The sequence below is a fragment of the Saccharopolyspora sp. MMCC62 genome, assembly GCF_057736575.1.
The window spans coordinates 344,147-387,671 of record NZ_JBYKCM010000008.1 but is presented as its reverse complement, the minus strand read 5'-3'; the positions used below and the strand labels follow the sequence as shown (position 1 = coordinate 387,671).

Sequence of the window (43,525 nt, the reverse complement as noted above, 5' to 3'; positions counted from 1 at the left end):
GTTCGTCCTGAGCCAGGATCAAACTCTCCAACAATGTCTTAGAGTAAATCCTGCCCCGAAAAAAACGAGGCACCCCAGCAATCCCGAAAGAAAGCCGAGGCATATAATTCATCAAGATGAGTTACCACTCACCATCATCGGCACGCTGTTGAGTTCTCAAAGAACACACCCACACCATCACCCACAACCCTAAATCTCAGGGCCGCGAACTCCGGGGAGTCACTCTTTCGTCTTCCGTTCTTGCGATGCTTCAAACTCTAGCAGGCCCGATTTCCGGCCGTTTCAGGGGGGTCGGTTTAGCGTTTCCGCGGTGACTCGCACCCGCCCAGCCAAGTTTCGGCCTGCTTTTAGAGTTTTCCACTTTCGGTTCCACCCACTCTACCAACACCAGTTGGGAGCTTGGTTCGTGGCCCCGCTGTCGCGCCCGGTCCGTTTGTTTTCGGCCCGTTCCGCGCTGACTTGGAATAAGTTACGCGTTGGCCGACTCAAAGTCAAGTCAGCCCGCAGTAGGACCGGAACGAGGTAAACCCGCAGGTCACCTGCCGTTTCCGGCCCTACGAACAGGCTAGTACAGCACCTTGATCCCCGCAGTGTGACGCTTGCCACGTCGAATGACCGCCCAGCGGCCGTGCAGCAGGTCGTCCTTGGACGGAGACCACGTCTCATCTGCGATTTTGGTGTTGTTGACGTAGGCGCCGCCCTCGTTGACGGTGCGGCGGGCGGCTCCACGGCCCTGGGCGAGACCCGCCTCGACCAGCAGGTCGACGATGGTGGGCTCGTCGGACAGGCGCACTTCGCCGGTGGGGACCTCCGCCATCACGGCGTCCAGGGTGGCCTCGTCGAGCTCGGCGAAGTCCCCGCGACCGAACAGCGCCTGGCTGGCGGCGACCACCTGGCGGGTCTGGTCGGCGCCGTGCACCAGGGTCGTGAGCTCCTCGGCGAGCCTGCGCTGCCCGGCGCGCTGCTGCGGGCGTTCGGCCGTGGTGCGCTCCAGCTCCTCGATCTCCTCGCGGTCGAGGAAGGTGAACAGGCGCAGGTACTTGGCGACGTCCGCGTCCGCGGAGTTCACGAAGTACTGGTACCAGGCGTACGGCGAGGTCAGCTCGGGGTCGAGCCACACGTTGCCGCCGCCGGTGGACTTGCCGAACTTCCGGCCCTCCGCGTCGGTGACCAGCGGCAGGGTGAGCGCGTGGGCGGTGGCGTTCTCTTGGCGGCGCAGCAGGTCCACGCCGGCGACGATGTTGCCCCACTGGTCGGAGCCGCCGAGCTGCAAGCGCGTGCCGTAACGGCGGTAGAGCTGCACGAAGTCGTTGGCCTGCAACAGCATGTAGCTGAACTCGGTGTAGGAGAGGCCGTCGCCCTCCAGGCGGCGCTTCACCGTCTCCCGCGCGAGCATCGTGTTGATCGAGAAGTGCTTGCCGACGTCGCGGAGGAACTCGGTCACGGGCAGCTGCGCGGTCCAGTCGGCGTTGTCGGCGACGAGGGCGCCGGTCGCGGACTCGTCGAAGTCGACGAAGCGGGCGAGCTGGCCGCCGATGCGCCCGGTCCACTCGCGGACGGTGTCGACGTCGTGCAGGTTGCGCTCGCCGACGTCCCGCGGGTCGCCGATCAAGCCGGTCGCGCCGCCGGAGAGCACCACCGGGCGGTGCCCGGCGAGCTGGAAGCGGCGGAGGGTGAGCAGCGGGACGAGGTGGCCCGCGTGCAGGCTCGGCGCGGTCGGGTCGAAGCCGGCGTACAAGGTGAGCGGGCCGGAATCCAGGTCCGAGCGCAGCGCGTCGAGGTCGGTGGATTGCGCGATCAGGCCGCGCCAGGTCAGCTCGTCAAGGATGTGCTCACTCACGCGGACCAGTCTGTCGCATCCGCGCGAGCGGCTTCATCCCTGGTCCCGGATGCGGCGGCGTCCCCCGCGCCGGTAGGGGCTCACCGCCGGGGAGCCGTCGATCCAGGACCGCCACGGCAGGTCGACCGCGGTGGCGACGCCGACGCGCGGTCCGGTGCGCACGTCGTCCTCGTCGACGGCCGGGCCGTCGAGCAGCCGGATCGGCGAGTCCGGGTCGGTGAGGTCGAGGCCGTTGTGCTCGCGGGTGATGCCGAGGACGCCGGCGAGCCGGGCCGGACCGCTGGCCAGCTGGGCGTCCTTGCGCACCGCGGGGCGGCGGCTGCGGGCGAGCTCGGTGCCGTCGAGGACCTCGGCCGCGCGCAGCAGCACCGCGCCGGGCTCACCGTCCTCGGTGCAGACGACGTTGATGCAGAAGTGCATGCCGTAGACGAAGTAGACGTAGAGGTGCCCGGCGGGCCCGAACATCACCGCGTTGCGCTGCGTCTTGCCGCGGTAGCAGTGCGAGGCCGGGTCGTCGCCGCCGCGGTACGCCTCGACTTCGACGAGCCGCACCCGCACGTCGCCCTCCGGGTGGCTGGACCGCAGCTCGCAGCCGAGCAGGCGGCGAGCCACCCGGAGGGGGTCGTGGGCGAGTTCCGCTCGCGTCAGCTGGTGGCTCACGAGCGGAACAGTACCGATCGAACGCGAACGGGCCTCACGCCGCCAGCCAGGCGCGATGGGCCTCGATCGCGGCGAACACGCGGTCCCGCTGCTCGCGCACCCGGTCCGGAGCGGTGCCGCCGTGGGAGTCGCGGGAGGCGATGGAGCCCGGGACGGTCAGCACGTCGCGCACCTGCGGGGTGAGCGCGGGGTGCGCGGCGGTGAGCTCCTCGTCGGTGAGCTCGTCGAGCCCGATGCCGCGGGCCTCGGCGGTGCGCACGCACTCCCCCGACGCCTCGTGCGCGACGCGGAACGGCACGCCCTGGCGGACCAGCCACTCGGCGATGTCGGTGGCGAGGGTGAACCCGGCGGGGGCGAGTTCGGCGAGCCGCTCGGTGTGGAAGGTGAGCGTGCCGAGCATCCCGGCCATCGCGGGCAGCAGCAGGTCGAGCTGTTCGACGGAGTCGAAGACCGGCTCCTTGTCCTCCTGCAGGTCCCGGTTGTAGGCCAGCGGCTGCGCCTTCAGTGTCGCGAGCAGCCCGGTGAGGTTGCCGATGAGCCGCCCGGACTTGCCGCGGGCCAGTTCGGCGACGTCGGGGTTCTTCTTCTGCGGCATGATCGAGCTGCCGGTGGCCCAGGCGTCGTCGAGGGTGACGTAGCCGAACTCGGCGGTGTTCCAGATGATCACCTCTTCGGCGACCCGGGACAGGTTCACCGCGAGCATGGCCAGGCAGAACGCCGATTCGGCCGCGAAGTCGCGGGAGGCGGTGCCGTCGATGGAGTTGTCCACCGCGCCGTCGAAGCCGAGCTCGGCGGCCACGGCCTGCGGGTCCAGCCCCAGCGAGGAACCGGCGAGCGCGCCGGAGCCGTACGGGGAGAAGGCGGTGCGCGCGTCCCAGTCCCGCAGCCTGCTGACGTCGCGCAGCAGCGCCTGGCAGTGCGCGAGCAGGTGGTGGCCGAGCAGCACCGGCTGCGCGTGCTGCAGGTGGGTGCGGCCGGGCAGCACCGCGTCCGGGTGCGCCGCGGCCTGCCCGGCGAGCGCGTCGACGACGTCGAGCACACCTGCGGTGACGCGGCGGGTGGCGTCCCGCAGCCACATCCGGAACAGGGTGGCGACCTGGTCGTTGCGGGAGCGGCCGGCGCGCAGCTTGCCGCCGAGGTCGGCGCCGACGCGTTCGAGCAGCCCGCGTTCGAGGGCGGTGTGCACGTCCTCGTCGTCGATCACGGGCTGGAACGCGCCGGATTCGACGTCGGCGGCGAGCACGTCGAGGCCCTGGTGCATCCGCTCGAGCTCGTCGGCGGTGAGCAGCCCGGCCGCGTGCAGCACGCGGGCGTGCGCGCGGGAACCGGCGATGTCGTAGGGGGCCAGCCGCCAGTCGAAGTGGGTGGAGAGGCTCAGCGCGGCCATCGCTTCGGCGGGGCCGGAGGCGAAGCGGCCGCCCCACAGCTTGGTGGGCTCGCTGCCTTGCTGGGTCACGGTGGGTCCTTATCGGGATTCGTTCGGATGGTGCGGGTTCGGTCGGTCATCGTCCTCGCCGCCGGTGAGGTGCGCGTCGCCCGGTTCCCCGTCCTCGGGCCGGGCCGCCCGCTCGCCGGAGGCCATGTTGGTGAACCGTTCGGCGAGGTCGAGGCCGGTGAGCGGTTCGCGGGCGACGACCATGACGGTGTCGTCGCCCGCGATGGAACCGACGGCTTCGAGCAGGGCGGCGCGGTCGATGGCGCTGGCCAGGAACTGGGCGGCGCCGGGCGGGGTGCGCAGCACGGTGAGGTTGCCGGAGCCGTCGGCGGAGACGAGCAGTTCCGCCAGCAGCCGGCTCAGGCGCGTGGTGCCGCCCTGCACGCCGCGGACGGGGCTGCCGTCCTCGGGGATGACGTAGACGGCGGCTCCCCCGTCGGGTCCGCGCAGCTTCACCGCGCCCAGTTCGTCGAGGTCGCGGGACAGCGTGGCCTGGGTGACGTCGATGCCGTCCCCGGCGAGCAGCCGCGCGAGCTCGGTCTGGCTGCGGATGCCCATCGCCGAGACGAGCTCGACGATGCGGGCCTGCCGGGCCGCCCGGGTGCTCATGACCGCTGCACCAGCCAGGCGAGCAGGGCCTTCTGCGCGTGCAGCCGGTTCTCCGCCTCGTCGAACACGGCGCTGGCCGGTCCGTCGAGCACGTCGTCGGTGACCTCCCAGCCGCGGTGCGCGGGCAGGCAGTGCAGCACGGTGGTCTCGACGCCGGTGGCGGCGAGCAGCTCGGCGTTGATCTGGAACGGGCGGAACGGGCTGACCCGGTCCTTGCCGTCGTTCTCCTGGCCCATCGAGGTCCAGGAGTCGGTGACGAGCACGTCGGCGCCGTCGACGGCGGCGCGCGGGTCGGTCTCGACGCGCACGGAGCCGCCGGTCTCGGCGGCGCGCTCGTTCGCCGCGTCCAGCACCCACTGCGCGGGGGCGAAGCCGGCGGGAGCGCCGATGCGGACGTGCATGCCCGCGGTGACGCCGCCGACCAGCAGCGAGTGCGCCATGTTGTTGGCGCCGTCGCCGAGGTAGGTGAGGGTGCGGCCGGGCAGCTCGCCGTGGCGTTCCCGCACGGTCTGCAGGTCGGCGAGGACCTGGCAGGGGTGGAACTCGTCGGTGAGCGCGTTGATCACGGGCACGCTCGCCGCGGCCGCCATCGCTTCGATGCGCGGCTGGGCGAAGGTGCGCCAGACGACGGCGTCGACGTAGCGGGACAGCACTCGCGAGGTGTCCTCGATGGTCTCCTCGCGGCCGAGCTGCATCATGCGGCCGTCCACGACGAGCGGCTGGCCGCCGAGCTGGTGGATGCCGACCTCGAAGGACATCCGGGTGCGGGTCGAGTTCTTCTCGAAGATGACCGCGATGGAGCGGCCTTCGAGGGACCGGTCCCCGTTGCGGTCGGCCTTGAACCGAGCGGCGAGGTCGAGGATGTCGGTCTGCTCCTGCGGGCTCAGGTCGTCGTCGCGCAGGAAGTGCCGGAGCGTCACGGGATCACCTCCGTGGCTGTCGTGGTGGGATTCGGGTGTTCGGGCAGGTCAGCCGAGCAGGCCGGGCAGGTCGGCGACGAGCCGCCGGGCCTGGTCGGCGTCGAGCACCAGTGCGGGGCTCAACCGCAGCACGTCGGGCTGCACGGCGTTGATCAGGTAGCCGGCGTCCTGGGCCGCGGCGGCGGTGGCCGCGGCGACGGGCTCGGTGAGCCGGATGCCGAGCAGCAGGCCGAGGCCGCGGACCCCGGCGATCTTCGGGTGGCCGAGCTCGCGGACGCCGTCGGCGATCAGTTCGCCGATGGCCTTGACGTGGTCGAGCAGGCCGTCGGCGGCGATGGTGTCGAGGACGGCGAGCGCGGCGGCGCAGGCGACGGGGTTGCCGCCGAAGGTGGTGCCGTGCTGGCCGGGTTGCAGCAGTTCACCGGCGTCGCCGACGCCGATGCAGGCGCCGAGGGACAGTCCCCCGCCGAGCCCCTTGGCGAGGGTGATCACGTCGGGTTCGATGCCGTCGCGCTGGAACGCGAACCAGTGCCCGGTGCGGCCGATGCCGGTCTGCACCTCGTCGACGACGAGCAGCGCGCCGTGCTTCGCGGTGATCTCGCGGGCGGCCCGCAGGTAGCCCTCGGGCGGGACGACGACGCCGTTCTCGCCCTGCACGGGTTCGACGACGAACGCGGCGGTGGTGTCGTCGACGGCGGCTTCGAGCGCGGCGACGTCGCCGAAGGGCACGTATTCGACGCCGGGCGGCAGCGGGGCGAACGGTTCCCGCTTGGCGGGCTGGCCGGTGAGGGCGAGCGCGCCCATGGTGCGGCCGTGGAACCCGCCCTCGGTGGAGACGATCTTGAGCCGCCCGGTGCGCCGGGCGATCTTGAACGCGGCTTCGTTGGCCTCGCCGCCGGAGTTGCAGAACAGCACCCGGCCGCGCCCGGCGAACCCGGCGAGCTCCAGCAGCCGTTCGGCGAGTTCCAGGCCGGGTTCGTGGGCGTAGAAGTTGGAGATGTGCCCGAGGGTGCCGATCTGGCGGGTGACGGCGTCGACGACGTTCGGGTGGGCGTGGCCGAGCGCGTTCACGGCGATGCCGCCGACGAAGTCGAGGTAGGTGTTGCCGTCGGCGTCGGTGACCTCGCAGCCGGAGCCGCTGGTGAGGGTGAGCTTCGGGGTGCCGTAGTTGCCCATCATGGACGCCTGCCAGCGCTGGGTCCCGGTGGTGTTGGTGGTCATGCGGGTTCGCCTTCCTGTCCGGGCAGCACCATCGTTCCGACGCCTGCGCTGGTGAACACTTCGAGCAGCACCGAGTGCGCGAGCCTGCCGTCGATGACGTGGGCGCGCGGCACGCCGCCGCGCACCGCGCGCAGGCAGGCCTCCATCTTCGGCACCATCCCGGCGGCGAGGCCGGGCAGCAGCGCTTCGAGCTCGTCGGCGTCGAGGCGGGCGACGAGCGAGGAGCGGTCCGGCCAGTCGGTGTAGAGGCCTTCGACGTCGGTGAGCACCACGAGCTTCTCGGCGCCGAGGGCGACGGCGAGCGCTCCGGCGGCGGTGTCGGCGTTGACGTTGTGCACCACGCCGTCCACGTCGGGGGCCACCGTGGACACCACGGGGATGCGCCCGGCGCTGATCAGGTCGAGCACCGCGTCCGGGTTGACGGCGACGACGTCGCCGACGAGGCCGACGTCGACGGGTTCGCCGTCCACGGTGGCGGTGCGGCGGGCGGCGGTGAACAGCTGCGCGTCCTCGCCGGACATGCCGACGGCGTGCGGCCCGTGCTGGTTGATGAGGCCGACGAGTTCGCGGCCGACCTGCCCGACGAGCACCATCCGCACCACGTCGAGGGTTTCGGGGGTGGTGACGCGCAGCCCGCCGCGGAATTCGCCCGCCATGCCGAGCCGGTCGAGCATGGTGGTGATCTGCGGTCCGCCGCCGTGCACCACGACGGGGTGCAGCCCGGCGAGGCGCAGGAACACCATGTCCTGCGCGAACGCGGCCTTGAGCTCGTCGTCGATCATGGCGTTGCCGCCGTACTTGACGACGACGGTGGCGCCGTGGAAGCGCTCCAGCCAGGGCAGTGCTTCGACGAGCACGCTGGCCTTCTCGGCGGCGGTGGCGAGCCGGTCGGCCGGGGTCTGGTCGGCGCTCATGAGGAGTACGCGCTGTTCTCTTCGACGTAGCCGTGGGACAGGTCGGTGGACAGGATGGTGGCGGCGTGGTCGCCGAGGTGCAGGTCGACGACGATCTCGATGTCGCGGCCGGTGAGGTCGGCTTCGCCGCGGTCCCGGTTGGGCAGTCCGCCCGCGAACAGCGAGACGCCGTTCGTGATGATCTCGACGCGGCTGACGTCGATCTCGGCCTCGGCCCGGCCGAGCGCCATCGCGATCCGGCCCCAGTTCGGGTCGGAGCCGAACAGCGCGGTCTTGACCAGGTTGTCCTCGGCGATGATCCGTCCGATGTGGACGGCGTCGTCCTCGGTGCGGGCGCCGCGCACGGTGATGTCCACGGCCTTGGTGGCGCCTTCGGCGTCGCCCTGCAGCTGGCGGACGAGGTCGGTGCTGAGGGCGGTGAGGACCTCGGTGAGCTCCGCGGCGCTCGGTTCGACGCCGGAGGCGCCGGAGGCCAGCACCAGCACGGTGTCGTTGGTGGAGGTGCCGCCGTCCACGTCGAGCCGGTCGAAGGTGGTGCGGGTGGCGGCGCGCAGCGCGGCGTCCAGCACGTCCGGTTCGACGACGGCGTCGGTGGTGAGCACGCTGAGCATGGTGGCCATGTTGGGCGCGAGCATCCCGGCGCCCTTGGCGAACCCGCCGGCGCTGAACCCGTTGCCCGCGGCGGTGGCCTGCTTGGCCTTGCTGTCGGTGGTGAGCACGGCGGTGGCGGCGGCGGTGCCCGCGTCCGCGGTGCCGTCGAGCGCCGCGGCGGCACCGTCCACTCCGGACACCACGGCGGGCATCGGGAGCCGTTCGCCGATCAGCCCGGTGGAGCAGACGGCCACGTCGATGGCGCCGACGCCGAGGACCTCGGCGACCTTCTCGGCGGTGGCGTGGGTGTCCTGGAAGCCTTCGGGACCGGTGCAGGCGTTGGCGCCGCCGGAGTTGAGCACGACGGCGTGCAGGCTGCGTTCCTGCAGCACCTGCTGGGACCACAGCACCGGCGCGGCCTTGACCTTGTTGGTGGTGAAGACCCCGGCGGCGGTGTGCCGCGGGCCGTCGTTGACGACGAGGGCCAGGTCGAGCGCGCCGGTGGGCTTGATCCCGGCGGCCACACCGGCCGCCCGGAATCCGGCGGGGGCGGTGACGCTCATGCGTTCTCCTCCGTGCTGGTGGTGCTGCCGGGTGCGGTGGGGTGCGGGCTGCCGGTCACGGGGCGATCCCGGCAAGCGGCAGGCCGGTGGTCTCGGGCAGTCCCTTGGCGAGGTTCATGCACTGCACGGCGCCACCGGCGGTGCCCTTGGTGAGGTTGTCCTCGGCACCGATGACGACGAGCCGCCGCGCGTCGGCGTCCACCGCGACCTGCAGGTGCACCGTGTTGGCGCCGAGCGTCGCGGAGGTCTGCGGCCAGGCCCCTTCGGGCAGCACCTGCACGAACGGCTCGTCGCCGTAGGCGTCCAGGTAGACCTTGCGGGCGGCGGCGGTGTCGAGGTCGCCGCGCAGCGGGGCGCTGCAGGTGGCGAGGATGCCGCGCGGCATCGGCGCGAGCACGGGGGTGAAGGACACGGCGACGGGTTCGCCCGCGACGGCGCTGAGGTTCTGCACCATCTCCGGGGTGTGCCGGTGCGCGCCCGCGACGCCGTAGGCGCTGGCGGAGCCCATCACCTCGGCGGAGAGCAGGTGCGGTTTGAGCGCGCGGCCCGCACCGGAGGTGCCGGTGACGGCGACGACCTGCGCTTGGGGCTCGACCAGCCCGGCCGCGAAGGCGGGCGCCAGCGCGAGCGAGGCGACCGTGGGGAAGCAGCCCGCGACGGCGATCCGGTTCGCGGTGCGCAGTTCCTCCCGCTTGCCGGGGAGCTCCGGGACGCCGTAGGGCCAGGTGCCGGGGTGGTCGCCGCCGTACCAGCGGGTCCACGCCTCCGGGTCGCCGAGCCGGTGGTCGGCACCGCAGTCGATGACGAGGGTGTCGGCGCCGAGTTCGGCGGCGATCGCCGCGGAGTGCCCGTGCGGCAGCGCGAGGAACACGACGTCGTGGCCGGAGAGTTCGGCGACGGTGGTCTCGGTGAGCTCGCGGTCGGCGAGCGGCAGCAGGTTCGGGTGGTGCGCGCCGAGCTTGGTGCCCGCGTTGCCCCCGGCGGTCAACGTTCCGATCTCGACTTCGGGGTGCGCCAGCAGCAGGCGGAGGAGTTCCCCGCCCGCGTAGCCGCTCGCACCCGCCACTGCCACCCGAATCGCCATGCGGATGATTATGCATTGCCATGCAACATCAATCAAGAATGGGGGTGGTCACGTGCGCGGTGGCCGACGCGACACCGGCTTCACGCGCGAGGCGGGCTTCCCTGCCGGGCCGGGGTCACGACTGGACGGGGCTCGCGATCGGGCCGGGTTTCCGAGCGGGCCGGACTCACGCGCGGACCGGATCCCCGAGCAGGACGGACTCACGAACGAGCCGGGTTCCCGGCCGGGGTACTGCACTCCCGGCGGGCACTTCAGAGCCAGACGAGCCGTGCGTCCCCGACGATCTCGAACATCGCGCGGACCCGCTCGGCGGAATCGGCGTCCCCCTTCAGGCCTCCCGGCCCCACGAACACCGCCCCCGGCGGCACCTGGTCCGACGGGCACTCGCCGCTGATGTCCAGGCCCCACGCGCAGACGTCCGCCTCGACGACCTCGCCGTCCTCGCTGGTCAGCTCGTAGACCGCGAACGGGCGCGGGCGGGCGCCCTCGCGGAGGGCGCGGAGGAGTTCGGCTTCGGGGTCGTCGTGCATGGCGGAGTCCTTTCGTAGATCAACCGTCGATGGCGAAACGCTACTGAGCAACTTGCTCGTAAACGATCGCTGAATCCGGTGAACGTGCTTTCCGGGCGAGCAGGCAGGGGGAATCATGATCCGCATGGCACCGGACCCGAAGATGCTCAAGATCCAGCTCGGCATCGAACTGCGCCGCCTGCGCGAAGAAGCCGAGTGCACGGCCGCGGCGGCGGCAGCCGTGGTCGGCGGCACCGCACCGAAGATCAGCAAGATCGAGAGCGGCAAGCAGGGCATCACCACGGCCGAGGTCGAGAAGCTGTCCGCGCTCTACGACGCGCCCGCCAAGCGGCGGAAGTACCTGATCGGCCTCGCAAGCCAACTCCCCCGGCGCAGCCCGCGCCGCACCACCTACCGGGACGCGGTCCCCGACTGGTTCCAGCGATTCCACGCGTTGGAGTACGCGGCTACGGACATGCGGATCTACGAGGTGGAAAGCGTGACCGGGCTGCTACAGACGCACGACTACGCCCGCTCGATGATCCACGCCTGGGAACCTGCCGCAGACCCGAGGATGATCGAACGCCAGGTGCAGACCCGGCTCGATCGCCAATCGGTCCTCACCCGTCGGCACAAACCGCTGAACTTGCAGGTCGTCCTCAGTGAAACCGCGCTTCGCCGCGTTCAAGGCAGCGGGACGATCATGCGTGCCCAGCTGGAGCACCTGGTCGAAACGGCATCCAAGCCGAACGTGGACGTCAGGGTGCTCCCGTTCAGCGTGCCGAACCGGATCTCGGTGGCGTCATCCGCAACTCTGCTTCACCTTGCTGAGCAACAGCTCTCGGCCGTCTACCTCGAAGACGTGCTGGGAGCCACCTACCTTCACGAGCCGACGGAGTTCACGCGCTACAGCATCGTCTTCGAACGGCTGCGGGCGGCTGCGCTGCCGGAGCAGGAGTCGCAAGATTTCATCGCTAAGGTGGCCGCCACGCACGACTAGGCGATCATCGAAAGGGCGATCATGCACCCCGACTTCTCGACAGCAATCTGGCGCACATCGAGCCGCAGCAGCTCCAGCGGTGGCCAGTGCGTCGAGATCGCGTTCGTGCCCGCCACCGCCGACTGGCGAAAGGCCAGTCGCAGCCAGGGAAACGGCGGCGCCTGCGTCGAGATCGCCGTGCAGCCGTCCGTCGTCGGCATCCGGGACTCCAAGGACGCGGCGGGGCCGGTGCTCGCGGTGAGCCGGGACGCGTTCGGCGCCTTCCTGCGCGCGATCGGTTCCGGGCGGATGTGACCCGGCGCGGAGATCGCCCGGAATCCGGCATCCCCACCACCTCGCGCTGTTAGTGTCCTGCCCCGCGAGGAGGGGTGCATGGGCTACGAGGTCGTCACGAAGGCGCTGGAGGACGCGGCGAAAGCCGCCCGGTCCGCCGCCGAACAGGCCAGGTCGGTGCGGCTGGAACCGGCCACCGACAAGATCGCCGAAGCGATGCCGGGCTCGGCATCGGCGCCCGCCGCCGACCGCACCGGCCGCAGCTGGCGCGGCACCGTCGACGGGTGGGACCGGGACACCGAGCACTACGCGGACTCGCTGTCCGGCAGCGCCCGCGACTACGACGGCCGCGAAGGCACCGCCGCGGACGGGCTGAACGCCACCCAGCGCGGTGGTGCGTGATGGTGCGCCTCGGTGACCTGCGGCGGTGGAACGCGGACCTGCTCGACGACGCGATCGACGAGCTCAAGGACCGGCAGGACCGGCTCGTGCAGCTCGACGACGAGCTCGCCGGGTCCGGGCGCCCCCGCGAATGGCAGGGCAAGGCCGCGGACGCCGCCACCGCCGAGCACGCGAAGCTCGGCGAACGGCTCCGCGAACTCGTCCTGGAGATCTCCACCGTCCGCACCACCGCCATCGCCACCGCGGAAGAGATCCGGGCGGTCGGGAACGAGCTGGCCGAAGCCGAAGCGCTCGCGCACGCCCACCACTTCGCGATCACCGACGACGGCCGGGTCGAGGACCTCGGCACCCCGCCGGGCATCCGCCCCGACGAGGCCGCCGACGTCGACGCCGACCGGCACGACCGGATCCGGCCCGACCTCGTCCACCGGGTGGAACGGCTCCTCGCGCGCGCCGACGACGCGGACCGCGAACTCGCGAAGGTCCTCGGCGACGCCGACCGGGACCTGATGGACACCCGCGGCGCGAAGACTCTCGCCGACGCGGCCGCCCTCGGCGACGCCCGCGGCCTCGGCGAGACCGTCGAACCGCCGCCGCCCGGCGACCCGGCGCAGAACGCCGAATGGTGGAAATCCCTGCCCGCCGAAACGAAATCCGCGCTCGCCGCCGCTCCCCCGGCCTGGCTCGGCGGCATGGACGGCATCCCCGCCACCGTCCGCCACACCGCCAACGTCAACAAGATCGACGACGAGCGGGCGGTGCTCAACGCCGAGGCGAACCGCCTCCGCGAGCAGATCAGGCAGCTGCCCAAGGGCCCGGGCTCCAGGAACCTCGACGGCAAGTACCAGCGCCCCCTCGACCAGATCGAAGCCAAGCTGAAGTCCTTGGACGAGGTCGAGAAGGTCGTGGCGAAACCCAACCGCCAACTGCTCGTCCTCGACACCTCAGGCGAACGGACGAAGGCGGCCGTCGGCGTCGGCAACATCGATACGGCTGAACACGTCACGGTCTTCACACCCGGCATGAACAGCACGGTCGAAGGCGGAAGTCTCGGCGATTACGACCGGAGCATGGACCACTTGCAGCAGGATGCACTGCAGCAATCATACGATTATGGCGACGGCGGGGACGTTGCTGCCGTGACGTGGTTGGGCTACGAAGCCCCGCAGGGATCGGAAATCTTCGATCCTGACCGCTCGGTCGCCGGGTCTGCGACAGCCCAGCGCGGGGCTGCTGATCTCGCCGACTTCTACCGGGGGATCAACGAATCACGTGCTGATGATCCGCACTTGGTGGCGATGGGCCACTCGTACGGGTCCACGACGACCGGATATGCGCTCCAGGAGGAAGGCCTCGGTGTCGATGCGGCCGTAACAATGGGATCGCCCGGCTTGGGCACCGACACCCGCAGTGACCTGCACGTGCCGGGCGGTTGGATGTACAACCTCGAATCCAAGTGGGACGGCGTCGCCGACCTCGGCGCGTTCGGTGGTGATCCTTCCAAGAACTGGGAGGTGGACCAGCTCTCGACGAGTGAGGCCGTCGCCCCTGACGGCCGACATTTGAAGGAGTCGAGCTGGCACGGCACAGGTGGCCCGACCGGCTACCTCACCCCCGGCACCACGAGCCAGTACAACGCCAGCTCCATCGCTGCAGGCGTGCATGGTCTGGCGATACCTGAATCGCGGTCCTGAACCATTACGTCGGAGCATTAGGGCTGATCATGAAACGAATCGCGGTCATCGCGGCGCTACTCCTGAGCGTCACGAGTTGTGGCAACGAACTGGTTTCCGAGTGGGGAGGCAGCATGGACGATCAAGAGGCCGAGCTGATGCAGCGCCCGAGCATCGAAGAGGTCCACCAGCGGTACTCGGAGCTGGACGCCAAGCTCAAGCAAGAACTCAGCGATGCCTTCCCCTGGATACAGTGGGAGAGGGTCCGGGATCTCAACCGTGCGAGCTGCGCGGAATTCGACGCTTACAAGGACGATGCCGAAGGCTGGACGCTGGGAATCTGGGGAACACAAGGCAACATCCCCGACGCCGACTGGCCCCGCGCCGAGCAGATCTTCGCGAAGGTCACCGGCGACTACGGCTTCACCCCACCCCGAGTCCTCGCCGACCGCCCCGCACAGCACGACGTGACCACCTCCGACCGGTACGGCGCCACCTACAAGTTCGGGAGCGGAAAGCGCACCTCGTTCTCCGGCAGCACCGGCTGCCACCTCCCCCAAGCCGCCAAGGACAAGCTCCAGAACCCCAGCTGACTCCAGGTGAATGGCCCACCCGCCCAACCACACTGGGTGAAGGGGCCATTCACCTGGGGTGGAAACGCAGGCGGGGGCCGCCGCTTGGTGCGCGGCGGCCCCCGCCCTCCAGAAAGTGATCTTCGTGGCGCGTCAGCGCAGCGGGTTGAACGGGCGCAGCGATCCGTCGTGGAAACCCGGCATCGACAACCTGTCCACGGACGAGGCCATCGCTCCCGACGGCCAACACCTCAAGGAATCGACCGGGCACAACACCGGCGGCCCGAGCGGCTACCTCACGCACGGAAACACCAGCCAGTACAACGCCAGCGTCGTCGCGGCCGGAATTCCGGACCGCGCCGTGGACAGCTCGGGATGACCGACCGGGAACGGGGACGGACCATGAAACGCTTCGCAGTCTTGGCGGCGCTCGCCCTGAGCCTCAGCGGGTGTGCCTTGGGCGAACCGGGGCCGGAGCTTGGCGCAAGCATGGAAGACCAACGTGCCGAACTCATGACCAGACCCAGCATGGAAGAGGCCAGTACACGCTACCTGGAGATGCAAAGCCGCATTCGCGACGAACTCGGCACGGCATTCCCCTGGATCAGGTGGGAGCAAAGCCGCGAACTCCACCACGCCGGATGCTCCGACTTCGACGACTTCACCTACACCGCCGAAAGCCAAACCCTCGGCGTCTGGTCAGCCGAAGGCAACATCCCCGACCCCGAATGGCCCCGCGCCGAACAGATCGTCGCCCGCATCACCGCCGAATACGGCTTCACACCACCCGAAACCGTCGTCAGCCGCCCCTCCGACCACCAGATCGTCGGCAGCGACACCTACGGCGCCGGCTACCGCTTCGGCACCGCCAAACGCACCGTCCTCTCCGGCAGCACCGGCTGCCACCTCCCCCAAGCCGAGAAGGACAAGATCCAGAACCCCAGCTGACTCCAGGTGAATGGCCCACCCGCCCAACCACACTGGGCAAATGGGCCACTCACCTGCGATGACGAACCCGCGCAAAGCTCCCGCAGCCGCACGGTGAATGGCCCACCAGCCCAACCACACTGGGCGAATGGGCCATTCACCTGGGGTGGAAACGCGGGCAGGGGCCGCCGCTTCGTGAGCGGCGACCCCTGCTCTCCAGGAAATGGTCTTCGTGGCGCGTCAGCGCAGCGGGTTGAACGGCCGCAACTGGTCGGGCTGCTTGCCGGTGACGATCTGCTCGGACAGCAGCCGTCCGGTCAGCGGACCGAGGGTGAGGCCCCACATGCCGTGCCCGCCCGCGACGAACACGTCGGGCATCGCGGTCGCGCCGATCAGCGGCAGCCCGTCGGGGGTGACGGGACGCCCACCGACCCAGTCGTCCTTGCGATCCGCCCAGGACACGCCGCGCAGCAGCGGCTTCGCCGAGCGCTCGATGGCGGCGATGCGCTCCGGGTAGAGCTTCGCGTCCGGCGAGCGGAACTCCATGGTCCCGGCGACCCGCAGCCCGCCCTGGTACGGCGTGCAGGCCACCCGCACGGCGGGCAGGTAGATCGGGCCGGGCACCGGTTCCTCGGTGGGCACGGTGAACGAGTAGCCGCGTCCGGCGCGCACCGCGGTCCGCACGCCCAGCGGCTTCGCCAGCGAGCTCAGCCAGGCACCGGTCGCGAGCACCACCGAGTCGGCGGTGATCGCGTCGTCGGCGGAGCGCAGCACCACACCGTCCCGTTCGCGCCGCACGTCCTGCACGGCGAACCCGGTGCGGATCGTGCCGCCGCGCTGCTCCACCGAGCGGGCGAGGGAGCGCACGAACTCGCCGGGGTCCACGTAGCGCTGGCCCTCGATGCGCAGCACCGCCTCGATGTGCGAGGACAGCTGCGGCACCCGCGCTTCGGTGACCGAGGACTCCACGACCCGCACGTCCTGCCCTGACTCGCGGATCAGGTCGAACTCGCGGCGCAGGTCGGCGACCTGCTCGGCCTTCTCGAACCCGGCGGTGATCGGCGCGGACCGGGTCGGGGCCTCCACCCCACCGGCGGTGAGCGCGTCGAACGCGTCCAGGCACTCGTTGTTCATCGGCACGAACGGCTGCATCGATCGCCGCCACGAGCGCATGTTGCAGTGCGCGGCGAACCGCGCCAGGAACGCCCACAGGCCCGGGTCGACCTTCGCGGGCACGTACAGCGGGGCGTTGCGGTCCAGCAGCGACCGCAGCCCGTAGCGCAGCACGCTCGGCTCCGGCAGCGGGATGGAGAACGCCGGAGCCAGGTAGCCCGCGTTGCCCCAGGACGAACCGGCGGCCACGCCGTCCCGGTCCACGACCGTGACCTGCACGCCGTGCTCCTGCAAGAACCACGCCGTCGACAACCCGACGGCACCGGCACCCGCGACCACCACGTGCCGCGGCGTCTGGTCGTTGCCAGCCATGTTCGCCCTCCTCGACTCGGCTGCATCCGAGTGTGCGGGGCCACGACGCCGGTCCGGTTGTCCGATCCGCACAACCTGGGCGGCCGCGTTTGGTGATCCGGAACTATTCGACGAGCAGGGCGACGATCAGCGCGATGCGCTGGTCCGGGTCGGCCACGTCGATCTGCGCCACCTCGGTCATCTTCCGCATCCGGTACCGCACCGTGTTCGCGTGCACGCCGAGCCGTCGCGCCGCCGCACCCGGATCTCCCTGGCAGCGCAGCCATTCCCGCAGCGTCGCCGCGTAGCGGGTGCCGTGCTCGGCGTCGTGGCGGTGCAGCTGCCGCACCGGCCCGCGCGCAGGCGCCCGGCCGCCGGCGGCCGCGTTGCGGAGCCTGCGCAGCAGGATCTCGTGCCAGGCGTCGTCGTAGCCGACGACCTCGCGGGACCCGACGACGGCGAGGCTCTCGTCCGCTTCCCGCCTGCTCAACGGCAGCTCCAGGGAGTCGGCGACGCCACCGATCCCGGCGTGCAGCCGCACCTCCGCGGGCATCTCCCGCAGCAGCCGGCGGAACCACCGCTCCCCCGGCTCCGACTCGGGCAGCACCGTGTAGACGGTGTTCGCGAACAGCGCGCTGCGGCCCGGCCGCGCCCAGCCGAACCCGGACGTGGCGCGCTCGAACGCGATGAGCACCGCCGCGTCCTGCGCGTCCTCGGCCTGCACCGCCACCACCCGGAAACCGGTGCCGCGCAACCCGAGCCTGCTCAGCACCGCCGTCGCGTCCGCCTGACCCTCCAGCAGGCCGATCACCAGGTCCGATTCGACCTGCCGCTCCAGGTCGGCGCTGGCGCGCGCCCGCAGCAGGTGCAGCGAGGCGGTGCGGGCACCTTCGCGCAGCGCCGCGGCCCGCTCCGCGCTCAGCGGCTCCGGCACTTCCACCCAGATCGACCCGAGCAGCTCGCGTCCCGCGCGCACCGCCACCAGGGCGCGGCCGTGGAACTCGGGCATCGGCTCGGCGAAGAACGGCTCGTCCGACGAGGCCAGGTGCGCGTACACGCCGCGCGCGGCCAGCTCGGCGCGGATCTCCGCGGGAACCCGCCTGCCCAGGATCGTCGCCAGCCGCGCCCGGTCCGCCGCCTCCTGCCTGCTCGAATACGCCAGCACCCCGGAATGCCGGTCCTCGATGGTCACCGGGCCGCCCACCGAGGCCGCCAGGGCGTCGGCCAGCGCGAACAGGTCGGTCGGTCCGCGGCCCGCCTCCGTTTCGCGGCCCTCCAGCACCAGGCCGTAGACGACGGCCGCCAGCTGCCCCCACAGCACGTCCCCGTCGACGAGCACCACCGCGACCGCCCGCTCGCGGGCCAGCGCCAGGTCCGGGCCGTCGGCCTCGCGCAGCAGCACCACCGCTGCCTGCGTGGTGCGCAGCAGCTCGCCGACCGCCTCGGGTTCGACGCCCACCGCGAGCAGCACTTCGTCGGTGCCCGCGGAATCGTGCAGCGCCACCCCGCGCAGCTCCACGTCCCGCCCGCGCGGCGCGCACGCCAGCCGCGCCCCGTAGCCGCCGAGCACGTTGATCAACCGGTCCAGCTTCACCATCAGAGCAATCCCAGCACGGCCGACAACTCCGGCAGCACCACGTGCGCCTCGCCCAGCGCCTCCCGCGGATGCGTGGTGGTCACGGCCGCGACCAAGGCGCCCGCGGCGACCCCGGCCGCGATCCCGGGCGGCGAATCCTCCACCACCACGCAGTCCGCCGGCTCCACCACCAGTTCCCGGGCCGCCGCCAGGTAGCCCTCCGGATCCGGTTTGCCCTGCGAGACGTCCTCCGCGCAGAGCAGCGTGCACGGCAGCGGCAGCCCCGCCGCCCGCAGCCTGCTCATCATCAGCTCGCGGCCACCGGAGGTCACCGCCGCCCACCGCCGCGGATCGAGCTGCCCCAGCACGTTCGCCGCACCCGGCACCGCAACCACCGCGTCCGCGGCGGCCAGTTCCAGCCGCGCCACCTCCGCCAGCACCTCGGCCCGCACCGCTTCCGGGAAGAATTCGGCGGCCACGTCCACGTCGCGCTTCCCGTGGCACACCGCCAGCACCGGGTCCCGCGGCACGCCGAACGCGGCCGCCACCCGCGACCACACGTGTTCGACGACCGCCGTCGAGTCGATCAGCGTGCCGTCGATGTCGAACAGCACCGCACTCCGCTCCGGACGCATCCGCATGCCCGCAGGTTCTCACGATCCGGTGCGGACGACGCGATCCGCCGAAACCGGCGAAACGGACTCCCGGTCGGCGTTAGGGTGGGAGTCGATCTCCTCGGAGGCGCATCGCGACCGAACCGCGCCGAACCACCGACCCGCGACGCCCCGTCGAGGACCGCCCGACATCCGCGTCGCCGAGGAGAACAGCACATGGCCGCCGAGCAGTTCGCGAACGCCGCCGTCGTGATCACCGGAATCCAGGCCGCGGGCAAGTCCACCGTGGCGCAGCTGCTCGCCGAACGACTGCCGAACTCGGTGCACCTGCGCGGCGACCTGTTCCGCCGAATGATCATCAACGGGCGGGCGGACATGACGCCCGAAGCGACCGGCGAAGCGCACCGGCAACTGCGGCTGCGCCACCGGCTCACCGCCCAGTCCTGCGACCAGTACACGGCAGCCGGATTCACCGCCATCACCCAGGACGTGGTGCTCGGCGAACACCTCACCGAACTCGCGGACACCATCCGCACCCGCCCGCTGTACCTGGTGGTGCTCGCACCGACACCGGAGGAGATCGGGCTGCGCGAAGCGGCGCGCGGGAAGACCGCCTACGACGAGTGGTCCGTCCGAGCGCTCGACGCGGTGCTGCGCGACGAGACGCCCCGGCTCGGCCTGTGGCTCGACACCTCCGAGCAGACCCCGGCGGAGACCGTCGACGACATCCTCCGCCGCGCCCCCGCCGAAGCCGCCGTGTAGCGCTACCCGGTCGGCGCAGCGGAAACCACCACCCGCACCGCCACCACCTCGCTACGATCCGTAGCACGTGATCAACCGGCGGAGGGGCGCATGGCGGGCGGAGACGGGGGATTCGCCGGGGCGGCGGAAGGACTGCACCAGGTCCGATCGCAGACCCAATGGATCAACCAGCAGGTGGGAGCGGGGAAGCTCGCGCTCGACCCGGAGGTGGCGGAACGGGCGGCGAAGCGGGTTGAGGAGGAGATTCGCGAGCTCACGAAGCTGACCAGGGACTTGGACACGCTGGCTCGCCTGACCGGGCTCGGCGATTATCCCGATGGCCAGCAGCTCACCCAGCGGTTCGTGGACAAAGCGAACCATCCACAGGCAGGTGCGGTAGCACTGATGAAAGAGCTTCGGGTGCTCCTCGAGGAACAAGCGGAAGCTTTCCGCGCAGCAGCCAAGGACTACCGTGCCACGGAAGATCAGATCGCTGAAGACATGCAGAGAGGTATCCAGTGACCCGACGTTCCCGCCGGTTCATCACCACCGCCGCTTGCGCCGGGCTGCTGAGCCTGTCCGGCTGCGCACTCGGCGGCACCGCACCGGGCGGACAGGAATCGCCCTCCCCGCAACCGAAACCGGCCGGACTCCGGGACTTCGACACCTGCACCTTCTTCACGCCCGACGAACTCACCGCGGCAGGCGCGAACGGCCCGTCCGAACGCATCGAGGACCTCACCTTCGAGACGGGCTGCTCCTTCGAAGGTGAAACGATGCTGCTGACCCTGTACAAGAACCAGGACGAAACCGTCGCCAGCTACGAGACCGGCGGACACTGGGACAGCTACCAGAAGTTCGACATCAACGGACGGGCCGCGGCCACCGGCGTCTCCGCCGGGTCCACTGGGCAGGGCATCTGCAACACCCTCGTCGATGCAGGTGGCGGGGTCGTCATCCTCTCCGTCACTGGATTCCTGAAGGACGACGTCCCCGACCCGTGCGGCGAGGGCAAGGAGCTCGCCCGTCAGGTCGAACCCCGCCTCCCCCGCTGATCCCTCGAAGTGAATGGCCCACTCGCCCGACCAGATTGGGCGAGTGGGCCATTCACCTGCGGTGAACTAGCGGGTCCGGCTGCTCAGGACCGTCGTCGCGGCGATCTTCCAGGAGAAGCCGAAGTGGTAGGTGGCTGAAGTCCTTGGCAAAGACCGGCTGCCACGGAGGATCAGATCGCTGAAGACATGCAGAGAGGAATCCAGTGACCCGACGTTCCCGCCGGTTGCTCGCCACCGTTGTTTGCGCCGGACTGCTCGGACTGTCCGGCTGCGCGTTGGGGGGCACGGCCCCGGGGTCGGAGCAGAACTCCCCCGAGCCGCAGCCCAAGGCATCCGGGCTCAAAGACCTGGATCCGTGCGCGTTCTTCACACCGGACGACTTGGCCGCTGCGGGGGTTGGCGGTGCGCCTGAACGGGTCGAAGACGTCTCCTTCGAACCGGGCTGCTCGTTCGAGGGCGAGAACGCCATGCTGACCTTGTACAAGAACCAGGACGAGACGATCGACAGCTACGAGACCCACGGGAACTGGGACAGCTACCAGAAGTTCGACATCAACGGCAGGGCCGCCGCCACCGGTATCAGCGCAGGCGCCACGAACCGCGGGATCTGCAACATCCTCGTCGACGCGGGCGGCGGAGTCGCGATCGTCACCGTGAACGAGATCTTCCCCGGTGGTATCCCCGACCCCTGCGGCGAAGCCGAGAAGATCGCCCGCCAGGTCGAACCCCGCCTCCCCCGCTGACCACCGGAACCCCGGACCACCCAGGTGAATGGCCCACCCGCCCAACGAGAACGGGCGGATGGGCCATTCGCCTGAAGCGGGTCAGCGAGTCCGGCTGCTCAGGACCGTCGTCGCGGCGATCTTCCAGGAGGCGCCGTCCTGCACCAGGGTGTAGCGGGTGCGCTCCTCGACGGTGCGACCGTCGTCGAACCGGTAGGTGATGGTGGCCTGCGCCGTGTTCGCGCCTTCGGTGGTCACCCCGGAGGCCTGCACGCTGGTGATCGGCTCCCAGAACTCGCGGAACGCGTCGTAGCCGCCCGCGTGGTTGGTCTGGTAGTCGGGGGTGAGCTGCTGCCAGGCCGCGTCGAGGTTCCCGGGCATCGCCGCGTAGTACTCGGAGACGACCTGGTCGGGGGTCTCCGGCTGCTGCGGTGGCTCCGGCGGCGCGGGCTGTTCGGCGGAGGTCTGCTCGTCGGCGGTGCTCGACGGCGCCGGTTCCGGTTCCTGCGTCGGCGAGGGCTCGGGGCGCGGCTGCACCTCTTCGGAGGTGGAGGGCGGCGCCGCGGTGCGATCGCCGCTGAGGTTCCCGGTCAGCAGCGCGGCCGCCACGCCGGCGCCGACGACGAGCAGCGCGCCCACCAGGATCAGCCCGTAGCGCCCGCGGTTCCGGGGCTCCTGTGCCGGTTCCGCGACGGGAGCCGGGGCGGGTGCGGGCTGCTCTTCGCGCAGCGGGCGGGTCGGGGCGGGGATCGGGACCGCGGTGAACTCGGCGGGGAGCTCTTCACCGGCGGCGACCGCGGCGAGCGCGCGCTGGGCCTGCTGCATGGTGGGGCGCTGCGCCGGCTCGGCGGCCAGCATCCGCAGCAGCACCGGACCCAGTTCGCCCGCGTTCTGCGGCGGGTCGAACTCGCCGGAGGCGACCCGGTGCAGCAGCACGATCGAGTTGTCGCCGAGGCCGAACGGTGGCCGGCCTTCCAGCGCCGCGTACAGCGTGGAACCCAGCGAGTAGACGTCGGTGTGGAAGTCGGCCTTGCCGCCCTGCGCCACTTCCGGCGCCAGGTAGGCGGGGGTGCCCGCCAGCACGCCGGTGGTGCTCGCGTCGCCCAGCGCGCGGGAGATGCCGAAGTCGGTGATCTTGGTGATCTCGTCGGCGACGAGGATGTTGCCCGGCTTCACGTCCCGGTGCACGATCTTCGCGTCGTGCGCGGCGACCAGCGCGGCGGCCACGTCGGACCCGAGCTGCGCGACCTCCAGGACGGGCAGCGTGCCGCGTTCCGCGAGCACCGCTTCGAGGCTCCGCGAATCCAGGTATTCCATGATGAGGCACGGTCGCCCGTCCTCTTCCACCACGTCGTAGACCGCGATCGCGTGCCGGTGCATCAGCCGCGCGGTGATCCGGCCTTCGCGGATCGCGCGGCGCTTCGCGGTCTGCACGTCCTGGTCGTTCGACGATTGGCGCAGGTGGAGTTCCTTGACCGCGACCATGCGGTTGAGGCGCTCGTCGGAGGCCTTCCACACCACGCCCATCGCGCCACTGCCCAGCCTCGACTCCACCCGGTACCGCCCGGCGACCAGTCGATCCTGAGCGCTCATGACACGACTCCTCCACCCCTCGCAACGATCACTGCCACGATCGACTCTGCCAGGTCCGAAAACGTTCGCGAGCACAGGGGTGGACAAGCGGAATCCGCCGGAAGCGTTACTCCGCACGCCCCGGAACGGGCGTGCTTTCAGCGGAATCGGACGCGCGGAAGAAGCTCGTCCCGCAGCGGTCCGGAGACGGAAAAGGGCGCCCCTCCCGGCTGGAAGGGGCGCCCTCGTCGCGTTGCTCTCGGGTCAGGCGCGCAGCGCCGCTCCGAAGCGGGATTCGGCGGCCTGCAGCGCCGCGTCGCGGGCCTCGGTGGCCTCCTCCTGCTTGAGCGTGCGGTCCGCCGCGCGGAACCGCAGCGCCAGCGCGAGGGACTTCTTGCCCTCGGCCAGCTGCTCACCGGAGTACACGTCGAACAGCCGCACGTCCTCCAGCAGCTCACCACCGCCGGAGCGCACCACCTCGACGAGTTCCGCCGCGGGCACCGCCCGGTCCACGACCAGCGCCACGTCCAGCAGCACCGGCGGGTAGGCCGAGATCGACGGCGCCGGACGCGAATCCGGCAGCGGCAGCGCGTCCAGGTCGATCTCCATCGCGCAGGCCCGCTTCGGCAGGCCGAGCGCCTCGACGACCTTCGGGTGCAGTTCGCCCGCGTGACCCACCACGGTGTCGCCGACCTTGAGCTCGGCGCAGCGGCCCGGGTGCCACGGTGCGAGGTCGCCCGCGGTCACCGTCAGCTCCACCCCGGCGGCCCGCGCCACCGTGCGCGCGGCCTCCACGGCGTCGGCCCAGTTCGCCTCGCGACCCGGGCCCCACCAGCCCTGGCGCTCCCGCTTGCCGGCGAGCACGACGGCGGCGTGCACCGGCTGCGCGGGCAGCGCGGCGTTCAGCGCGGCGACCTGCTCGTCCGCCGGGCGCTGGTCCACTCCGACCTCCGGCGGCGCCGGGGCCTGCTCGGCGGGCAGCACGACCTGTCCGACGTGGAACAGCGCCAGGTCGCGGCGACCGCGGGACACGTTGCGCTGCAACGAATCCAGCAGTCCCGGCAGCAGCGTCGTGGCCAGTTCGGAGCGGTCGGACTCCAGCGCGTTCAGCAGCGACAGGGTGCGGCGGCGCGGGTCGTCCTCGGCGATGCCGAGCTTGCCGAGCTCTTCGTCGCTGGTGAACGGGAACGGCAGCACCTCGACGTTGCCGTCCGCGGCCAGCGCCCGGGACACCGCGCGGCGGCGGCGCTGCTCGGGCGTGAGCCCCCGCCCGGGAGGCGCGGCGGGCAGCAGCGACGGGATCGTGTGGTAGCCCTCCAGCCGCAGCACCTCCTCCACCAGGTCGGCGGGCTGCTTCAGGTCCGGGCGCCACGTCGGCGGGTGCGCGGTGACCAGGCCGACGCCCTCGTCGGAGGTACCGACCTCGATGCGGCAGCCGATCTGCGACAACCGGTGCGCGGTGATGCCGCGCGCGTAGAGCACGCCCGCGATCTTGTCCGGCAGCGCCAGCGGCATCGTCACCGCGGGCGGCGCCAGCGGCGTCCCCACGTCGGTGCGGCCCTGCGCGATGCGGCCCTCGCCGTAGCGCACCAGCAGCTGCGCGGCGAGCTCGGCGGCCACCGGGGCGACCGCCGGGTCGACGGTGCGCTCGAAGCGCTTGCCCGCCTCGCTGGGCAGCTTGTGCCTGCGGATGCTGCGGGCGATGCTCGCCGGGTCCCAGTTCGCCGCTTCCAGCAGCACGTCGTGGGTCTCCGGGCCGATCTCGGTGCTGGCCCCGCCCATCACGCCGGCGAGGCTCACCGGGCCGGTCTCGTCGCAGATCACGATGTCGTCCGGGTCCAGCTCGCGCCGCACGTCGTCGAGCGTGGTCAGCTCCTCGCCCTCGGCGGCGCGGCGGACCACCACGTCACCGGTGAGCTTCGAGGCGTCCCACGCGTGCAGCGGCTGGCCCAGCTCCAGCATCACGTAGTTCGTGACGTCCACCGACAGCGAGATCGAGCGGATGCCCGCCAGCGCCAGCCTGCGCCGCATCCACCACGGTGTCGGCGCCGTCGGGTCCACGCCGGTCACCCGGCGGAACACGAACCGGGAGCACGCCTGCTCGTCCTCGACGCGCACCGCGCGGGATTCCCGCTCGTCCTCCGGCACCGGCATCGCGGCCGGGTCGCCGAACGGGACCTCCAGCGCGTTGGACAGCTCGCGGGCCAGGCCGCGCACCGAGAAGCAGTAGCCGCGGTCCGGCGTGATCGACAGCTCGATCACCGCGTCGTCCAGGCCCACCAGCTCGGTCGCGTCCGCTCCCGGGTCGGCGACGCCCGCGGGCAGCACCAGGATGCCGTCGTGGTCCTCGCCGATGCCCAGCTCCTTGGCCGAGCAGATCATGCCGTCGCTGACGCGCCCGTAGGTCTTGCGGGACGCGATCTCGAACCCGCCGGGCAGCACCGTGCCGGGCATGGCGACGACCACGAGGTTGCCCTCGGTGAAGTTCGTCGCGCCGCACACGATGCCCTGGGTGCGCCGCTCGCCGTCCTCGTCGTCACCGACCTCCACCCGGCAGAACCGGATGGGCTTCTTGAAGCCGGTCAGCTCCTCGATCTCGGCCACGCGGCCGACCACCAACGGGCCGCTCACCTGCGACAGGTGGGCGACCTCCTCGACCTCCAGCCCGATCCGGACGAAGGCCTCCGCCAGCGTGTCGGCGGTGGTGTCCGCGGGCAGCTCGAGGTGCTCGGCCAGCCAGGAAACCGGAATCCGCACTTGCTCAGGTCCTTCTCTCTCGCAGCGGGACGATGCTCAGGAGTCGATGCCGAACGGTTCGGTGAACCGCACATCGCCCTCGATCATGTCGCGCATGTCGGGAATGCCGTTGCGGAACTGCAGGGTGCGGTCCAGGCCCATGCCGAACGCGAACCCGGTGTGCTTGGTCGGGTCGATGCCGCAGGCGCGCAGCACGTTCGGGTCGACCATGCCGCAGCCGCCCCACTCGACCCAGCCCGCGCCGCCCTTCTTCTGCGGGAACCACACGTCCAGTTCCGCGGAGGGCTCGGTGAACGGGAAGAAGCTCGGGCGCAGCCGCGTCACCGACTCCGGGCCGAACATGGCGCGGGCGAACGCGTCCAGCGTGCCCTTCAGGTGCGCCATCGTCAGGCCCTCGTCCACCGCCAGGCCTTCGACCTGGTGGAACACCGGGGTGTGGGTGGCGTCGAGCTCGTCGGTGCGGAACGTGCGGCCCGGGCACACCAGGTACACCGGCAGCTCGCGGCTCAGCATCGACCGGACCTGCACCGGCGAGGTGTGCGTGCGCAGCACCAGCCCCGAGTCCTCCGGGCCCACGTGGAACGTGTCCTGCATGGTGCGCGCCGGGTGGTCCTTGCCGAAGTTCAACGCGTCGAAGTTGAACCACTCGGCTTCCAGCTCGGGACCGTCGGCGACCTCCCAGCCCATCGCGACGAACACGTCGGCGACGTGCTCGATGAGCTGGGTGATGGGGTGCCGGGCGCCCGCGGGGACCCGGCCCGAGGGCAGGGTGACGTCCACGGATTCCTCGCGCAGCACCTTCTCGTCGCGCTCGGCCTGCAGCACGGCGCGGCGCTCGTCGAACGCACCCTGAATCGCCTGCCGGGCCTCGTTGACGCGCTTGCCCGCCTCGGACCGGGCCTTCGGCGGCAGTGCGCCGATCTCCCGGCGGGCCGTCAGCAGCGGCGAGCGCTCCCCCAGGTGCGCGGGCTTCGCTGCGGCCAGCTCGTCGAGGTCCGCGGCCTCCTCGAACCCCTTGCGGGCTTCGACGACGGCGCGGTCGAGCGTCTCCGGCGCGAGCGCGGCGACCTCTTTGGGGTCGTACGAGTCGTTGGCTCCAGACATCGTTACTGCATGACTCCCGTCATTCGTCAGGCGACACTCGTCAAGCGGGACAAGCACGGCGTGACCCGCCCGGCACGACCCTTTTCGCCCGGCCGCCCCGCCGGGCTCCCGATGGGCCTGCACCTGCTGGGTGACCTGCGGATGCGTGCCGCAGCAACCCGAGTCTAAGCGACCCGGTCGAGCGGTTTTCGCGCAGCCGCGTTCCTGGGCGTGTTCACCCGGGCGGGGCGCTGCCGACGGCTATCCGCGGTGCCGCTGGGCCCGCGCGGAGGCGTACAGGCAGACCGCGGCGGCGGTGGCCAGGTTCAGGCTCTCCGCGCCGCCGTAGATCGGCACCCGCAGCGTCGCGTCCAGCTCGGCGAGGACCTCCGGCGGCAGGCCGTGGGCCTCGCTGCCGAACACCCACGCGGTCGGCACGGCCAGCTCCCCGGCGGCGGCGGCCGAATCCAGGTCGCCCTCCGCGTACCCGTCGGCGCCGACCAGTCGCAGACCGGCCGCGCGGCAGGCCGCGAGCACCGCGGAGGCGTCCCGGTCCCGCGCCACCGGCAGGTGGAACACGCTGCCCGTGGACGCGCGCACCGCCTTGCCGTTGTACGGGTCCACGGCATCGCCCGCGAACAGCACGGACCCGGCGCCCGCGGCGTCGGCGACGCGCACCACGGTCCCGGCGTTGCCCGGGTCGGAGACGCCCAGCAGCACCGCCACCAGCGGCGGCCGTTCGGCCAGCGCTTCGGCGGGCGTGGTGGTGGGCAGCGCGCACAGCGCCACCAGCCCCTGCGGGGTGACGGTCTCCGACAGCGAGGCCGCGGCCCGGTCGGTCACCACGTGCAGCGGGACGTCGACCTCGGGCAGCTTCGCCGCCTGCTCTTCGGTGGCGAACAGCGCGCGCACCTCGGCCCGGCCCGCGGCGTGCGCGGCGAGCGCCTCACCGACCGCCTGCGCGCCCTCCGCGAGGAAGGCGCCCGCGCGGTCCCGGCCGGCGCGGCGGGTGAGCTTGCGCGCGACAACGACCCGGGACGATCGCTCCGTCAGCGGAGGTGTCCCGGGCCGTTGCTGCTCGTGCGTGCCCTCGGTGATCAGGCCGCACCTTCCGGCAGGTGCTTCTTGGCGACGTCCACCAGCGCGGTGAAGGCCTGCGGGTCGCGCACCGCGAGGTCCGCCAGGATCTTCCGGTCCACCTCGACCTCGGCGGCCTTCAGGCCCTGCACGAAGCGGTTGTAGGAGAGGCCGTTCTGCCGGGTCGCCGCGTTGATGCGGGTGATCCACAGCTTGCGGAACTCACCCTTGCGGGCGCGCCGGTCGCGGTAGGCGTAGACGTTCGAGTGGAGCGTCTGCTCCTTGGCCTTGCGGTACAGCCGGGAGCGCTGGCCGCGGTAACCGCTGGCCTGCTCGAGAATGCTGCGGCGCTTCTTCTGGGCGTTCACTGCCCGCTTGACGCGTGCCACGGGTCCGTCCTGTCGATCTCATCAGGGGCGGCGGACCGCCCTGGGGGGGCTGGAGCGCTGGAGAGCCTTCGCCGCGGTGCGGCGCGGGGCTCAGCGGCCCAGGAGCTTGTTGATGCGCTTGACGTCGTTCTTGGCGACGGCTTCGGTGCCCTCCAGGCGGCGGGTCACCCGGCTGGACTTCTTCTCCAGGATGTGGCGACGGCCCGCCTGCTCGCGACGCAGCTTGCCACTGCCGGTGACCCGGAAGCGCTTCGCGGTCCCGCTGTGGGTCTTGTTCTTCGGCATCTCTCAATCCTTCTCATACGGGGTCCGCCGCAGAGCGGGGCTCCACGGCGGACCTGATCGGCCCTTGCACCCGACCGGCGCCGGCAACCGACCAGGCATCGGCGGGGCCCCGGCTCGATCGGCCGGGGCGGCACCCGATGCGTCCGGTGGCCTTACGCGGTCGCCTTCGGCTTGGTCTTGTTCGTCTTGTGCGGCGCCAGGACCATGATCATGTTCCGGCCGTCCTGCTTCGGGTTGGCCTCGATGAACCCCAGTTCGGCGACGTCGTCGGCCAGCCGCTGCAACAGACGAAAGCCCAGCTCGGGACGCGACTGCTCACGACCGCGGAACATGATCGTCACCTTGACCTTGTGACCCTGGCCGAGGAAGCGGGTGACGTGACCCTTCTTCGTCTCGTAGTCGTGCGGGTCGATCTTCGGCCGGAGCTTCTGCTCCTTGATGACGGTCTGCTGCTGGTTGCGGCGCGATTCGCGAGCCTTCTGCGCACTCTCGTACTTGAACTTGCCGTAGTCCATGAGCTTGCAGACCGGCGGGCGCGCCTGCGGGGCGACCTCGACAAGGTCCAGATCCGCTTCCTGCGCCAGGCGGAGCGCGTCCTCGATGCGGACGATGCCGACCTGTTCGCCGTTCGGTCCGACCAAGCGGACTTCGGGCACGCGGATGCGGTCGTTGATGCGCGTCTCCGTGCTGATGGGGCCTCCTCGGTTCGATGCTTCGGTCTTGCTGCAGCCTCGGCGCGTGAAGCTCGCCCCTGGACGTGCAGTAGTCCCGCGGAATTCCGGAATGCCCGGAACCGCGAGACCCTACTCCTACCGATCGAACCGGTACCGCAATACCGCTCGCACCACCGGCGCGACGCCGGTGGGACCGGGACCCGGCGGCCTGAGAGTCGGCTGCACGGGTGGGAGCGGGGCTCCACTTTGCCGCCCCCGACTGCGCGGGGGCTGGTCGCTCATGTCAGGGTACCAGTCGTGAACGACGCGCAGCCGACCCCGCCCCCCGAAAGCACTCCGGAGCAGGGCTCGGGATCGAGCTCGCCCGCCGAGGCGGACTTCGGCACCAACGTCCGCGAGCTCGTGGATGTTCCCAGCGTCGAGGTGATCAGCCGCGCCGCGGTGATGCTGATGTCCTCCGCCGCCGAGAAGCTCGGCCTGGGCGACGAGGACCCGGACACCGCGCCGAGCCGCGACCTGGACGAGGCGCGGCGGCTGATCACCGCGCTGGCCGGCCTGGTCACCGCCTCGGTCGAGTACCTGGGGCTGCACGCCGCGCCGATCCGGGACGGGCTGCAGAGCCTGCAGCGCGCGTTCCGCGAGGCCAGCGCCGTGCCCGACGCGCCCGGTCAGGGCCCCGGCGAGAAGTACACCGGCCCGGTGCGCTGATCGCGGTCAGTCTCCCCCGTAGTACGGGTGGGTGAGCCGGTCCCGGTCCTCGACCAGGCCGCGCACCTGCTCCTTGGTGTGCCCGGTGACGGCGTCCCGGACGGCGTCACCGACGGCTTCCCGCACGGAGTAGCGGACCGAGGTCTCGTCGTCGGCGTCGTGGTCCAGCCACAGCGAGACGAACACCATCGTCTCCTGGTCGGGTTCGAGCAGCCCTTCGGCCACCGAGTCCAGCACGCCCTGCGCGGTGCCGACCTGACAGGCGCCGACGATCAGCGCCGCGGTCCGGCCGGAGGCGGCCACCTCGTGGCCCACCAGCAGGGTCGGCGGCTGCACCGCCGTGCAGGTGTCCGGGGTCTCGCCGACCGACACCAGGATCGGCGCGAGCCGCTCGGTGGGCACCGTGAGCGTGGTGAGCAGCCCGGCGGCGGTGGTGCCGCCGCGGCGCGCCAGCACCACGATCACCCGGCATCCGTTGGGTTTCCGTCCGCCCCAGCCCTGCGCGAGCCGGCCGTCCAGGTCTCCGAACGTGGTCATGCACGCCCTCCTCGACCAACCGCGCCGGCCAGGGCCGGACGGACCGGGTGACTGATCGACACCCTCCGAGCACCGCACCCGGTTGTCAAGGCCGGGTGCGGTGAGCGGTCGACCGGCCGCGACCGGCTTCCGGGAACCGGTCGCGGCCTTCAGCCCGGCTGCTCCCCGGAACGGAGCAACCGCCCGGTCAGTCCCCGAGCACGGCGAGCGCGTCGATCTCGACGAGCAGCCCCGGCGGCAGGCCGACGTAGACGGTGGTGCGGGCCGGGTAGGGCTCGCCGACGACGCGGGCGTAGGTCTCGTTCATCTCGGCGAACTGGGAGACGTCGGTGAGGTAGACGCGCAGCATGATCACGTCGTCGAGCCCGGCGCCCGCGGCCTCCAGCACGGCGATGACGTTGCGCAGCGCGCGCTCGGTCTGCTCCGGCACGCCACCGGCGACGAGCTCCCCGGTGGCCGGGTCGACCGGGGTCTGCCCGGAGACCTGCACGACGTTGCCCTTGCGCACGCCCGGCGACAGCGGGATGTGCGGCGGCGGGGTGGGTGCGGCGTCGCTGGTGATGATCTGCCTGGGCATGGTGCCTCCTGCGCTCGGGCGGTCACGTGGGCGGCGCGGGATTCGTCTGGACCACCGCGCCTCCGGTGGGCTTATCATCTCCCGATCACTTCGCGCTCGTCGCACTGGAGGCGTCTTGTCCCCGACCGTTCCCGGCATCGACGACCAGGCCGTGTCCGCGCTGCGGCGCGACGTCCTCGACTGGCGGTACAAGGGCTTGCCGAGCGGCGCGTCCGGCCGCACCGCGGAGGAGTTCCTGGCGACTCGGCCGACGTTGTCCGGGGCCGGGTTCACCGGCCCGGTGCTGGTGCTGGACGAGCAGGCGCTGGAGCACAACCTGTCGACGATGGCGCGGTGGTGCGAGCGGCACGGGGTGCTGCTCGCCCCGCACGGGAAGACGACGATGGCGCCGCGGTTGTTCCAGCGCCAGCTGGAGCACGGCGCCTGGGGCATCACCGCGGCGAACGTGGCGCAGCTGCGGGTGTACCGGGCGTTCGGGGTGCGGCGGGTGCTGCTGGCGAACCAGCTGCTGGACCCGGACGGCCTGCGCCGGCTGAGCGGTGAGCTGGACCGGGATCCGGAGTTCGAGTTCAGCTGCTGGGCCGATTCGGTGGCCGGGGTGGAGCTGATGGCCGCGTCCTGGACCGGTGCGCGGCCGCTGGACGTGCTGGTGGAGCTCGGCTGGACGGGCGCCCGGACCGGGGTGCGGTCGGTCCAGCAGGGCGTCGAGGTGGCGCGGGCGGTGGCGGCGAGCCCGCGGCTGCGGCTGGCCGGCGTGGCCGGGTACGAGGGCGCCGCCGCACACGGCACCGCGGACGATGCGCTGTCCACGGTGGACGAATACCTGACCCGGTTGCGGGAGCTCGTCGGCGAGGTCGAGCGCGCGGGCCTGTTCGAGACCGAGGAGATCATCGTCTCCGGCGGCGGCAGCGCCTACTTCGACCAGGTCGCCGAATCCCTCGCCGCGCCGTGGCCCACCCGCGCCCGGGTGCTGCCGGTGCTGCGCAGCGGCGCCTACGTGACGCACGACGACGGGCTGTACCGCCGCAACTCCCCCTTCGGCCGCCCGCACCGGCTCGCCGGGGACGAGTCGCCGTTCCGGCCCGCGATGCGGGTCTGGGCGCAGATCACCTCCCGGCCCGAGCCCGGGCTGGCGCTGGCCACGGTGGGCCGGCGGGACGTGTCGTTCGACCAAGACCTGCCGGAACCGCAGCTGGTGCGCGGCGCGGACGGCGTCGTCCGCGAGCTGGACGGGTGCGCGGTCACCTCGCTCGCCGACCAGCACGCGTTCCTCCGCGTCCCCGAGGACGGGCCGCGGATCGGCGACTGGGTCGGTTTCGGGTTGTCGCACCCGTGCACGGTCTTCGACAAGTGGCGGTTGATCCCGGTCGTCGACGGGGACACCGTGATCGACCTGGTGCACACCTTCTTCTGAGCCTGCGGAGGTCGGGATGGACGGGGTCTTCCACGGCGCGACGGTCGTCGACGGCAGCGGCGAACCCCGCTACCGCGCGGACGTGGCGGTGGCGGGCGAGCGGATCACCAGGATCGGCGAGCCCGGCACGCTCGGCGGGCGGGAGGTCGTCGACGCGGACGGGCTGGTGCTCGCGCCGGGCTTCATCGACATGCACTCGCACTCGGACCTGCAGGTCCTCGCCGAACCGGACCACCTGGCGAAGGTCTCGCAAGGGGTCACGCTGGAGGTGCTCGGCCAGGACGGGCTGTCCTACGCGCCCGTCGACGACGCGACGCTGGCCGCGGTGCGCGCCCAGATCGCGGGGTGGAACGACGATCCGCCCGGGTTCGACTGGAACTGGCGCAGCGTCGCCGAGTACCTGGCCCGGCTGGACGCCGGGATCGCCGTCAACGCCGCCTACCTGGTGCCGCACGGGACGCTGCGGATGCTGTGCGTCGGCCACGACGACCGGCCCGCCACCGAGGACGAGCTGGACCGGATGCGCCGGGTGCTGGCGGAGTCGCTGCGCGACGGCGCGGTCGGGATGTCCTCCGGGCTGACCTACACGCCGGGGATGTACGCCTCGGAGGCCGAGCTCACCGAGCTGTGCCGGGTGGTGGCCGCGCACGGCGGGTTCCACAGCCCGCACCACCGCAGCTACGGGGCGGGCGCGCTCACCGCCTACGCCGAGATGATCGAGGTGAGCCGGGAGTCCGGCTGCCCGTTGCACCTGGCGCACGCGACGATGAACTTCGAGGTCAACCGCGGCCGGGCCGGGGACCTGCTGGAGCTGGTGGATTCGGCGCTGCACGCGGGCGCGGACATCACGCTGGACAGCTACCCGTACCTGCCGGGCGCGACCTCGCTGCACGCGCTGCTGCCGAGCTGGGCCGCGGAAGGCGGGGTGGAGGCCACGCTGGAGCGGCTGCGCGACCCCGAGCTGCGGGTGCGGATCCGGCACGACATGGAGGTCAGCGGCTCCGACGGCTGCCACGGGGTGCCGATCGACTGGTCCGCCATCGAGATCAACGGGGTGCGCGACGCCGAGCGCAACGGGCACCTGGTGGGGCTGAGCATCGCCGAATCGGCGCGGCGGACCGGGACACCGGCCGCCGAGGTGTTCTTCGAGGTGCTGCTCTCGGAGCGGCTCGGCACCTCCTGCCTGATGCACGTCGGTCACGAGGAGAACGTGCGCGCGATCATGCGCCACCCCGCGCACACCGGCGGCAGCGACGGGCTGCTCGTGGGCGACCGCCCGCACCCGCGCGCGTGGGGGACGTTCCCGCGCTACCTGGGCCACTACGTGCGGGAGCTGGGCGTGCTGGGCCTGGAGGAGTGCGTCCGGCACCTCACCTCGCGGCCCGCCGACCGGCTCCGGCTGCCGGACCGCGGCCGCATCCGGGAAGGCGCGATCGCCGACCTGGTGCTGTTCGACCCGGACACCATCGCCGACACCGCCACCTTCGACCGGCCGCGCAGCACCGCGACGGGCGTGCACCGGGTGCTGGTCAACGGGGTGCCGGTCCTCGACTCCGGGGGGCGCACCGGCGCGCTGCCCGGCCGTGCGGTGCGCCGCACACCTTGACACCACAAGGGAGTCCACTGTGGATGGTTTAGTGCACTGGTTGCAGCACGACACCGCGGGTCTGCTCACGTTGTGCGCGGCGGGGATCGCCGCTCTGCTGCTGATGATCATCCGGTTCCGGGTGGAACCGTTCATCGCCCTGATCATCACCGGGCTGCTGCTGGCGCTGGTCGCCGGAGTGCCCGTCACCGACCTCGTCGGCTCGGCGCAGAAGAGCAGCGAATCCCTGCTGGAGAGCGGTTTCGGCAGCATCCTCGGGCACATCACCGCCATCGTCGGGCTCGGCGCGGTGCTCGGCGCCGTGCTGGAGGCCTCCGGTGGCGCGCAGCTGCTCACCCGCAGGCTGCTGGCCGCGTTCGGGGAGAACCGGGCGCCGCTGGCGATGGGGTTGTCCGGGCTGCTGTTCGGCATCCCGGTGTTCTTCGACATCGGCATCTTCGTGCTCGCACCGCTGGTCTACAGCGCCGCGCGCCAAGGCGGGCGATCCATCCTGCTGTACTGCCTGCCGCTGGTCGCGGGCCTGTCCATGACGCACGCGTTCCTGCCGCCGCACCCCGGGCCGGTGGTCGCCGCCGGGCTGCTCGGCGTCGACCTCGGCTGGGTCATCCTGATGGGGCTGGCCTGCGGGATCCCGGCGTTCGTCGTAGCCGGTGTGCTGTTCCCCGCCTGGATCGGCAAGCGCCTGCACGTGGACGTGCCGGACACCGCGCCGCCCGCGGAACTCGCCTCCGCGCCCGAGGACGAGCCGAAGCTCGGGGTGGTCGCGCTCGTCATCGGACTGCCGATGCTGCTGATCCTCGGCGGGACGTTCGCCAGCATCACGCTGCCGCCCGGGACGGTGCTGGACGTGCTGACGTTCCTCGGGAACCCGGTGGTGGCGCTGACCATCGCGGTGCTGGTCGCGTTCCGGCTGCTGGGCACCAAGCGCGGGCTGACCGGGCCGGACCTGGCGACGCTGACCGCGACCGCGCTGCGGCCGCTCGGCATGATCCTGCTCGTCGTCGGCGCCGGCGGGTTCTTCGGCAAGGTGCTCTCCGAGACCGGGGTAGGCGAGGCGCTCGCCGGCACCCTGGAGGCGTCCGGGCTGCCGCTGATCGCCTCCGCGTACGTGATCAGCTCCGGGCTGCGGATCGCGCAGGGCTCGGCGACCGTGGCGATCGTGACCACCGGCGGGATCGTGGCGCCGCTGGTGGCCGGGATCGGGTACTCCCAGCCGGAACTGGCGCTGATCGCGGTGGCCATCGCCGCCGGGTCGATCATCGCCTCGCACGTCAACGACGCCGGGTTCTGGATCATCTCCCGCTACTTCGGGATCTCGACGAAGGACACGCTCAAGACCTGGACGGTGCTGGAGACGATCCTGTCCGTCACCGGGTTCGCGATGGCCGTGCTGCTGAGCCTGGTCGTGTAGCCGGTGTCGATCGGTGGCGGCCTGGGTAGTCCAGGGCCGCCACCTCGATGCTTCCCGCCGGGTAGCAGCAGACCTTGCGGGTGCGTACCCCCCGGCGGATAGCTTCGGCCGCAAGCGACACGACGGGAAAGGGACCATGACCGACAAGACCATGCGCACCATCGGCCAGGACCGGTTCGGCGGACCGGAGGTGCTGCACGAGACCACCGCGCCCCGCCCCGCGCCGCTGCCCACCGAGGTGCTGGTGCGCGTCGTGTCCGCCGGGGTCAACCCGGTGGACTGGAAGACCCGCGAAGGCGGCGGGATGGCCGGGGTGCTCGGCGAACCGCCGTTCGTGCTCGGCTGGGACGTCTCCGGCGTCGTCGAGGAGATCGGCTTCGGCGTGCACACCCTGGAGGTCGGCGACGAGGTCTACGGCATGCCATGGTTCCCGCGCCAGGCCGGGGCCTACGCCGAGTACGTGACCGCGCCCGCGCGGCAGTTCACCCGCAAGCCGGTGAGCCTGGACCACGACCACTCGGCCGGGGTGCCGCTGGCCGCGCTCACCGCCTGGCAGAGCCTCGTCGACCTGGCCGGGATCACCCGCGGGCAGCGGGTGCTGGTGCACGCCGCGTCCGGCGGCGTCGGGCACTTCGCGGTGCAGTTCGCCAAGCACGCGGGCGCGCACGTGATCGGCACGGCGAGCGCCGCCAAGCAGGACTGGGTGCGGGAGCTCGGCGCCGACGAGGTGATCGACTACCGGAACTCGCGGTTCGAGGCGGAGACCGGGGAGATCGACGTGGTGCTCGATCTCGTCGGCGACGGGATCGACCGGACCAGCACCCGCTCGCTGGACGTGCTCAAGCCGGGCGGCCTGCTGATCGCGGTGCCGTCCGGGGTGGCGCCCGAGCTGCTCGACCTCGCCCGGGAGCGCGGGGTGCGCGCCACCGGCTACCTGGTGGAACCGGACGGGCCCGCATTGAGCACCATCGCCGGGCTCATCGACGACGGCTCGGTGCGCACCCGGATCGACGAGGTGCTGCCGCTGGCCGAGGCCGCCGAGGCGCACCGCCGCGGCGAGCAGGGGCACGTGCACGGCAAGCAGGTGCTGCGCGTCGAATCCTGATCTGCCGCCCGTTCCGCTATTGCGAGGCACATGGGTGGCGGAACCTCAGCGTTCTCCTCGCTGCGGGATCGTTTTCACCGGTGGCTCCGCCACAGGAGAAAACGCCGTCCTCGCGAGGAGAACGCTGAGAACCCGCGGGTGGTCCCGTTGCTTTGGTGGTCGCTGCTCAGCGGCTTCGCCGCTGACAGGAAGCAGACGAGACCTGACGGGCGGGTTCCTAACGAGGAGAAAGCGGCGGGAGCCGCGGTGCGCGAGTGGCCGTGCACCGCGGCACGGATGGGGCGCTGCGGGCGATTGGGCCATTGTGGTCTAGTCCATTGTCGCCGTATGGGGTGAGATGGGCGCCGATGCACCCGATCGAGGAGAGCACCGTGTCCGGACCCGACCAGTCGCCGAACGCCCAGCCCGCGAACGACCCGCGCTCGAACTCCCGGCTTTCGAACGGCCTGCGCCGCCGCGGCTTCCTGGGCCTGCTCGCCGGGGCGAGCGCGCTGCCGCTGCTGCCCGCCGCCGCCTCCGCCGGTGCCCGCGCGACGTCCGGACCGGCCGCCACCACCGCCTACGTCGGCAGCATGAGTTCGACCGGCGGCCGCGGCTTCGAGGTCGCCGCCTTCGACGCCGTCACCGGGAAGCTCACCGCCACCGCCGCGGTCGAGGGCGTGCCGGACGCGTCGTTCTTCGCCACGTCCGCCGACGGCCGCGTCCTCTACACCACCAACGAGCTCGAACAGGGCTCGGTCACCGCGCTCGACATCACCGACCCGGTCGCGCCCGCCGTGCTCGGCAGCACCCCCACCGGCGGCGCCGGGCCGACGCACCTCGCCGTGCACCCCGCCGGGCACCTGATCGCCGCGAACTACACCGACGGCACCGTCTCGGTGCACCCCCTGGACGCGGACGGGCGGATCGGCGCGGCCACCGACTTGGTGCACCACGACGCCGCCGAACCGCACGCCCACCAAGTGCTCGTCGCCCCGGACGGCGAACTGGTGGTCGCGGTGGACCTCGGCGCCGACGCGGTGTTCGTGTACGCCCTCGACGGCGGGAAGCTCGCGCAGCGGCAGCGGCTCGACCTGCCCGCCGGGACCGGGCCGCGGCACCTCGCCTGGCACCCGGACGGCGACCGCGCCTACCTGCTCGCCGAACTCGCCTCGACGATCACCGTGCTGGACTGGGACGGCGCCGCCTTCACCGCCGGGCAGGTCGTCGGCACCCGCGACGACGGCGCGTCCGGCGAGAACTTCCCCGCCGAGATCGCGGTGACCGGCGACGGCGCGCACGTGTACGCCTCCAACCGGGGCGACGACTCGATCGCCGTGTTCGCGGTGCGCGCGGACGGGCTGGAGCGCCTCGGCAGCACCCCCACCGGCGGGCAGTGGCCGCGGCACTTCGCGTTCGCCCCCGACGGTGCGGCGCTGCACGTGGTGAACCAGAACTCCGGCACCATCACCCGGCTGGCCCGCGACCCCGGGACCGGCCTGCTCGCCGCCGCCGAGGAGTCCGGCGCCTTCGGCTCGGCGGTGGTGCTCGCGTTCGCCCCCTGACCGGTCGGCGGACGCCGGATCGGGCCAGGGGTACGGCCGAACGAGCGAAGCCGCGCGGGCTGGATGGCGAGAACCCGCATCCGCGCGGCGCACGCCTCCCCCCGGACAGGTGAGATCGCTACTCTGAGTGGCTCGCTTCGGCGGCATCGAGGGGGTTCGCGATGAGCGAGAACAGCACCATCCCGGTCAAGGAGTTGCGCTCGGTCATCGGGTCACGGTGGCGGCGCTCCCGCCTGCTCACCGCGGTCGGCGACCAGCCGATCTTCCACCTGGTCCGGCCGGCCCGGCCGGACGACCTGACCACCCAGCTCGACGGTCACCTCGGCAGCGGGGTGCCGCACGTGCTGATCAGCGCCGGTCAGCCCCCGCCGGACGACGAGCTGGACCGCTCGGTGCTGCTGCGGAACGAACTGCTCGACAAGGTCGTGCTCGAACTGGGGCGGCACGACTCGCGGCGCTGGCAGGGGCGGCTCCGGTTCCGCCGCTACGCGCTGGCCAGCTACCTGCTGCAGCACAACGAGGAACCACCCGAACCCGACGAGGTGCCGAACCGGCAGGTCCACGACCTGCTCAGCGCCTACGTGCAGGAGCGCGTGTTCCGGCGGAAGAACCGGGCGGCCGACGGGGAGAACGGTGCGAGCGCACGGCTCGACGCCACCGTGAACCGGCTGGAACCGCTCGGGCTGCCGTGGTACCTGACGTTGCCCGCGGTGCTGCTGTCCTGGGTGGTGCCGCCCGCCATCCGGCGCGGGGTGGTCCTGCGGCAGCCCCGGCGGTGGTTCATGCGCCAGCGCTACCTGTCGCCACGCGAGTCGGCGGACTTCGCGAGCTTCGCCCAACGGCTGCTGAGCAACCCGTCGGTGCACGAGAACGCCCAGCAGGTGCGCAAGTTCCTGGTGCACGCCCTGCTCGAAGACCTCGCCGACGCCTACGCGCGCCGGGCGTGGCGGTGGCGCTGGGTGCGGCGCGACAACTACCCGGTGCTGCTCCTGCAGGGCGTCGCGCCGGGCACCACCGGGGAACTGCTGATCAGCCTGATCAACGACGTGCGCAACGAGACCGGCGCGCGCGACCCGCTGCTGGTGGTGGCCAGCGGCCCGCGGGAGCTGCCGCGCGGCTCGGCTCCGACCGAGCCGATGACGGTGCAGGGCTGGCAGAAGCAGTTGCTGGATGCCAGGAGGAGACGGTCCTCCACCGCCTGGTACCTGCCGATCCCGGTGGACGACCCGCCCACCGATGTGGAGCCGCGGCCCGCGTTCCCGCGCGCCCAGTTCCCGGTCCGCACCACCCGTTCGCGGATGCTGCGGGTGGTACCGGTGGCGATCGCGGTCCTCGTGGTGCTCGGGGCCGGCTTCGCGTACCTGCACGAGTGGAACGGGCACTGCCAAGAGCCCGCACCGTGGCGGCACCCGAACCTGATCACCGTCGAGGACGGTGGGCCCTGCGTCGGGTTCAGCGCGGACCACCGCTTCGCCGACGACATCGAGGACGTCGACGACGAGTCCGAGGAAGCAGACGACCGGGGCGGCGCGCGCAAGGAAGCGGACGAGCGCAAGAAGGTGAAGGAAGCACTGGCCGCCGCCGAGGCCGACATCGCGAGCACCAACGATCGGTTCGACCGGGATTCGCCCGACGCCACGATTCCCACCGTGTACTACCTCGGTGCGCTGAGCTACGACAGCCACGACCGACCCGCGCTGCAAGGCATCGTCGAAGAGCTCAAAGGCGTCAAGAAGGCGCAGGACATCCTCAACGACGGGAAACTCCCGGTGAAAGTGATCGTCGCCAATGGCGGGAAGAGCATGCGGGAGGGGGAACAGGTGGCGCGGCACATCGCGGCGCACGCCCGCGCCGCGGAGTCCAGCAGGTCACCGGTGCTCGGCGTGATCGGCATGGGCGGCAGCCGGGACAGCACCAAGGCCACGATCCGGGTGCTGACGCAGGCGAACCTGCCGATGATCGGGACCACCAACTCCCTGGACGACCTCCCCGCGCACAGCCCCCTGTTCTTCCAGGTGTCGCCGTTGAACCGCTGGGAGGCGGAGGTCGTGGCGCGCTATCTCGAATCGGGCATCGATCGGCCCGTCGACCACGTGACGATCTTTGCTGACAGCGGCGATCCCTACAGCGCGAACCTGGCGCAGGACCTCGACGAGCGGCTCACGACGCCGCACGAAGTGGCGTGGGGGCCGTCCTCGTTCCGGTACGCGCCGTGCGGGCCGCGCAACGCGATCTTCTTCGCCGGACGAGCTGGAGCCCTGCCCGAGCTGCTGGGTGCGATCAACGACAAGTGCGATGCACCACCTCGGTTGATCGCGGGTGACGACACATCGAAGTTCAGCATCGACGAAGTCCTCTTGGGCAGGTACGACAATCGGATCGACTACGTCTCCTTCACCGGACCCGAGGTCGGCTCCGGGCGTGCGGTACTCGCCTTCGACGCGCTCAATCTGATCAAGACCGCGATCGGTGGCACCCGCGCCGGAGCGACGGAAGGCGCCGAGCCGCCGTTCAGCGGTGGACGCGTCTGGGCGGGACTGCGCATGATCGAACCACCGCTGCAGGGGAAGAGCGGGACCATCGGGTTCGCCTCTGGCGAGCAGTCGCCCACCGACAAGGCCGTCTGGATTCTCAGCCTCGGCGAAGAGGACCGGGAGCGGCCGAAGCCCGAGTACCTGTGCGGGAGGCACCCGGAGAACATCCCATCACACGGCGGCTGCCGGGACTTCGTCGAGAACCGGTGATGCGGCCGCCCGGACTCCCCGGGCGGCCGCGCCGCGCTCACCCCTCCGCGAGGATCGGGGCCAGGAAGCGGCCCGTGTAGCTCTCCTCGACTTCGGCGACCTGCTCCGGAGTGCCCTGGGCGACGAGGGTGCCGCCGCCGGAGCCGCCCTCGGGACCGAGGTCGAGCAGCCAGTCGGACGCCTTGATGACGTCCAGGTTGTGCTCGATGACGATCACCGTGTTGCCCTTGTCGACCAGACCGTTGACCACGCCGAGCAGCTTGCGGATGTCCTCGAAGTGCAGGCCCGTCGTCGGCTCGTCGAGGATGTAGACGGTCTGGCCGGTGGAGCGCTTCTGCAGCTCGCTGGCCAGCTTCACCCGCTGCGCCTCGCCGCCGGACAGGGTCGGCGCGGGCTGGCCGAGCCGCACGTAGCCGAGGCCGACGTCCACCAGGGTGCTCAGGTAGCGGTGGATCGACTTGATCGGCTCGAAGAACTCGGCGGCCTGCTCGATCGGCAGGTCCAGCACCTCGGCGATCGACTTGCCCTTGTAGTGCACTTCCAGCGTCTCGCGGTTGTAGCGGGCGCCCTTGCACACCTCGCACGGCACGTACACGTCCGGCAGGAAGTTCATCTCGATCTTCAGCGTGCCGTCGCCCGCGCACGCCTCGCAGCGCCCGCCCTTGACGTTGAACGAGAACCGGCCGGGCTGGTAGCCGCGCACCTTCGCTTCGGTGGTCTCGGCGAACAGCTTGCGGATGCGGTCGAACACGCCGGTGTAGGTGGCCGGGTTGGACCGCGGGGTGCGGCCGATCGCGGACTGGTCGACCTGCACCAGCTTGTCCACCAGGTCCACGCCCTTGATCCGGGTGTGTCTGCCCGGCACCTGCCGCGCGCCGTTGAGCTTGTTCGCCAGCACCGAGGCGAGGATGTCGTTGACCAGCGTGGACTTGCCGGAACCGGACACGCCGGTGACCGACACCAGGCAGCCCAGCGGGAACGACACGTCGATCTTGTGGAGGTTGTGCTCGCGCGCGCCCACCACGGTCAGCTGCCGCTTCGGGTCCCGCTTGCGCCGGGCCGGCGGCATCGGGATGGACTTGCGCCGGGCCAGGTAGTCGCCGGTCAGCGAGGACTCGTTGTCCAGCAGCTCCTTGTACGGGCCGCTGTGCACGACCTTCCCGCCGTGCTCGCCCGCGCCCGGGCCGATGTCCACCACCCAGTCGGCGCTGCGCACGGTGTCCTCGTCGTGCTCGACGACGATGAGCGTGTTGCCCAGGTCCCGCAGCCTGCTCAGCGTCTCCAGCAGCCGGTGGTTGTCCCGCTGGTGCAGGCCGATCGACGGCTCGTCCAGCACGTACAGCACGCCGACCAGGCCGGAGCCGATCTGGGTGGCCAGCCGGATGCGCTGCGCCTCGCCGCCGGAGAGGGTGCCCGCGGCGCGGGACAGCGACAGGTAGTCGAGGCCCACGTCGAGCAGGAACCCGAGCCGGGCCTGCACCTCCTTGAGCACCCGGCCCGCGATCATCTCCTCGCGGTGGCCCAGCACCAGCGAGTTCAAGAACGACGCGCACTCGCGCACGCTCAGCGCGCTGACCTCGGCGATGGACAGCTCGCCGTGCTCCGCGTTCTCCATGGTGACCGCGAGGATCTCCGGCTTGAGCCGGGTCCCGTCGCACGCGGGGCACGGCACGTCCCGCATGTAGCCCTCGTACTTCTCGCGGGCGTAGTCCGATTCGGTCTGCTCCAGGCGCCGCTCCAGGAACGGGATGACGCCCTCGTAGGAGGCGTAGTAGGAGCGCTGCCGCCCGTAGCGGTTCTTGTAGCGCACGTGCACCTGGTCGTCGGTGCCGTGCAGCACCGCCTTCTTCACCTTGGTGGGCAGCCGGCTCCACGGGGTGTCCATCCGGAACCCGACCGATTCGGACAGCGAGGTGAGCAGCCGGGTGAAGTACTCCGCGGTGTGCCCGCCCGCCCACGGCGCGATGGCGCCCTCGCCGAGGGACAGCTCCTCGTCGGGCACCACGAGCTCCGGGTCGACCTCCTTGCGGATGCCGAGCCCGGCGCACTCGGTGCAGGCGCCGTACGGGGAGTTGAACGAGAACGACCGCGGCTCCAGCTCGTCCACGCCCAGCGGGTGGCCGTTCGGGCAGGCCAGGTTCTCGGAGAACTTCCGCTCCCGCTCCGGGGAGCCCTCGTCGACGTCGACGAACTCCAGCAGCACCAGGCCGTCGGCGAGCCGCAGCGCGGTCTCCACCGAGTCGGTGAGCCGCTGCTTCGCGTTCGCCTTGACGGTGAGCCGGTCCACCACGACGGCGATGTCGTGCTTCTCCTGCTTCTTCAGCTTCGGCGGCGATTCCAGCTGGTGGACCTCGCCGTCCACCCGGGCGCGGGCGTAGCCCTGCGACTGGAGCTGCTCGAACAGGTCGACGTACTCGCCCTTGCGGCCGCGGATGATCGGCGCCAGCACCTGGAACTTGGTGCGCTCCGGCATCGCCAGCACCTGGTCGACGATCTGCTGCGGCGTCTGCTTGCTGATCGGTTCGCCGCAGGTCGGGCAGTGCGGCTTGCCGGCGCGGGCGTAGAGCAGCCGCAGGTAGTCGTAGACCTCGGTGATGGTGCCCACCGTGGACCGCGGGTTGCGGCTGGTCGCCTTCTGGTCGATGGACACCGCCGGGGACAGGCCTTCGATGAAGTC

The 43,525-nt window shown here is 71.5% G+C and carries 41 protein-coding genes (1 of these 41 only partly in view); 18 read left to right on the top strand and 23 right to left on the bottom strand.

The features are described 5' to 3' along the window. Positions 1-565: 565 nt before the first annotated feature. From tyrS to AC29IT_RS20635, 10 genes are all read right to left on the bottom strand, one after another. Positions 566-1,840: a tyrosine--tRNA ligase gene (tyrS, locus tag AC29IT_RS20680; RefSeq protein ID WP_488219837.1), complete on the bottom strand. Its 1,275-nt coding sequence runs from the start codon at positions 1,838-1,840 to the stop codon at positions 566-568. A 33-nt stretch (positions 1,841-1,873) separates the two neighbouring features. Then, positions 1,874-2,500, bottom strand: coding sequence for a DNA-3-methyladenine glycosylase (locus tag AC29IT_RS20675; protein ID WP_488219836.1), 627 nt, complete (start codon positions 2,498-2,500; stop codon positions 1,874-1,876). 34 nt (positions 2,501-2,534) lie between these two features. Then, positions 2,535-3,956 (bottom strand): argininosuccinate lyase, encoded by a 1,422-nt coding sequence (gene argH / locus AC29IT_RS20670; RefSeq protein WP_488219835.1) that lies wholly within the window; start codon positions 3,954-3,956, stop codon positions 2,535-2,537. Between the two features lie 9 nt (positions 3,957-3,965). Next, positions 3,966-4,544, bottom strand: a complete 579-nt coding sequence (locus AC29IT_RS20665; RefSeq protein WP_358439830.1) for an arginine repressor — start codon at positions 4,542-4,544, stop codon at positions 3,966-3,968. Then, entirely contained in the window at positions 4,541-5,464 is a 924-nt protein-coding gene (argF, locus tag AC29IT_RS20660; protein ID WP_488219834.1) for an ornithine carbamoyltransferase, read from the bottom strand. The genes AC29IT_RS20665 and argF overlap by 4 nt, the downstream gene beginning before the upstream one ends. 48 nt (positions 5,465-5,512) lie before the next feature. Continuing rightward, the gene (locus tag AC29IT_RS20655) at positions 5,513-6,685 is read right to left on the bottom strand and encodes an acetylornithine transaminase (protein ID WP_488219833.1); all 1,173 of its coding nucleotides are present in this window, start codon (positions 6,683-6,685) and stop codon (positions 5,513-5,515) included. After that, the gene (gene argB, locus AC29IT_RS20650) at positions 6,682-7,599 is read right to left on the bottom strand and encodes an acetylglutamate kinase (protein WP_488219832.1); all 918 of its coding nucleotides are present in this window, start codon (positions 7,597-7,599) and stop codon (positions 6,682-6,684) included. Before argB ends, AC29IT_RS20655 begins: the two co-directional genes overlap by 4 nt. Beyond that, positions 7,596-8,753, bottom strand: a complete 1,158-nt coding sequence (gene argJ, locus AC29IT_RS20645; RefSeq protein ID WP_488219831.1) for a bifunctional glutamate N-acetyltransferase/amino-acid acetyltransferase ArgJ — start codon at positions 8,751-8,753, stop codon at positions 7,596-7,598. Before argJ ends, argB begins: the two co-directional genes overlap by 4 nt. A 55-nt stretch (positions 8,754-8,808) precedes the next feature. Then, a complete protein-coding gene (argC, locus tag AC29IT_RS20640; RefSeq protein ID WP_488219830.1) occupies positions 8,809-9,837 on the bottom strand; it encodes an N-acetyl-gamma-glutamyl-phosphate reductase in 1,029 nt (342 codons plus the stop codon). 251 nt (positions 9,838-10,088) lie between these two features. Continuing rightward, on the bottom strand, positions 10,089-10,367 hold the full coding sequence (locus AC29IT_RS20635; RefSeq protein ID WP_488219829.1) for a hypothetical protein: 279 nt from the start codon (positions 10,365-10,367) through the stop codon (positions 10,089-10,091). 115 nt (positions 10,368-10,482) lie between these two features. On the opposite strand from AC29IT_RS20635, the gene AC29IT_RS20630 reads away from it, so the two are divergent. The 7 genes from AC29IT_RS20630 (at position 10,483) to AC29IT_RS20600 (ending at position 15,214) form a co-directional block, all read left to right on the top strand. After that, on the top strand, positions 10,483-11,346 hold the full coding sequence (locus AC29IT_RS20630; RefSeq protein ID WP_488219828.1) for a DUF5753 domain-containing protein: 864 nt from the start codon (positions 10,483-10,485) through the stop codon (positions 11,344-11,346). A gap of 21 nt (positions 11,347-11,367) precedes the next feature. Continuing rightward, positions 11,368-11,640 carry a DUF397 domain-containing protein gene (locus tag AC29IT_RS20625; protein WP_488219827.1) on the top strand — a complete coding sequence of 91 codons (273 nt, stop codon included), beginning with the start codon at positions 11,368-11,370 and terminating at the stop codon, positions 11,638-11,640. 78 nt (positions 11,641-11,718) lie between these two features. Continuing rightward, on the top strand, positions 11,719-12,021 hold the full coding sequence (locus tag AC29IT_RS20620) for a hypothetical protein (RefSeq protein WP_488219826.1): 303 nt from the start codon (positions 11,719-11,721) through the stop codon (positions 12,019-12,021). Between the two features lie 86 nt (positions 12,022-12,107). Next, complete coding sequence (locus AC29IT_RS20615; RefSeq protein ID WP_488219825.1) at positions 12,108-13,715, top strand: alpha/beta hydrolase; 1,608 nt, start codon at positions 12,108-12,110, stop codon at positions 13,713-13,715. Positions 13,716-13,828: 113 nt separating this feature from the next. After that, the gene (locus AC29IT_RS20610) at positions 13,829-14,287 is read left to right on the top strand and encodes an LppA family lipoprotein (RefSeq protein WP_488219824.1); all 459 of its coding nucleotides are present in this window, start codon (positions 13,829-13,831) and stop codon (positions 14,285-14,287) included. A 58-nt stretch (positions 14,288-14,345) separates the two neighbouring features. Beyond that, complete coding sequence (locus AC29IT_RS20605) at positions 14,346-14,645, top strand: hypothetical protein (protein ID WP_488219823.1); 300 nt, start codon at positions 14,346-14,348, stop codon at positions 14,643-14,645. Then, complete coding sequence (locus AC29IT_RS20600) at positions 14,642-15,214, top strand: LppA family lipoprotein (RefSeq protein ID WP_488219822.1); 573 nt, start codon at positions 14,642-14,644, stop codon at positions 15,212-15,214. Before AC29IT_RS20605 ends, AC29IT_RS20600 begins: the two co-directional genes overlap by 4 nt. 219 nt (positions 15,215-15,433) lie before the next feature. Here AC29IT_RS20600 and AC29IT_RS20595 read toward each other — a convergent pair whose 3' ends face one another. From AC29IT_RS20595 to AC29IT_RS20585, 3 genes are all read right to left on the bottom strand, one after another. Continuing rightward, positions 15,434-16,678: an NAD(P)/FAD-dependent oxidoreductase gene (locus tag AC29IT_RS20595; RefSeq protein ID WP_358439792.1), complete on the bottom strand. Its 1,245-nt coding sequence runs from the start codon at positions 16,676-16,678 to the stop codon at positions 15,434-15,436. Positions 16,679-16,781: 103 nt separating this feature from the next. After that, positions 16,782-18,254 carry a PucR family transcriptional regulator gene (locus AC29IT_RS20590; protein WP_488219821.1) on the bottom strand — a complete coding sequence of 491 codons (1,473 nt, stop codon included), beginning with the start codon at positions 18,252-18,254 and terminating at the stop codon, positions 16,782-16,784. Continuing rightward, complete coding sequence (locus AC29IT_RS20585; protein WP_488219820.1) at positions 18,254-18,874, bottom strand: HAD-IA family hydrolase; 621 nt, start codon at positions 18,872-18,874, stop codon at positions 18,254-18,256. The genes AC29IT_RS20590 and AC29IT_RS20585 overlap by 1 nt, the downstream gene beginning before the upstream one ends. Before the next feature lie 189 nt (positions 18,875-19,063). Between AC29IT_RS20585 and AC29IT_RS20580 the strand changes: the two genes are divergently transcribed. The 4 genes from AC29IT_RS20580 (at position 19,064) to AC29IT_RS20565 (ending at position 21,386) form a co-directional block, all read left to right on the top strand. Next, entirely contained in the window at positions 19,064-19,609 is a 546-nt protein-coding gene (locus tag AC29IT_RS20580; RefSeq protein ID WP_488219819.1) for an AAA family ATPase, read from the top strand. A 90-nt stretch (positions 19,610-19,699) separates the two neighbouring features. After that, positions 19,700-20,110: a hypothetical protein gene (locus AC29IT_RS20575; protein ID WP_488219818.1), complete on the top strand. Its 411-nt coding sequence runs from the start codon at positions 19,700-19,702 to the stop codon at positions 20,108-20,110. Next, entirely contained in the window at positions 20,107-20,643 is a 537-nt protein-coding gene (locus tag AC29IT_RS20570; protein WP_488219817.1) for a DUF3558 family protein, read from the top strand. Before AC29IT_RS20575 ends, AC29IT_RS20570 begins: the two co-directional genes overlap by 4 nt. 203 nt (positions 20,644-20,846) lie before the next feature. After that, positions 20,847-21,386 (top strand): DUF3558 domain-containing protein, encoded by a 540-nt coding sequence (locus AC29IT_RS20565; RefSeq protein ID WP_488219816.1) that lies wholly within the window; start codon positions 20,847-20,849, stop codon positions 21,384-21,386. 81 nt (positions 21,387-21,467) lie between these two features. Here the strand turns inward: AC29IT_RS20565 and AC29IT_RS20560 are convergent, their stop codons facing one another. The 7 genes from AC29IT_RS20560 to infC form a co-directional block, all read right to left on the bottom strand. Next, a complete protein-coding gene (locus AC29IT_RS20560) occupies positions 21,468-22,958 on the bottom strand; it encodes a protein kinase domain-containing protein (RefSeq protein ID WP_488219815.1) in 1,491 nt (496 codons plus the stop codon). 243 nt (positions 22,959-23,201) lie between these two features. Next, positions 23,202-25,694 (bottom strand): phenylalanine--tRNA ligase subunit beta, encoded by a 2,493-nt coding sequence (gene pheT / locus AC29IT_RS20555; RefSeq protein WP_488219814.1) that lies wholly within the window; start codon positions 25,692-25,694, stop codon positions 23,202-23,204. A 36-nt stretch (positions 25,695-25,730) separates the two neighbouring features. Further along, on the bottom strand, positions 25,731-26,798 hold the full coding sequence (gene pheS, locus AC29IT_RS20550) for a phenylalanine--tRNA ligase subunit alpha (protein WP_488219813.1): 1,068 nt from the start codon (positions 26,796-26,798) through the stop codon (positions 25,731-25,733). A 240-nt stretch (positions 26,799-27,038) separates the two neighbouring features. Continuing rightward, positions 27,039-27,875 (bottom strand): TrmH family RNA methyltransferase, encoded by an 837-nt coding sequence (locus AC29IT_RS20545; RefSeq protein WP_358439851.1) that lies wholly within the window; start codon positions 27,873-27,875, stop codon positions 27,039-27,041. Then, on the bottom strand, positions 27,875-28,243 hold the full coding sequence (gene rplT, locus AC29IT_RS20540) for a 50S ribosomal protein L20 (RefSeq protein ID WP_358439764.1): 369 nt from the start codon (positions 28,241-28,243) through the stop codon (positions 27,875-27,877). Before rplT ends, AC29IT_RS20545 begins: the two co-directional genes overlap by 1 nt. A gap of 90 nt (positions 28,244-28,333) precedes the next feature. Further along, positions 28,334-28,528 carry a 50S ribosomal protein L35 gene (gene rpmI, locus AC29IT_RS20535; protein ID WP_224960145.1) on the bottom strand — a complete coding sequence of 65 codons (195 nt, stop codon included), beginning with the start codon at positions 28,526-28,528 and terminating at the stop codon, positions 28,334-28,336. A 152-nt stretch (positions 28,529-28,680) separates the two neighbouring features. Then, positions 28,681-29,220 (bottom strand): translation initiation factor IF-3, encoded by a 540-nt coding sequence (gene infC, locus AC29IT_RS20530; protein ID WP_184485502.1) that lies wholly within the window; start codon positions 29,218-29,220, stop codon positions 28,681-28,683. 279 nt (positions 29,221-29,499) lie between these two features. On the opposite strand from infC, the gene AC29IT_RS20525 reads away from it, so the two are divergent. Beyond that, complete coding sequence (locus AC29IT_RS20525) at positions 29,500-29,910, top strand: DUF1844 domain-containing protein (RefSeq protein ID WP_488219812.1); 411 nt, start codon at positions 29,500-29,502, stop codon at positions 29,908-29,910. A gap of 6 nt (positions 29,911-29,916) precedes the next feature. Here AC29IT_RS20525 and AC29IT_RS20520 read toward each other — a convergent pair whose 3' ends face one another. Next, on the bottom strand, positions 29,917-30,447 hold the full coding sequence (locus AC29IT_RS20520; protein WP_358439761.1) for a formaldehyde-activating enzyme: 531 nt from the start codon (positions 30,445-30,447) through the stop codon (positions 29,917-29,919). Between the two features lie 187 nt (positions 30,448-30,634). Continuing rightward, a complete protein-coding gene (locus AC29IT_RS20515; RefSeq protein ID WP_358439758.1) occupies positions 30,635-31,024 on the bottom strand; it encodes a RidA family protein in 390 nt (129 codons plus the stop codon). 115 nt (positions 31,025-31,139) lie between these two features. Here AC29IT_RS20515 and AC29IT_RS20510 point away from each other — a divergent pair, with 115 nt between their 5' ends. The 6 genes from AC29IT_RS20510 to AC29IT_RS20485 all read left to right on the top strand — a co-directional run bounded on the left by AC29IT_RS20510 (position 31,140) and on the right by AC29IT_RS20485 (position 40,848). Continuing rightward, complete coding sequence (locus AC29IT_RS20510; RefSeq protein WP_488219811.1) at positions 31,140-32,438, top strand: amino acid deaminase; 1,299 nt, start codon at positions 31,140-31,142, stop codon at positions 32,436-32,438. Between the two features lie 16 nt (positions 32,439-32,454). Next, a complete protein-coding gene (locus tag AC29IT_RS20505; protein ID WP_488219810.1) occupies positions 32,455-34,044 on the top strand; it encodes an N-acyl-D-amino-acid deacylase family protein in 1,590 nt (529 codons plus the stop codon). A gap of 19 nt (positions 34,045-34,063) precedes the next feature. Beyond that, positions 34,064-35,455, top strand: a complete 1,392-nt coding sequence (locus AC29IT_RS20500; RefSeq protein ID WP_488219809.1) for a GntP family permease — start codon at positions 34,064-34,066, stop codon at positions 35,453-35,455. A gap of 151 nt (positions 35,456-35,606) precedes the next feature. Beyond that, positions 35,607-36,560 (top strand): NADP-dependent oxidoreductase, encoded by a 954-nt coding sequence (locus AC29IT_RS20495; RefSeq protein WP_488219848.1) that lies wholly within the window; start codon positions 35,607-35,609, stop codon positions 36,558-36,560. A 371-nt stretch (positions 36,561-36,931) separates the two neighbouring features. Then, complete coding sequence (locus AC29IT_RS20490; protein WP_488219808.1) at positions 36,932-38,104, top strand: lactonase family protein; 1,173 nt, start codon at positions 36,932-36,934, stop codon at positions 38,102-38,104. 161 nt (positions 38,105-38,265) lie between these two features. Continuing rightward, complete coding sequence (locus AC29IT_RS20485; protein ID WP_488219807.1) at positions 38,266-40,848, top strand: ABC transporter substrate-binding protein; 2,583 nt, start codon at positions 38,266-38,268, stop codon at positions 40,846-40,848. Positions 40,849-40,885: 37 nt separating this feature from the next. Here AC29IT_RS20485 and uvrA read toward each other — a convergent pair whose 3' ends face one another. Then, on the bottom strand, positions 40,886-43,525 hold the 3' portion of the coding sequence (gene uvrA, locus AC29IT_RS20480) for an excinuclease ABC subunit UvrA (RefSeq protein WP_488219806.1). It continues 222 nt past the right edge of the window; the window shows 2,640 of its 2,862 coding nt (coding positions 223-2,862); the start codon falls outside the window, past its right edge — the gene reads right to left on this strand; it ends in the stop codon at positions 40,886-40,888.

What these genes read in the sequence shown, in the direction of transcription:
- AC29IT_RS20665 (WP_358439830.1), bottom strand. Translation starts at nt 4,544, where the DNA reads ATGAGCACCCGGGCGGCCCGGCAGGCCCGCATCGTCGAGCTCGTCTCG.
- AC29IT_RS20655 (WP_488219833.1), bottom strand. Translation starts at nt 6,685, where the DNA reads ATGACCACCAACACCACCGGGACCCAGCGCTGGCAGGCGTCCATGATG.
- argB (WP_488219832.1), bottom strand. Translation starts at nt 7,599, where the DNA reads ATGAGCGCCGACCAGACCCCGGCCGACCGGCTCGCCACCGCCGCCGAG.
- argJ (WP_488219831.1), bottom strand. Translation starts at nt 8,753, where the DNA reads ATGAGCGTCACCGCCCCCGCCGGATTCCGGGCGGCCGGTGTGGCCGCC.
- argC (WP_488219830.1), bottom strand. Translation starts at nt 9,837, where the DNA reads ATGGCGATTCGGGTGGCAGTGGCGGGTGCGAGCGGCTACGCGGGCGGG.
- AC29IT_RS20635 (WP_488219829.1), bottom strand. Translation starts at nt 10,367, where the DNA reads ATGCACGACGACCCCGAAGCCGAACTCCTCCGCGCCCTCCGCGAGGGC.
- AC29IT_RS20630 (WP_488219828.1), top strand. Translation starts at nt 10,483, where the DNA reads ATGATCCGCATGGCACCGGACCCGAAGATGCTCAAGATCCAGCTCGGC.
- AC29IT_RS20625 (WP_488219827.1), top strand. Translation starts at nt 11,368, where the DNA reads ATGCACCCCGACTTCTCGACAGCAATCTGGCGCACATCGAGCCGCAGC.
- AC29IT_RS20620 (WP_488219826.1), top strand. Translation starts at nt 11,719, where the DNA reads ATGGGCTACGAGGTCGTCACGAAGGCGCTGGAGGACGCGGCGAAAGCC.
- AC29IT_RS20610 (WP_488219824.1), top strand. Translation starts at nt 13,829, where the DNA reads ATGGACGATCAAGAGGCCGAGCTGATGCAGCGCCCGAGCATCGAAGAG.
- AC29IT_RS20600 (WP_488219822.1), top strand. Translation starts at nt 14,642, where the DNA reads ATGACCGACCGGGAACGGGGACGGACCATGAAACGCTTCGCAGTCTTG.
- AC29IT_RS20595 (WP_358439792.1), bottom strand. Translation starts at nt 16,678, where the DNA reads ATGGCTGGCAACGACCAGACGCCGCGGCACGTGGTGGTCGCGGGTGCC.
- AC29IT_RS20590 (WP_488219821.1), bottom strand. Translation starts at nt 18,254, where the DNA reads ATGGTGAAGCTGGACCGGTTGATCAACGTGCTCGGCGGCTACGGGGCG.
- AC29IT_RS20585 (WP_488219820.1), bottom strand. Translation starts at nt 18,874, where the DNA reads ATGCGGATGCGTCCGGAGCGGAGTGCGGTGCTGTTCGACATCGACGGC.
- AC29IT_RS20580 (WP_488219819.1), top strand. Translation starts at nt 19,064, where the DNA reads ATGGCCGCCGAGCAGTTCGCGAACGCCGCCGTCGTGATCACCGGAATC.
- AC29IT_RS20575 (WP_488219818.1), top strand. Translation starts at nt 19,700, where the DNA reads ATGGCGGGCGGAGACGGGGGATTCGCCGGGGCGGCGGAAGGACTGCAC.
- AC29IT_RS20560 (WP_488219815.1), bottom strand. Translation starts at nt 22,958, where the DNA reads ATGAGCGCTCAGGATCGACTGGTCGCCGGGCGGTACCGGGTGGAGTCG.
- pheS (WP_488219813.1), bottom strand. Translation starts at nt 26,798, where the DNA reads ATGTCTGGAGCCAACGACTCGTACGACCCCAAAGAGGTCGCCGCGCTC.
- rpmI (WP_224960145.1), bottom strand. Translation starts at nt 28,528, where the DNA reads ATGCCGAAGAACAAGACCCACAGCGGGACCGCGAAGCGCTTCCGGGTC.
- AC29IT_RS20520 (WP_358439761.1), bottom strand. Translation starts at nt 30,447, where the DNA reads ATGACCACGTTCGGAGACCTGGACGGCCGGCTCGCGCAGGGCTGGGGC.
- AC29IT_RS20515 (WP_358439758.1), bottom strand. Translation starts at nt 31,024, where the DNA reads ATGCCCAGGCAGATCATCACCAGCGACGCCGCACCCACCCCGCCGCCG.
- AC29IT_RS20505 (WP_488219810.1), top strand. Translation starts at nt 32,455, where the DNA reads ATGGACGGGGTCTTCCACGGCGCGACGGTCGTCGACGGCAGCGGCGAA.
- AC29IT_RS20495 (WP_488219848.1), top strand. Translation starts at nt 35,607, where the DNA reads ATGCGCACCATCGGCCAGGACCGGTTCGGCGGACCGGAGGTGCTGCAC.
- AC29IT_RS20485 (WP_488219807.1), top strand. Translation starts at nt 38,266, where the DNA reads ATGAGCGAGAACAGCACCATCCCGGTCAAGGAGTTGCGCTCGGTCATC.